The sequence below is a fragment of the [Anoxybacillus] calidus genome (genome assembly GCF_013760845.1).
GTDB classification, from domain to species: domain Bacteria; phylum Bacillota; class Bacilli; order Bacillales; family Anoxybacillaceae; genus Paranoxybacillus; species Paranoxybacillus calidus.
In genome coordinates, this window is record NZ_JACDUU010000010.1 from 1 (window position 1) to 57,671 (window position 57,671).

General features: G+C 37.9%; 56 protein-coding genes, 2 pseudogenes and 2 riboswitches (1 of these 60 running past the window's edge). Of the genes and pseudogenes, 47 read left to right on the forward strand and 11 right to left on the reverse strand.

Annotation, left to right across the window (positions count from 1 at the left end; genetic code table 11):
• Positions 1 to 1,179 precede the first annotated feature (1,179 nt).
• Positions 1,180 to 1,437: a DUF7164 domain-containing protein gene (locus tag HNQ85_RS18155; RefSeq protein WP_458296502.1), complete on the forward strand. Its 258-nt coding sequence runs from the start codon at positions 1,180 to 1,182 to the stop codon at positions 1,435 to 1,437.
• 475 nt (positions 1,438 to 1,912) lie between these two features.
• On the opposite strand, the gene HNQ85_RS15615 is transcribed toward HNQ85_RS18155, so the two are convergent.
• The 3 genes from HNQ85_RS15615 to HNQ85_RS15625 all read right to left on the reverse strand — a co-directional run bounded on the left by HNQ85_RS15615 (position 1,913) and on the right by HNQ85_RS15625 (position 3,656).
• Positions 1,913 to 2,410 carry a hypothetical protein gene (locus HNQ85_RS15615; protein WP_181538659.1) on the reverse strand — a complete coding sequence of 166 codons (498 nt, stop codon included), beginning with the start codon at positions 2,408 to 2,410 and terminating at the stop codon, positions 1,913 to 1,915.
• Positions 2,403 to 2,768, reverse strand: coding sequence for a hypothetical protein (locus HNQ85_RS15620; RefSeq protein WP_220129278.1), 366 nt, complete (start codon positions 2,766 to 2,768; stop codon positions 2,403 to 2,405). Before HNQ85_RS15620 ends, HNQ85_RS15615 begins: the two co-directional genes overlap by 8 nt.
• A gap of 702 nt (positions 2,769 to 3,470) precedes the next feature.
• Positions 3,471 to 3,656, reverse strand: coding sequence for a hypothetical protein (locus HNQ85_RS15625; RefSeq protein ID WP_181538660.1), 186 nt, complete (start codon positions 3,654 to 3,656; stop codon positions 3,471 to 3,473).
• 361 nt (positions 3,657 to 4,017) lie between these two features.
• Between HNQ85_RS15625 and HNQ85_RS15630 the strand changes: the two genes are divergently transcribed.
• The 18 genes from HNQ85_RS15630 to HNQ85_RS15715 all read left to right on the forward strand — a co-directional run bounded on the left by HNQ85_RS15630 (position 4,018) and on the right by HNQ85_RS15715 (position 17,672).
• Positions 4,018 to 4,686 (forward strand): SOS response-associated peptidase family protein, encoded by a 669-nt coding sequence (locus tag HNQ85_RS15630; protein WP_181538661.1) that lies wholly within the window; start codon positions 4,018 to 4,020, stop codon positions 4,684 to 4,686.
• Positions 4,687 to 4,909: 223 nt separating this feature from the next.
• Positions 4,910 to 5,302 carry a DCC1-like thiol-disulfide oxidoreductase family protein gene (locus tag HNQ85_RS15635; RefSeq protein WP_181538662.1) on the forward strand — a complete coding sequence of 131 codons (393 nt, stop codon included), beginning with the start codon at positions 4,910 to 4,912 and terminating at the stop codon, positions 5,300 to 5,302.
• Positions 5,303 to 5,652: 350 nt separating this feature from the next.
• Positions 5,653 to 7,173: a nickel ABC transporter substrate-binding protein gene (gene nikA / locus HNQ85_RS15640; protein WP_181538663.1), complete on the forward strand. Its 1,521-nt coding sequence runs from the start codon at positions 5,653 to 5,655 to the stop codon at positions 7,171 to 7,173.
• A gap of 1 nt (position 7,174) precedes the next feature.
• Positions 7,175 to 8,116 (forward strand): nickel ABC transporter permease, encoded by a 942-nt coding sequence (gene nikB / locus HNQ85_RS15645; protein WP_181538664.1) that lies wholly within the window; start codon positions 7,175 to 7,177, stop codon positions 8,114 to 8,116.
• Entirely contained in the window at positions 8,113 to 8,934 is an 822-nt protein-coding gene (gene nikC, locus HNQ85_RS15650) for a nickel transporter permease (RefSeq protein WP_181538665.1), read from the forward strand. Before nikB ends, nikC begins: the two co-directional genes overlap by 4 nt.
• A gap of 12 nt (positions 8,935 to 8,946) precedes the next feature.
• Positions 8,947 to 9,756: an ABC transporter ATP-binding protein gene (locus tag HNQ85_RS15655; protein WP_181538666.1), complete on the forward strand. Its 810-nt coding sequence runs from the start codon at positions 8,947 to 8,949 to the stop codon at positions 9,754 to 9,756.
• 16 nt (positions 9,757 to 9,772) lie between these two features.
• Positions 9,773 to 10,546 (forward strand): ABC transporter ATP-binding protein, encoded by a 774-nt coding sequence (locus HNQ85_RS15660; protein ID WP_181538718.1) that lies wholly within the window; start codon positions 9,773 to 9,775, stop codon positions 10,544 to 10,546.
• Positions 10,547 to 10,557: 11 nt separating this feature from the next.
• Positions 10,558 to 11,886: an MATE family efflux transporter gene (locus HNQ85_RS15665; protein WP_181538667.1), complete on the forward strand. Its 1,329-nt coding sequence runs from the start codon at positions 10,558 to 10,560 to the stop codon at positions 11,884 to 11,886.
• Entirely contained in the window at positions 11,873 to 12,703 is an 831-nt protein-coding gene (locus HNQ85_RS15670) for a nicotianamine synthase family protein (RefSeq protein WP_181538668.1), read from the forward strand. Before HNQ85_RS15665 ends, HNQ85_RS15670 begins: the two co-directional genes overlap by 14 nt.
• 384 nt (positions 12,704 to 13,087) lie before the next feature.
• Complete coding sequence (locus HNQ85_RS15675) at positions 13,088 to 13,426, forward strand: 4a-hydroxytetrahydrobiopterin dehydratase (protein ID WP_181538719.1); 339 nt, start codon at positions 13,088 to 13,090, stop codon at positions 13,424 to 13,426.
• Positions 13,401 to 13,943: a YdbC family protein gene (locus HNQ85_RS15680; protein WP_181538669.1), complete on the forward strand. Its 543-nt coding sequence runs from the start codon at positions 13,401 to 13,403 to the stop codon at positions 13,941 to 13,943. The genes HNQ85_RS15675 and HNQ85_RS15680 overlap by 26 nt, the downstream gene beginning before the upstream one ends.
• Before the next feature lie 22 nt (positions 13,944 to 13,965).
• Positions 13,966 to 14,379, forward strand: coding sequence for a nucleoside 2-deoxyribosyltransferase (locus HNQ85_RS15685; RefSeq protein WP_181538670.1), 414 nt, complete (start codon positions 13,966 to 13,968; stop codon positions 14,377 to 14,379).
• On the forward strand, positions 14,366 to 14,731 hold the full coding sequence (locus HNQ85_RS15690; RefSeq protein ID WP_181538671.1) for a cupin domain-containing protein: 366 nt from the start codon (positions 14,366 to 14,368) through the stop codon (positions 14,729 to 14,731). Before HNQ85_RS15685 ends, HNQ85_RS15690 begins: the two co-directional genes overlap by 14 nt.
• Positions 14,731 to 15,252 carry a GrpB family protein gene (locus tag HNQ85_RS15695; protein WP_181538672.1) on the forward strand — a complete coding sequence of 174 codons (522 nt, stop codon included), beginning with the start codon at positions 14,731 to 14,733 and terminating at the stop codon, positions 15,250 to 15,252. The genes HNQ85_RS15690 and HNQ85_RS15695 overlap by 1 nt, the downstream gene beginning before the upstream one ends.
• Before the next feature lie 222 nt (positions 15,253 to 15,474).
• Positions 15,475 to 15,777, forward strand: a complete 303-nt coding sequence (locus HNQ85_RS15700) for a hypothetical protein (RefSeq protein WP_181538673.1) — start codon at positions 15,475 to 15,477, stop codon at positions 15,775 to 15,777.
• A 24-nt stretch (positions 15,778 to 15,801) separates the two neighbouring features.
• Positions 15,802 to 16,113, forward strand: a complete 312-nt coding sequence (locus tag HNQ85_RS15705) for a hypothetical protein (protein WP_181538674.1) — start codon at positions 15,802 to 15,804, stop codon at positions 16,111 to 16,113.
• Between the two features lie 42 nt (positions 16,114 to 16,155).
• A complete protein-coding gene (trpB, locus tag HNQ85_RS15710) occupies positions 16,156 to 17,319 on the forward strand; it encodes a tryptophan synthase subunit beta (protein ID WP_181538675.1) in 1,164 nt (387 codons plus the stop codon).
• Between the two features lie 146 nt (positions 17,320 to 17,465).
• Positions 17,466 to 17,672, forward strand: a complete 207-nt coding sequence (locus HNQ85_RS15715) for a hypothetical protein (protein WP_181538676.1) — start codon at positions 17,466 to 17,468, stop codon at positions 17,670 to 17,672.
• Here HNQ85_RS15715 and HNQ85_RS17730 read toward each other — a convergent pair.
• Positions 17,672 to 17,809: pseudogene (locus HNQ85_RS17730) on the reverse strand (IS3-like element ISBth8 family transposase); the annotation flags it as partial. The gene HNQ85_RS15715 and the pseudogene HNQ85_RS17730 overlap by 1 nt on opposite strands.
• Positions 17,810 to 18,153: 344 nt before the next feature.
• Here HNQ85_RS17730 and HNQ85_RS15720 point away from each other — a divergent pair.
• Positions 18,154 to 19,062, forward strand: coding sequence for a C40 family peptidase (locus HNQ85_RS15720; RefSeq protein ID WP_181538677.1), 909 nt, complete (start codon positions 18,154 to 18,156; stop codon positions 19,060 to 19,062).
• A 65-nt stretch (positions 19,063 to 19,127) separates the two neighbouring features.
• Here HNQ85_RS15720 and HNQ85_RS15725 read toward each other — a convergent pair whose 3' ends face one another.
• From HNQ85_RS15725 to HNQ85_RS18110, 4 genes are all read right to left on the reverse strand, one after another.
• Positions 19,128 to 19,961, reverse strand: coding sequence for a MetQ/NlpA family ABC transporter substrate-binding protein (locus tag HNQ85_RS15725; protein ID WP_181538678.1), 834 nt, complete (start codon positions 19,959 to 19,961; stop codon positions 19,128 to 19,130).
• A gap of 38 nt (positions 19,962 to 19,999) precedes the next feature.
• Positions 20,000 to 20,665 carry a methionine ABC transporter permease gene (locus HNQ85_RS15730; RefSeq protein ID WP_181538679.1) on the reverse strand — a complete coding sequence of 222 codons (666 nt, stop codon included), beginning with the start codon at positions 20,663 to 20,665 and terminating at the stop codon, positions 20,000 to 20,002.
• Positions 20,655 to 21,668 (reverse strand): methionine ABC transporter ATP-binding protein, encoded by a 1,014-nt coding sequence (locus HNQ85_RS15735; RefSeq protein ID WP_181538680.1) that lies wholly within the window; start codon positions 21,666 to 21,668, stop codon positions 20,655 to 20,657. Before HNQ85_RS15735 ends, HNQ85_RS15730 begins: the two co-directional genes overlap by 11 nt.
• A gap of 211 nt (positions 21,669 to 21,879) precedes the next feature.
• Positions 21,880 to 21,988, reverse strand: a riboswitch (SAM riboswitch).
• Between the two features lie 300 nt (positions 21,989 to 22,288).
• The gene (locus HNQ85_RS18110; protein ID WP_409994147.1) at positions 22,289 to 22,438 is read right to left on the reverse strand and encodes a GNAT family N-acetyltransferase; all 150 of its coding nucleotides are present in this window, start codon (positions 22,436 to 22,438) and stop codon (positions 22,289 to 22,291) included.
• A gap of 157 nt (positions 22,439 to 22,595) precedes the next feature.
• On the opposite strand from HNQ85_RS18110, the gene HNQ85_RS15745 reads away from it, so the two are divergent.
• From HNQ85_RS15745 to HNQ85_RS15790, 10 genes are all read left to right on the forward strand, one after another.
• A complete protein-coding gene (locus tag HNQ85_RS15745) occupies positions 22,596 to 23,072 on the forward strand; it encodes a GNAT family N-acetyltransferase (RefSeq protein ID WP_181538681.1) in 477 nt (158 codons plus the stop codon).
• A 176-nt stretch (positions 23,073 to 23,248) separates the two neighbouring features.
• A complete protein-coding gene (locus HNQ85_RS15750) occupies positions 23,249 to 23,935 on the forward strand; it encodes an HAD-IA family hydrolase (RefSeq protein ID WP_181538682.1) in 687 nt (228 codons plus the stop codon).
• Positions 23,936 to 24,085: 150 nt separating this feature from the next.
• On the forward strand, positions 24,086 to 25,036 hold the full coding sequence (locus HNQ85_RS17735) for a GNAT family N-acetyltransferase (protein ID WP_246326897.1): 951 nt from the start codon (positions 24,086 to 24,088) through the stop codon (positions 25,034 to 25,036).
• A 45-nt stretch (positions 25,037 to 25,081) separates the two neighbouring features.
• Complete coding sequence (locus HNQ85_RS15760) at positions 25,082 to 25,531, forward strand: NUDIX hydrolase (RefSeq protein ID WP_181538683.1); 450 nt, start codon at positions 25,082 to 25,084, stop codon at positions 25,529 to 25,531.
• Positions 25,532 to 25,561: 30 nt separating this feature from the next.
• Positions 25,562 to 25,780, forward strand: coding sequence for a hypothetical protein (locus HNQ85_RS15765; RefSeq protein ID WP_181538684.1), 219 nt, complete (start codon positions 25,562 to 25,564; stop codon positions 25,778 to 25,780).
• 383 nt (positions 25,781 to 26,163) lie between these two features.
• The gene (locus tag HNQ85_RS15770) at positions 26,164 to 26,649 is read left to right on the forward strand and encodes a GNAT family N-acetyltransferase (protein WP_181538685.1); all 486 of its coding nucleotides are present in this window, start codon (positions 26,164 to 26,166) and stop codon (positions 26,647 to 26,649) included.
• A 92-nt stretch (positions 26,650 to 26,741) separates the two neighbouring features.
• Entirely contained in the window at positions 26,742 to 27,071 is a 330-nt protein-coding gene (locus HNQ85_RS15775; RefSeq protein ID WP_343046560.1) for a YnfA family protein, read from the forward strand.
• A 334-nt stretch (positions 27,072 to 27,405) separates the two neighbouring features.
• Entirely contained in the window at positions 27,406 to 27,672 is a 267-nt protein-coding gene (locus tag HNQ85_RS15780; protein ID WP_181538687.1) for a hypothetical protein, read from the forward strand.
• Between the two features lie 1,121 nt (positions 27,673 to 28,793).
• Complete coding sequence (locus HNQ85_RS15785; RefSeq protein ID WP_181538688.1) at positions 28,794 to 29,888, forward strand: CotS family spore coat protein; 1,095 nt, start codon at positions 28,794 to 28,796, stop codon at positions 29,886 to 29,888.
• A gap of 2 nt (positions 29,889 to 29,890) precedes the next feature.
• Positions 29,891 to 31,570 (forward strand): glycosyltransferase family 4 protein, encoded by a 1,680-nt coding sequence (locus HNQ85_RS15790; RefSeq protein ID WP_246326898.1) that lies wholly within the window; start codon positions 29,891 to 29,893, stop codon positions 31,568 to 31,570.
• Between the two features lie 968 nt (positions 31,571 to 32,538).
• Here the strand turns inward: HNQ85_RS15790 and HNQ85_RS15795 are convergent.
• A complete protein-coding gene (locus tag HNQ85_RS15795) occupies positions 32,539 to 32,907 on the reverse strand; it encodes a helix-turn-helix domain-containing protein (RefSeq protein WP_343046555.1) in 369 nt (122 codons plus the stop codon).
• Positions 32,908 to 33,195: 288 nt separating this feature from the next.
• On the opposite strand from HNQ85_RS15795, the gene HNQ85_RS15800 reads away from it, so the two are divergent.
• From HNQ85_RS15800 to HNQ85_RS15815, 4 genes are all read left to right on the forward strand, one after another.
• Positions 33,196 to 34,212 (forward strand): asparaginase, encoded by a 1,017-nt coding sequence (locus tag HNQ85_RS15800; protein ID WP_181538689.1) that lies wholly within the window; start codon positions 33,196 to 33,198, stop codon positions 34,210 to 34,212.
• A complete protein-coding gene (aspA, locus tag HNQ85_RS15805; protein WP_181538690.1) occupies positions 34,209 to 35,648 on the forward strand; it encodes an aspartate ammonia-lyase in 1,440 nt (479 codons plus the stop codon). The genes HNQ85_RS15800 and aspA overlap by 4 nt, the downstream gene beginning before the upstream one ends.
• A gap of 219 nt (positions 35,649 to 35,867) precedes the next feature.
• Complete coding sequence (locus HNQ85_RS15810) at positions 35,868 to 36,449, forward strand: DUF5317 domain-containing protein (RefSeq protein ID WP_181538723.1); 582 nt, start codon at positions 35,868 to 35,870, stop codon at positions 36,447 to 36,449.
• A gap of 162 nt (positions 36,450 to 36,611) precedes the next feature.
• Complete coding sequence (locus HNQ85_RS15815) at positions 36,612 to 38,468, forward strand: diguanylate cyclase (protein WP_181538691.1); 1,857 nt, start codon at positions 36,612 to 36,614, stop codon at positions 38,466 to 38,468.
• A 280-nt stretch (positions 38,469 to 38,748) separates the two neighbouring features.
• Here the strand turns inward: HNQ85_RS15815 and HNQ85_RS15820 are convergent, their stop codons facing one another.
• On the reverse strand, positions 38,749 to 39,672 hold the full coding sequence (locus HNQ85_RS15820; protein WP_181538692.1) for an MBL fold metallo-hydrolase: 924 nt from the start codon (positions 39,670 to 39,672) through the stop codon (positions 38,749 to 38,751).
• A 556-nt stretch (positions 39,673 to 40,228) separates the two neighbouring features.
• Here HNQ85_RS15820 and HNQ85_RS15825 point away from each other — a divergent pair.
• From HNQ85_RS15825 to HNQ85_RS15855, 7 genes are all read left to right on the forward strand, one after another.
• Positions 40,229 to 41,653 carry a PTS mannitol transporter subunit IICB gene (locus HNQ85_RS15825; RefSeq protein ID WP_181538693.1) on the forward strand — a complete coding sequence of 475 codons (1,425 nt, stop codon included), beginning with the start codon at positions 40,229 to 40,231 and terminating at the stop codon, positions 41,651 to 41,653.
• Between the two features lie 176 nt (positions 41,654 to 41,829).
• Entirely contained in the window at positions 41,830 to 43,920 is a 2,091-nt protein-coding gene (locus tag HNQ85_RS15830; protein WP_181538694.1) for a BglG family transcription antiterminator, read from the forward strand.
• 6 nt (positions 43,921 to 43,926) lie between these two features.
• Positions 43,927 to 44,364 carry a PTS sugar transporter subunit IIA gene (locus HNQ85_RS15835; protein WP_181538695.1) on the forward strand — a complete coding sequence of 146 codons (438 nt, stop codon included), beginning with the start codon at positions 43,927 to 43,929 and terminating at the stop codon, positions 44,362 to 44,364.
• A gap of 1 nt (position 44,365) precedes the next feature.
• Positions 44,366 to 45,523: a mannitol-1-phosphate 5-dehydrogenase gene (locus HNQ85_RS15840; protein WP_181538696.1), complete on the forward strand. Its 1,158-nt coding sequence runs from the start codon at positions 44,366 to 44,368 to the stop codon at positions 45,521 to 45,523.
• A gap of 158 nt (positions 45,524 to 45,681) precedes the next feature.
• Complete coding sequence (locus HNQ85_RS15845) at positions 45,682 to 46,155, forward strand: DUF2306 domain-containing protein (protein WP_181538697.1); 474 nt, start codon at positions 45,682 to 45,684, stop codon at positions 46,153 to 46,155.
• A 523-nt stretch (positions 46,156 to 46,678) separates the two neighbouring features.
• A riboswitch (SAM riboswitch) is annotated at positions 46,679 to 46,785 on the forward strand.
• A gap of 109 nt (positions 46,786 to 46,894) precedes the next feature.
• Positions 46,895 to 47,227, forward strand: coding sequence for a hypothetical protein (locus tag HNQ85_RS15850; protein ID WP_181538698.1), 333 nt, complete (start codon positions 46,895 to 46,897; stop codon positions 47,225 to 47,227).
• Between the two features lie 23 nt (positions 47,228 to 47,250).
• Entirely contained in the window at positions 47,251 to 47,634 is a 384-nt protein-coding gene (locus HNQ85_RS15855) for a VOC family protein (protein ID WP_181538699.1), read from the forward strand.
• A 404-nt stretch (positions 47,635 to 48,038) separates the two neighbouring features.
• Here HNQ85_RS15855 and HNQ85_RS15860 read toward each other — a convergent pair.
• Positions 48,039 to 48,388, reverse strand: a pseudogene (locus HNQ85_RS15860) (IS1595 family transposase); the annotation flags it as partial.
• 221 nt (positions 48,389 to 48,609) lie between these two features.
• On the opposite strand from HNQ85_RS15860, the gene HNQ85_RS15865 reads away from it, so the two are divergent.
• From HNQ85_RS15865 to gntK, 6 genes are all read left to right on the forward strand, one after another.
• Positions 48,610 to 50,454, forward strand: coding sequence for a sigma-54-dependent Fis family transcriptional regulator (locus tag HNQ85_RS15865; protein ID WP_181538700.1), 1,845 nt, complete (start codon positions 48,610 to 48,612; stop codon positions 50,452 to 50,454).
• 175 nt (positions 50,455 to 50,629) lie between these two features.
• The gene (locus HNQ85_RS15870) at positions 50,630 to 51,625 is read left to right on the forward strand and encodes a thiamine pyrophosphate-dependent dehydrogenase E1 component subunit alpha (protein WP_181538701.1); all 996 of its coding nucleotides are present in this window, start codon (positions 50,630 to 50,632) and stop codon (positions 51,623 to 51,625) included.
• A gap of 18 nt (positions 51,626 to 51,643) precedes the next feature.
• Complete coding sequence (locus HNQ85_RS15875; RefSeq protein WP_181538702.1) at positions 51,644 to 52,678, forward strand: alpha-ketoacid dehydrogenase subunit beta; 1,035 nt, start codon at positions 51,644 to 51,646, stop codon at positions 52,676 to 52,678.
• A 94-nt stretch (positions 52,679 to 52,772) separates the two neighbouring features.
• Complete coding sequence (locus HNQ85_RS15880; RefSeq protein WP_181538703.1) at positions 52,773 to 54,014, forward strand: dihydrolipoamide acetyltransferase family protein; 1,242 nt, start codon at positions 52,773 to 52,775, stop codon at positions 54,012 to 54,014.
• 1,059 nt (positions 54,015 to 55,073) lie between these two features.
• Positions 55,074 to 56,087 (forward strand): LacI family DNA-binding transcriptional regulator, encoded by a 1,014-nt coding sequence (locus tag HNQ85_RS15885; RefSeq protein ID WP_181538704.1) that lies wholly within the window; start codon positions 55,074 to 55,076, stop codon positions 56,085 to 56,087.
• A 135-nt stretch (positions 56,088 to 56,222) separates the two neighbouring features.
• A protein-coding gene (gene gntK / locus HNQ85_RS15890) for a gluconokinase (RefSeq protein WP_181538705.1) crosses the window boundary here: on the forward strand, positions 56,223 to 57,671 show its 5' portion. The gene runs 93 nt beyond the window's last position; 1,449 of the gene's 1,542 nt are visible here — the first part of the coding sequence; its start codon is at positions 56,223 to 56,225; its stop codon lies off the right edge, out of view.

Sequence of the window (57,671 nt, forward strand, 5' to 3'; positions counted from 1 at the left end):
CTAAGCCAATTACTGCAATTTTTACTTGATGATGTTCCATTTTCTAACTCCTCTCGTAATTTTTTGATGGGAGTTCGGTTATGTTATGTTCCCCACCGGCAAATTCTAGACGCTGGAATACGGTCCTCAATAATTGGCGCTCTAATATGATTTGGCTTACAGCATCAACTAATGAACGGCTGTATGTTATATCCTGCTTAAAATAGCAGAGACTTAGGCAACTGGTAGTAGGTTGTTACTTGCAGAACTAGCAAATGCTTTCCTACGTATACTAAAGAGAAGCGAGATTTGCAGGTTCTAGCATGTTTGTTCAAGAAGGAAAGGTTCAGGTGATCGGAGACTTCTGAAGTGTGTGAGTGTGCAATACGAACAAATCATCATCTTCAAACAAGTGACAAAAATACATTCCTATTTCTAAAGTTCCAACTTTTATGCCGGGCAAAGAATAAGAAATCATTAAATAAAGGTTTATAACCTTTTAACTCTATCGACTTTTTTCCTAAGGAGATAAAAGTTACAGAGTGATTCTTAAAAACATTCTCTACACTCTATCCGTTTTTGAAAGACTCTCCCTCCTTCCAAATCTTCACTATAGGATATGAAAGCAGCTTCTATCTTGTATAGAGCATTAATCTAATTCTATTTATTTCCATTTTTACCCAGTAGATATTGAGAGTGTTAATAGGTTTTTAGGTACAATTTTAGTAAATATATCACTCAGTATATTGAACACTAAAAAATTACGTTTACTTTGTTTTTTCAACCGCTTGAAAAAGGTCTAACTCTTCTATATTAACTTTTCAATTTTCCGTTTCTTTGTAAAAGTTGATTAGAGTACTACGTCCGTTATCCGATTTTAGACGTTGATGGAAGCAACAATTTTTATGATGGAGAAGTCGAATCTTCAAGTTAAATTTATATAAGTAGGCAGCAATATCATATGAGGTTATCTTAGTTGGGATTAGCATGTCCAAGATGTAGAGATGAATTGCAGCTGTCTTGGAGTTTTTATCCCAAAACTAATCATTTCGTCCAATCAAATTTAATCAATCTAACATCTTATATTTGTAATCAACGGTGATAAAATTCCCCAATAACAGCGGTTTAAAATTCCCCGAAAATAACAGATAATCGTTTCAAAACAACATCTTAGATGGAGTGGAGAAACGATGCTGAAGATTGGGAGTTGTATCAGAAAGGCTGGACTCAAACATCTATTGCCGAAGAAACAGGGATTCTATATTTAACCATCCTCATATTCACTGTTGGCATACTAATAAAATGTTCTCAAAGATTTGTTATGAAGCCGGTTTATATGATCATCTTTCTATCGATGATGTGGATTGTACGATCGTTAAAGATTATTGTGTCTATATAGCATTAAAGGCAAAGCAGGAAATGCCATGGCTTCTCTCCAAAGGACATTTTAAAAAATAGCATTGAGCAAAATTTAATTACTTTGAGACAATGGATAAATATTTTATTATGACTAAGATGAACTTTCTATATTAAATGATTTTCTGTTGTTAGACATATGGACACGCCGACTATGCTGACAACGTGACGGCGGACAAACATTCGTCATCGCGCTGTCGTCAACCAGCCGAACGTGGTGAACGCTTAGGCGTTTAACCGCAAGCTCGTTAATTCATGACTTTTAACATTTTTTTCGAGAAGTCTCCCTTCTCTAAGCGAAGGGGAGGGGGAAGGTTCATCAAAGTCACTCTGTTCGATCTTATTTATGGTCCTTCTGTTTTCGTATCTTAAATAGTTTAGAAAATATTGGTATGTATTTATACAGAAGAAAAGGATTGTAATGGTAAAGAAGAGATATTCATAGATAGTTGAATGACATATGAGTGATCATCTAATGGTGTTGTCGATAAAGGAAAAACAGGCTCCGTCTCTTTGGTTAGAGTACGAAATCCTGTTTTTTCGTGTGTGAAGGATGGCGGGGGATCCATCTTGTAGCCGGATCGTTTTCCGAACGCGTTTGATAAGAAAACAATGTAAACCTCTTTTTATATAATTGTTTATTCTCTTCCAGTAAATCATACAGCTCTTTTCGGTCCCGTGTTGAAAGGAATAAAGAATTGGCAGCATGTTTCAGTTTAGAAGTACAGTCGAGTAGAGATAGACAATTGTCGAATGTGTATTCGGAAACTGGCCATTCATGTTGATTGAAATGCGCTGCTAACCGTTTGTTTTTTCGTAATAGGAACTTTTGCAGTTGAGCTATCTCTATGAGTATAATAAAGACGAAATCTTTTATGTTTTTTTCTTCAACTTTTAAATGAATTTCTGCTTCACATAGCGATGCAAGAGATTGTACATAAGTGGTCAATGCTTCCTCGACAGCTATGAGCGAGCGGGATAAAGAATGCAGGTGTTGCTTTAGGCACTTATTCATTTTTGATGTCCTTTGCATCATGTTTTTGGTGTTCTTTACATGATGGACATTGACATTTGTCATGATGAATTGGAATCAACTCCATCACATTTTCTAACTTTTTGAGTAATAGCCATTCTTTCATGACGACCGTTTCGATTAAATCCTGGACAGACCTATTAAATTTAATAATTTCATGATTGTTTGGTTTAGTTGGAAAATCTAAACAGTTACCGACGAACGCTTGGATTTTTTCTGCCTCTGCATTTAAGATGTGGGATAGAGCAACTTCTTCGAGGGCAATGGATTCTAATAAATCAATAATGACTTCTTCCTTATCTGGGCGATGCGACATCTTTGGAATTTTGGGCATACTCATCGATACCAGCTCCTTTTTATATTCTTTAACCAATGTATGCAAAATATAAAAATAGGTTCCTGCCTAAGTAAAAAGTTACCATGTTAGAAAGGGGAAATCTGGGGGTAAGAGTTGTTACTCTAACGATTAAAGGGTTACCGTTCAACTTTTATGCTTATTCGAGCTATGGTCGTGATACATCTGTTTTTCACAAATTAGAAAAAGAGTTAGATATTTATATTAACTGGCGCGATGAACTTGTGTCCCTCGTGTTTCGAAGCGAGCGGCCACTCAGGAGATAAAATGGACTAATTATCAGGAGCAAGATGCCAACCTTTTGGTAACCTGTTCTTTGTAGGAGACTGGTGTGATTGTTTTCTAGAACTATATGAGCGGAGCCCTTTGTATGAACCAGGTGATGAGGAGTATCTCCATAGAGGATCTATAAATGTAGACTTGATTGTTGATTTTTCTTTAACACTTTCTAAACGCTATAACATAAATGAATTTAAAGTTGAAAATTTAGATATTTATTCATTTGATGAAAAGTGACAGACTATTGTCAGAAAGAAGGAAGAAAATCAGCGGAGTATTTTGTTTTACATAAGTTAATGTGATACGAAAATTTTCCTTGTACAGGGTTCAGGGATCTTCTGGGCGGTGCTTCATTTGGGCGTCTTTTTTTGCGCAAAAAAGACTCAGACGAATGTCTGAGTCTTTAATCTATTTGTCAATTAAGGCCAATATTCCTTTAAATATAAGGATTAATGAAAAAACAAGAACGGATAAAATCCCAATATAGAATGTTACGGGCGCTATACTCGCTAAAGCTGTACCGGCTAAAGGCAGCTTGATTAGTGCAAAACCGGCAAGGACGCAAGCCAAGAACAAAAGCGCAAGTTTATCCATGCTCATTCCTCCCTTCAGTATTAATATATGAAGATGTAAAAGGAAAGGAACTAAGCATTCAAAAAAGGGCGCTTTAGAACGATTATTTTTAATGACCTCTTCAAGGTGATTAAGTTTTTTAATGGATTCATGTGTTTGAAATCATTCATGTAAATCCATTTTTGCGGCGCTTTTGGTGCTTCTTTTATTTTTTGTTCTCTCTAATGTTAACATGGCGTTGGCGCAAAATTATATGATAAGCGAAATAGGAGAAGTGGAAGATGGAATGGCTATTGTGAATCTGCTTACCACTTGGATTATTATAATGATAGAAAAAGGTTTGACGATAAAGGGATGAAACTATTTTGTGAGGTGAGATGCTGTGTGTGGGAGATTTTCATTAACGGTTTCTGAAGAAATACTTAAACAATATTTTCCTTTGGAGTTTCCAAAAAAAGTGTTGCCGAGATATAATATTGCTCCGAGTCAGGAAGTGTTGGCGGTTGTTTCTGACGGCGAGAAAATCACAGGGAAGATGTTGAAATGGGGACTTGTACCGTATTGGGCAAATGATCCAAAAATCGGCTTTAAGATGATCAACACAAGGGCAGAAACGGTTGATGAAAAAGCAAGCTTTAAGCATGCTTTTAAAAAGAGGAGATGTTTCGTTCTCGCTGATGGTTTTTACGAGTGGAGAAAAGAAGGAAACAAAAAGATACCGTATCGATTTACGTTAAAGAGCGAACGACCTTTTGCGTTTGCGGGTCTTTGGGAGAAATGGGACAAACATGGCGATTCAATGTATACGTGTACGATTATCACTACAAAAGCGAATGAACTTGTTAAAGGGGTTCATGAGCGAATGCCTGTCATACTCCCTAAAGAATGGGAGGAGTTTTGGCTTGATCCAGCGATAGATGATACCGAGTATTTAAAATCGTTATTGAGGCCGTATCCAGCGGAAGAAATGAAAATGTATGAAGTATCCACAGCAGTCAATTCAGCCAAAAATGATGTAGAAGAATGTGTAAAACCGATTAACAGCCGTTAGACTCTTTCTATTCTTATTATACCAGGTGCTTGCAGATGGATTGGAGTATATAAACAAGTGACGTGGAAGCACATATACTCGTTGTAGCCCTTAGGTTAATATGTCGATGGATGATGAAGTTTATGAAGTCAAAAGCGTCTGTCTGAGCGAGGACAGGCGTTTGTTTTTTGAGATACAATGATAAAAAGAAAATCATCATTTTAAAAGCGGGAGATGTTTATTAGTGGAGAAAATCATCTTGTTTGATGGAATATGTAACTTCTGTAACGCAAGCGTTCAGTTTATTATAAAACGAGACACGCAAGCTCAATTTCGTTTTGCATCATTACAGAGTGAAGTGGGGAAGAAGCTGTTAACGAAGTATAAAATTCCTGAGGATATCAACAGTTTTATATTCATTGCTGGAGAGAGGTACTACACGAAATCCAGTGCAGCGTTAAGAGTGTGCAAGCATTTAAAAGGATTTTGGAGGTTGTTTTATGTCTTCATTCTAGTTCCACGTCCGCTTCGTGATCGCTTTTATGATTTTATTGCTAGAAATAGATATCAATGGTTTGGGAAAAAAGAGAGCTGCATGATTCCAACTCCGGATATTCGGAACAGATTTTTGGAGTAGAATGTAAAACCTCTATACCGAAAAGAGAATATAGCTAATGGAAGAATAGGGAATTTGTATGAAGAATGTGTAATAGTTGATGATCTAAGTGGGTTCGGGTGCATAGCTGCAGGGGATCGATGAACTCGGTTGTTTATGATGATAGGAGTTGTTTCATTTTAAAACAAAACTTTTTGACAATCTGCTCTTATCTATGAAACAGAATCTTTCTCATCTGTTCATCATATTAATTTGAGAAGGATTCTGTTTTTAATTTATTAAATTTATTCACACTCTATTTACAACGGAGGAAAAATTATGTAATATATAAAACGAAAATAGTAATCATTACGAATTAGGTAGGTGAGAAAATGTTTCGATATTTCAAAAGTACATTGATCCTTCTCATGATTTTTATGCTTTTCGGATGTTCGCTATCTTCCTCTGGAGAAGAAGAAAAGAGCCAAAAGGAATTAACATTGCTTTTTAATTTCCCGACAAACACAATCGATCCACAATTAGACAGCAATTATACGATGGTTCGTGCGGGAGTGGGAGAGACGCTTGTAAAGATTAGTGAAAAGTTAGAAATGGAACCTTGGCTCGCAGAAGAATGGGAAAGTAAAGATGGACAACATTGGACTTTCAAAATTAGGGAAGGTATTACATTCCATAATGGAAAAAAAGTTGATGCTCATGCGGTGAAGGAGTCTTTGGAAAGAGCAATAAAAATTAGTCCAGCCGTAAAAGCGGCATTAAAAATTCGTAAGATGGAAGCGGATGGACAACTGTTAACCATTCAAACAGAAGAAGTATTTCCGCAATTTCCTTCAGAGCTGGTGCACCCTTACACCGCAATCATTGATGTTACTGAAAAAGACTTCGATCAAAAGCCGATTGGTACAGGACCATTTAAAGTATCTTCTTTTGAACCTGGGGTAGCACTTAAAGTCGAACGTTTTGACGAGTATTGGGACGGTAAAGCAAAACTTGATAAAGCAACGTTCGCCTTTAACGAGGATGCCAATGCGCGATTAATGGCGCTTCAATCAGGAGATGCCGATATTATTTTTAGACCGCCAGTTGAAAATCTTGAACAGTTAAAAGAAGAAAAAGTAAAAGTAGAGTCTGTCCCAGGATTGCGTACACATCAGTTGTTATTTAATATGGACAGTCCATATATGAAAGATGAGAATGTGCGTAAAGCGATTGATACGTTAATTGATCGGAAAGAGATTGTTGAACATATTTTAAACGGGCATGCCGTTGAAGCGAAAGGTCCTTTTTTGACAGACTTTCCGTTCGCACCGTCCTATGAAGAGAAGAAACGCGGAATCGAAGTGGCGAGACAATATTTTACACAAGCAGGTTTTCAAGTTGAAAACGGAAAACTTACGAAAGATGGAAAAATCGTTCAATTTAAAGTGTTAACGTACTCATCACGTCCTGAACTTCCTTTAATTGTACAAATTTTACAATCAAAGGCGAAGGAACTCGGAATCGAGATGACGATTCAACAAGTTGAAAATATTGATGAGTATTTAGCGGCCAATGATGATTGGGATTTTGCTACATACAGCAGTTTAACGGCTCCTCGTGGTGATGCGGCATACTTTTTGAATGCGACATACATGCCGAATGGAGCGCTAAACTACGCAAATATGAACCATCCAGAATTAATATCCGTTATTAACCAATTAAACAAAACAGTAGAAGTGAACGAACGGAACAAATTGGCAAGAGAAGCAGCAAAAATCATTGATAAAGAGATGCTTCATTCCTTTATCGTACATCCAAATATTATTGTTGCCTATCGTGACGGAGTGAAAAATTGGGTGACAAGTAAAAGCGAGTATTACATGCTAACAAAAGATTTGGATGTGGATAAGTAATATGATTCACATAGCGAAAAGATTAATAGAATTCATGTTATTTTTACTCTTGCTTTCTTTCATAAGCTTTATATTTATAAAACTAGCACCTGGTGACCCTGTTAAACAGATGCTTCATGTAGATGAAGTGTCCGTTACGAAAGAACAAATAGAAGCGCTTAGAGATGAACTGAAGTTTAATGAGCCTTTATATATTCAATATTGGTATTGGTTGAAACGATTTTTTGAGTTTGATTTAGGCCATTCTTATATAACAAAGCAGCCAGTTTTGTCTGAGTTGTTATCGAGATTTCCTGCAACAATTACGCTTACATGCGCTTCTTTAATCGTAATGATTCTTATTTCCGTTCCTTTAGGAACGTTATCCGCGCTCTATAAAAATAAATGGGTGGACCATATGAGCCGTTTGTTTGCACTTGTCGGTTCATCCATCCCTAGCTTTTGGCTGGGGCTCCTTTTCATTGAATTATTTGCAGTTAAACTAGGTATATTGCCAAGCATGGGAAAGGGAACGGCTAAACACATCATATTGCCATCCCTTACATTAGGAATCGCGATGTCAGCGGTTTATGTAAGATTGTTGCGCTCAAGTTTATTAGAAGGCTTGAATGAGGATTATGTGAAAGCTGCAAGAGCAAGAGGAATTAGTGAAAAACGTATCTTTTTATTCCACGTTTTTCGTCGTTCCTTAATTCCTGTCATAACTATTTTTGGGATGAGTCTTGGGAGTTTAATAAGCGGTACGGTTGTCATTGAAGTACTGTTTGCATACCCGGGAATTGGGAAAATGGTCGTTGATGCGATTATTCGCAGAGATTATCCAGTCATTCAAGGATATGTTTTGTTTATTACGATCCTTATTGTCATGATCAATATATTCGTTGATATTTGCTACCGTTATTTAAACCCTGAGATACGTTTAAAAGGAGTAGAGAGACGTTGAAAATAATCAAACAAATGTATTGGATGTGCTCACGCCAGCTTCCTTTTATTCTTTTTTTGGCATATTTACTTGCCATCGTGACCGCTCCTCTATTTACTCCTCATGATCCGTTAGAAATCAATATGAATGAGCGTCTGCTTGAACCAAGTGTAGAACATCTTTTTGGGACGGATCATCTTGGGCGGGATTTGTTCTCACGCATATTAGCAGGAGGGCAAGTAACGGTAGGAACAGGCCTTCTCGTATTGATCATTGTTTTACTGAGCGGGGTTCCGTTAGGGATGATGTCAGGATTTATTGGCGGGCGTTTTGATCGTTATTTTATGAGAATAATAGACTCTTTTATGGCGTTTCCTGACTTTATTATCGCCATTGTTCTTAGCGGAATTTTAGGACCTGGTATGTTGAATTTAATTTTTGCGATTGTTGTTACGAAATGGGGGAGCTATGTGCGACTCGCTCGCAGTACTGTGTTATCTGAGAAAGAAAAAGATTATGTTTTAATGGCAGTTGTCAATGGCCTAAGCACTTTTAAATTGATTCGTAAACATTTGCTACCCCATGTAGTGGGAAATGTGTTCGTTTTAGCAACGTTAGATTTTGGGAAAATTATTTTGTTGATTGCTTCCCTATCTTATATTGGCTTAGGAGCACAGCCGCCAACTCCTGAATGGGGAGCTATGCTTAACGAAAGTACCCCGTATTTTCACAGCTCACCGTATTTAATGGTGATTCCAGGCATAGCGATTATGTCTACAGTACTGATTTCTAATTTAGCTGGTGATGTCTTGAGAGACCGTTTTGATGTGAAAGGATAAAGGGGGAATGACATGTCATTATTAACTGTTCATCAATTGTATATTTATTTTCGCAATAAGCCCATTGTCAAAAATATCGATTTTACCGTCAGACATGGGGAATGGTTTTCGTTAATTGGTGAAAGCGGCAGCGGCAAAAGCATAACAGCTTCTGCTATTGGAGGGTTGCTTCCAAAAGAAATGTTGATAGCCGCTGGTCATATTCTTTTTGACTACAAGGATATTACTCATTTATCTAATAAAGAATTTCAGAAAATACGCGGAAAAGAAATTTCTTATGTTTTCCAAGACTATCAAAGCTCGTTTACTCCTTTTATTAAAATAGGAAAACAACTAGATGAAATGATACAAGCGCATTGCTCTTTAACCAAAAAGGAAAGAAGAGAAATCGCATTTCAAGCATTGGAAGACGTACAACTACCCGCAAAACGTGTATATGATAGTTATCCTTTTCAGCTAAGTGGCGGACAGTTGCAACGTGCATCCATTGCCATGGCCATCATGTTGAAACCTAAATTACTTATTGCCGATGAGCCTACCACAGCGCTTGACAGCATTACAGCAGCTCATGTGTTAGAAGTCATTGCAAACATCAAAGAGAAAATAAATTGTGCGATTTTATTTATTACACATGATTTAAGGATGGCTAGAAAATACTCCAATACCATCGCGGTAATGAAACAAGGAAAAATAGTGGAAGTGGGCACGAAAGAAAGTGTTATATACCATCCTAGCCATCCTTATACGAAGCGATTATTGAGTGCTGTTCCAACGATTAAGCGTATTACTTCACCCACCAAACGTGACTTAATTTTGCAATAGGAAGGAATAAGGCATGATGACAAATGTATTAATTGCGAGAAACATTAAAAAAACTTATTCTTCAGGTCAGCGAGCGATAAATGGGGTGTCGATGTCTATACAAAAAGGCGAATGTGTAGGGCTTGTTGGAGAAAGTGGCAGCGGCAAAAGTACGTTGGCGCGCTGTTTGCTTATGTTAGAAAAGCTGGACGAAGGAGAAATTTTTTTACATGACAACCCATTGCATCTCATGACAAAAAGAGAAATTCGAAAAATTCGTCATGATATGCAAGCAGTGTTTCAAAACCCAACATCTGCCTTAAATCCAAAACTTAAGATCATTGATTCCCTCATGGAGGTATTAGATACGTATCCTAACATCACCCCGGTTTATCTCCAAGATGTAAGAGATAATCGCGAATTATGTGCTAAGCGATTGCTTGAAATGGTTGGGATAGAGAGCCGCTATCTTTATTGTTATCCTCACGAGTTAAGTGGCGGACAAAAACAACGGGTCGCTATTGCTCGTGCGATTAGCATCCAGCCGTCTTTCATCATTTTTGATGAACCAACAGCAAGCTTAGATGTATATACACAAGGGCAAATATTAACCCTTTTAAAGGAACTGCAGGAACAATTAGAATTATCCTATTTGTTTATTTCTCATGATCTCCCATCGGTTCATTTTTTAAGCGAACGCATTTTGGTGATGAAGGAAGGAGTTTTTGTAGATCATTTTAAAAAGGATGATCTGTTTTCTCAAGATCGCTATCCTTATACAAAAAAACTCGTTAACTTGTTTGAGATCTAAGGAGGACAACAATGACTCATCGAGCATATCTTTCTCTGGCGATCCCGCTTATTATTTCAACGATGACCACTCCGTTATTAGGAGCTGTTGATACGGCAGTAGTGGGACAACTTCCCGATCCAGCGTATATTGGTGGCGTGGCTGTAGGGACCATGATTTTTAACACGATGTATTGGTTGTTTGGCTTTTTAAGAGTCAGTACGTCCGGATTTACCGCACAAGCATATGGTGCGCAAGATTCCAAGCAGTGTTTTTTATATTTAGTAAGACCGTTTCTCATTGCGTTAGCCATCGGCATCATATTTATCCTTTTTCAATGGCCGATTAAGCATACTGCTTTAACGCTTATTCATCCAGATGAGAACGTCATGACTTTCGCAGATGAATATTTTTCAATTCGTATTTGGGGAGCGCCTTTTACTCTAGCAAATTATGTAATTCTTGGATGGTTCATGGGAATATCCCGTGTAAAAATTTCGTTATTTTTACAAGTGTTTATGAATCTATTAAATGTTGTGCTTGATTTATTGTTTGTGAACATCCTTCATCAGGATGTTAAAGGTGTAGCAACCGCTACATTAATTTCAGAAGCGGCTGCATTTTTGATTGGTATGTATATTGTCTTAAAGTCTTCCAATCTTCGTCTTTCCGCCATTTCCAACAACGAGTTGTGGAATGTAGGAGAATTTAAGAAAATGATGTCGGTCAATCGAGATTTGTTTATTCGCACGATTTGTTTATTAACAGTGTTTAATCTCTTTACAGCGAGAGGTGCATCTTTTGGCACAGAAATACTAGCAGCCAATGCCGTTCTGATTCAAATCCATTACATCATGGCATACTTTTTAGACGGATTTGCCAATGCTAGTAGTATTCTAGTGGGAAAAGCTGTCGGCGCAAATGACGAAACGTTGTATAAGCGTACTTTATCGTTGTCATCGCAATGGGCGATTATTTCCCCTTTGTTTATGATGCTCATTTATATACTGTTTAAAGATTCGATCATTCCTGTTTTTACAAAAAATCAGAATGTGATCGAACTGGCAAGATCCTATAGTATTTGGGTAGCGATATTTCCACTTGCGGCAAGTTTCGGTTTAATCCTTTACGGTGTTTTTACAGGAGCGACAGAGACAGCACCGATTCGCAATTCCATGCTAATTTCTCTCGCAGTATATATTGCGTTTCTGCTCATTTTTATACCTATGTTTCATAACCATGGATTGTGGCTTGCTTTTATTATTTTCAGTTTAGGTCGGTCTTTGTTTTTAGCCATGTATGTTCCAATGTTAAACAGAACATTATTTAGAAAAAGAGGTGCTATTAATGCCATTAGCTAAGTCTATTAAACTTAAAGAACAACTCATTAACCAATACAAACAGGCCTACAAAATACTTATGGATGAACATGATTTATCCCCTAATAATCCGATCATCAATCAAACACTTTATTCCCTTGTAACCAATCTGGGGCAATTTTTTGAACATGAGATGGAAGATGAAATACTATCCGATCACGAAATAGGAAAGATACGAAGAGATATGCTTCGAAAATTAGAAACTGCAGAAACGCTCATGGAATTTTATTATGCTGAAAAATTTATACAAGATACACCAAATATAAATCATTTGAGAAAATTTATTTATTGGGACAACTATGAAAGACTCGTTGAAATAGAATTAAATAAGCTTTTTGCGATCATAGAACGACAACAATTATCTTCTATTGTGTTTGTCGGATCAGGACCATTGCCACTTAGTACTATATTGATTCAGCAAAAAACAGGGAAACCGGTTGTATGCTTGGATATCAATACAGAGGCATATGATATGGGCAAAAAATTAATTGATCAATACAGTCTGCAACATTCGTTAGAGTATGTATTAGCAGACGGCGCATCCTATCATTACGATGGTTATGATTTAGTATGGATTGCCAGTCTTGTACCTAATAAAGAAGAGGTTGTTAAAAGAATATATGAGACAAATCCAAATGCGATTGTAGCAATAAGATCAGTAGATGGAATCTATCAATTGTTATATGAACCAGTGGATGCTACTATTTTCCAAAATGTAGTTTGCGAAGAATTAGGGCGTACGAAAGCAAATTCATCCATTATAAACTCTACTATTTTTTATCGATTTCAAAATGTATAGTAAGTAATAATGCTATATCAGTAAGAGTTTTTTAGTAAGAAGATGCCTGTACATACAGAGAGGCTTTTGTATGTACAGGCTTTTATTATAAGGATTTATTTCAAAACGCATGACATTCTTATGCTAACCTTGAACATGTTAAAGGATTTTGTTAAATCAGCGATTGATTGAAGGATCAAATCTTTTTTCAAAAAAAAGAAGCGAACGGAAATCTGATATTTTTGTTCGTTTCTTTACGTTCAAAGAGGGGCTATTATTAACAAAATTTTTTTAATAATCTTGCGGATTTGTAGAAGGCTTTTTCTATATATGGTAGTATTTTTACACTGATATGTGTTTTTGTCGTCCGTTTTTGATACAAAATTCGAGGAGGAAAAAACGTTGATGCGGTTAACAGATGAGGAAGTACAATCTCTTTTACAGAAGATAGAAGGTTGGCGTCTTCTTGAACAGCGATGGATTGCAAGAAAGTACCGCTTTCAAGACTATTTGCAAGAAATAGAATTTGTGCGGCAAATAGCGGCCATTTCTGAAGAAGCCAACCATCATCCGTTCATTTCCATTGATTATAAGTTAATTACGGTAAAAATTTCATCTTGGCGAGCGAAAGGACTCACGAAACTTGATTTCGAACTGGTGAAAAAATATGATGAAGTGTATGAGAAAATGAAATGGTACAGGGGAAGAAGGGAAAACGATGCTTTTAAAATGGATTCGATGTGAAGTGGATGAAGAGAAGAAAGCGGCGTTTTCCACCGCACAAGAAAAATGGCGCGATTTGAAAGGATACCCGGGGTTTCTCGGACAGATCGGTGGCTGGAATGTTGCGAAGCTACAAGAAGCGTGTATATTGGCGTTTTGGGAAAATCATGATTCTTATCGCTCTTTTATGAGTGATAAACATGACGAAATTTTTGAGCGAAGCAGGCAAAAAGGGACGTATTATAAAATCTCAGTTGATATTGTTGAAGTAAAACAACCTACCGAATGGTATCATATAAGCATGACCGAAGTGCTACAAAAAAGCAAAATGCTGTACGTTAGTAGACTAAAAGAAAAACAAACACTGTCAGACACGATAAAACAAGACAAACATATAGTGGCAACGTTCCTTTCAGAAAATCAAAAAAATCATCATTTACTTGCTGTTTTATGTGCATCGATGGAACTTTCTCCGATCGAATGGAAAAACATGATTCATACACAAGTCAAACTGGAAAACGCGTGGAAGGTTGTTTGAAAAACAAAAGGAGCGTGAAAAAATGAAATTTTATATCGCCTCTAGTTTTGCCAACAAAGAAGCGGTTCGCGCTTTGGCAAGCTTTCTTATAAAAGAAGGTTTTACACAAACGTATGATTGGACAAAAAATGAACGCGCGGTAACGTTAGAAGATTTAGCACGAATCGGGGAGGAAGAGAAAAACGCGGTTATATCTGCGGATTTTTTTATTTTATTGCTTCCAGGCGGAAAAGGAAGTCATGTGGAGCTAGGGATTGCACTCGCATTAGGAAAGCGCATCTATATATACTCGCCAGAAGATGAAGTGAACGATTTTGCGACAGCAACAACATTTTATCACGTATCGAATGTGAAGAGATTTACTGGTTCAATAGAAGAATTTGTTGAAAAACTTATTTCCTATGAAAAGGTGAATGAGGTATATGAAAATCAGTAAACAAACCGCCGATCATTACATCTGGGGAGAAAGGTGTGATAGATGGCATTTAGTCAAAGACAGCAATTTGAGTGTTATTCACGAACGCATGCCGTCAAACACGTCAGAAGTCAAACATTATCACGAAAAATCGCGGCAATTTTTCTTTGTGTTATCAGGAACCATTACAATTGAAGTGAATGGTAATATAATGAACCTCGATAAGCATGAAGGCATCGAAGTTCCACCGCTTGTTCCACATCAAGTGTTTAACCAATCGGAGTGTGATGCCGAATTTTTAGTCATTTCACAGCCGGCAAGCAAAGGCGATCGAATATTACTCGATTTTCATGATGAAAAGGAGAATGGTTAATGAGAAAGGTAGAAGTTGTTCCATTTAATGAGAGTTGGTCTGTCATGTTTGAAGAAGAAGCACGAAAGATGAATACCATTTTTGGCAATGAAATCGTTGCTATTTATCACATTGGAAGTACGTCGATTCCTGGCATGTATGCTAAACCAATTATTGATATTTTAGTAGAGGTAAAAGACATTGAGAGCGTTGATCACTACAACGAGCAAATGTCGGCGCTTGGTTATCGGGCGATGGGGGAGAATGGGATTTCCGGACGAAGATATTTTCGTAAAGGTGAGGTAGAAAGAACACATCATATCCATGTGTTCGAAACGGGAAGCGAGCATATTACAAGGCATTTGGCGTTTAAAGAATATATGATTGCCCATCCTGAGGAAGCAAAAGCATATAGCGAATTGAAACAAAAGCTCTCTGAGCAGTTTCCAACCGATATTAAATCCTATATTGAAGGAAAAGACCCGTTTATTAAAGAGACAGAGAAGAAAGCATTGCAGTGGTATAAGCATCGTAACGGTTAAAGGACCATCATTCCCCCTTCTTTTCCGGGCATTTTTTTCTCATTCCAATAACGGTATCTGATAGAATGATTAGAGCATTTATTGTTATACTTTATTTTTTTCAATACTAAAGATGAGAAAATGGAATTTTTATCTTTATCAGTTCAATACGTCATTTTTTATCTCGTGCCCCTGTTTATGCCGTAAAATAAAAACTTGTCATTTCAAAAAAGGAGAAGAAAGGTGTGTCGAGGAAAGTTCTGTTTTCTTCCATTTTTCAGCTTCATCTTACTGTTCATGACTATTTTCGAAATGAAACCCAACGCCGCTCCGTCTCCTTCCGAAATTGAAAAAGCAAAACAAGAAGCTCCTCTGCATGTTATCGGCACGGTCACTTCCGATCAGCTGTACAAAGACATAACAGAAGAAAAAGAAATCCCTGTTCAAATAAGAAAAATAATCCTCGATGTTAGACAGATTTTAAAAGCTCCAACTAATGAAATACTCACTACAGTTGATATCTTCTACACATACATTCCTTCTTGAAAGGCATACTCAGGTGCAAAACGAATGGACATTGCCGTTGGGGATGTCATTGAATTTTGGCTGGAAAAAGGGGAGTACGGTTGGGAGCCAGCATTATCAGGCGATACAGTGAAGCATATCAAGTGCGTAAAAAACCGCAAAGAGCCGATTCCAGAACCATTTTTACATTTAGTAAAACGTAACGTTCGCACAGTTCGGTTAAGATATTCCAGTGTTACTGTATGGATTGGAATCCTCACTTTCCTTTTCACGTTCGTCCTGCTGGCTTGGAGGAAACAAAAAATGATTTTTGTAAGAAAATACAGAAAATTCGTTGACTTTCATAGGCAAAGGTAATATCCTAATTATGAAGTTTGAAAAGCAGAGGAGAGATGAGCAATGAGTTTAGTTCAGCAAAGAAGAGGTTATTTCGGAGAATTTGGCGGGAGTTTCGTGCCACCGGAACTGCAGGAAGCGCTTGACTATTTGGAGGACCAGTTTTTTAAGTACAAAGATGATCCGGAATTTAACGAAGAATTTAAGCACTATTTAAAGGAATACATCGGACGAGAAAATCCGCTTACGTTTGCTGCCCGGCTCACAGAGCGTTTAGGAGGGGCAAAAATTTATTTGAAGCGCGAAGATTTAAACCATACAGGTTCACATAAGATTAATAACGTCATCGGACAAATTTTGCTTGCGAAACGAATGGGAGCAAAACGCGTCATCGCTGAAACGGGTGCGGGACAGCATGGTGTCGCCACTGCGACGGCTTGTGCGATGTTTGGAATCGATTGCACCATTTATATGGGTGAGGAAGATACAAGACGTCAGGCATTAAACGTGTTTCGCATGGAGCTTTTAGGTGCAAAAGTCGTTCCGGTATCAAAAGGACAAGGAAGATTGAAGGATGCAGTCGATGAAGCGTTAAATGACCTTGTTGAAAATTATAAGAACACGTTTTATTTGCTTGGTTCAGCGGTTGGACCTCATCCATACCCAAGCATCGTCAAACATTTTCAGTCTGTCATAAGCGAAGAAAGCAAACGACAAATTTTAGAAAAAGAAGGACGTTTGCCGGATGCGGTCATCGCTTGCGTCGGCGGAGGAAGCAACGCGATTGGGGCATTTGCTCATTATATTGATGAACTAAGCGTACGTCTGATCGGCGTCGAGCCGGAAAGAGCAGCAACGCTTACAAAAGGTGTCCCAGCCGTGCTTCATGGATTTAAATGTTTAGTATTGTTAGATGAAGAAGGAAATCCTCAGCCGACTTATTCGATTGCCGCTGGTCTTGATTATCCGGGAATTGGTCCTGAGCACAGCCATTTAAAAGTTTCCGGACGTGCCGAGTATTATACAGTTACGAACGAGGAAGTGCTTGAAGCATTTCAAGTGTTATCGAGAACGGAAGGTATTATTCCAGCACTTGAGAGCGCCCATGCTGTTGCTTATGCGCTGAAGCTGGCGCCGATATTAAGCCGAGAACAAATCATCATTGTCAATCTTTCCGGACGTGGAGATAAAGACGTTGAGCAAGTGTTTCGGATGCTAAAGTCATAAAAATAACGAGTTGTTAGCGTGGAACCTGTGGTCATTGACCACGAGTTTCACGTTTTTTATTTGTACATGCAACAAAGATAAGTCGAAATTTGCAGTGTTTTTATACTTATAAATTAGAATAATAGATAGAAAGGAGAGGAAGAAATATGGCTGTTTCAACAGTATTAAAATGGATTAGCGGGGGACTTGAAGCGTTGTTAGGAGTTCCTATTTTAGGAGGGAAATTGGTCATTGCTTTAGCGTGGACTCCGTTAGCGGTGATGTTCATTTTACATGTGGTTACATTAGTTTTTTCGATTCGCGAAGGAGAAAAGAAGCATGGAAGCATTTTAGGAATCGTCACTTCTTGTTAATCTTCAAAAGACTCGCCATTTTGAACTTTCTTGACCCATTGTGCAATCCGGGCATCACTCTTCATTCTAAAACGTTCACTCAGCTGCCGATAAGACCAGCTTCCCTCCAACTTCAAACGAACTACTTCATGTTTCAGATTTTCCGAATATGAGTGAAAAGATTATCCTTTCTTATCCATAAAAAATCCTCTCGAAGATAGACTCCTAAGAACGTCCTATCAAATGTCCTCTTTTTTGTTGTCTACCTGTAGGAGATAATACTATTCTTGGTTAAAATAATAAAATTTCCATTCAATCCAAAAATAATAATACGAGAAAAAAAGATACTTCGAACGAAACAATACTTTTTAATCTGTAATGTAACTGTAATAGATTTGTAACCACTTCTTATTCTTTTTGTTATAAATTATCTATTTTTTTTTAAATATAATGGTTAATGTTAACAGAATGAATATCCAAAATACAATTGGAGGGGCACAAAATGAAAAAATCATTTATTCTTATAGGTACAATTATAAGTTCTTTATTAGCGAGTCAAATTGCTTTCGCTAGTAATTATACCGTCCAAAAAGGAGATACGCTTTGGGGAATATCGAAAAAATACAACACTACTGTAGAAACATTAAAACAAATGAATCATTTAACTTCTAATCTTATTTTCCCTGGACAAATATTAAAAGTTAACGAAAAAGAAGATACATATGTAGTGAAGGCTGGTGATACCTTAAGTAAAATTGCAAAGCAATTTAATATGACTGTTAATGTGTTATTAAAAATGAATCCTGAAATTACTAATCCAAATTTTATTAAGGTTGGTCAAACCATTCGTTTGTCTGAGTCGGTTCCAGCTCCTGTTCAAAAGCAAGCGACATCTTCACAAAAAAAAGTGAACAAACAATCAACAACTAAACCAGAAACAGTGTCTTCTTCAAACCAAAAAGTTTCTAAACATTCCCCGGTTTCAACGGTATCTACCACTCCTTCCGAAAATAGCACAAAAGCTGAGAATTCTTCTTTGGCTGATCGAGTAATTCAAATTGGAGAAAAATATTTAGGTGCTAAATATTTATATGGTGCTAGTCCATCTCGCACAGATGCATTTGATTGCTCATCCTTTACTATGCGGGTATTTAGTGAAGCTGGAATTTCCTTACCTCGCAGTTCGGCAGCACAATCACAAGTTGGCACACCGGTTTCTTTAAATCAGCTTCAAAAAGGAGATATAGTGTTCTTTGATACAGACTTCAATGGAACGATCAATCACGTTGGAATTTATGCGGGTAACGACCAAATATTAAATGTTTCAACTTCCAAAGGTGTTTCTTATGTATCGATTGATTCTTCTTATTGGAAAGAACGCTTGGTGAAAGCCGTACGTGTAATCAATTAATCTATGAAAAAGCAATGGTTTAAATGTGAAACGCCGCTAAAAGAGCGGCGTTTCGCAATACGGATTTATTGTTTTCGCTTTAACATCCACTCTGGCTTACCGAAGCCTTTAAATTGTTCATCGATAACTTTTTCAAATTCTTCGGATTCAACTGCTTCTTTGATATCTTTTACAAATGGTTTGTTCAAATCTTTTGTATTTACTACAACACGGTTGCGGTATTGATCAGGCATCTTTTCTAATACAAGTGCGTCAAGAAGGTTCATTTTTGCTGCTAATGCATAGTTTCCAGGAACGGCAGCTAAATCAACACTTTCTACTGCACGAGGTAATTGACCTGCTTCAATTGGCTTAAACTGAAGGTTTTTTACATTTTCCTTTACATCTTTCTCAGAGACCGTTAATGGATTTGCAGATGGGTCGAGTTTAATTAATCCTGCATCTTGTAAGATTAAGAACGCTCTTGCTGCGTTTGTCGGGTCGTTAGGAATAGCAATCTGACTGCCTTTTTTAATTTCGTCTAGTGACTTAAATTTATTTGAGTAAATTCCCATCGGCGCAGTTGGAACGATAATCACTTCTGAAAGGTCAAGGTTATTTTGTTTGGCGAATGTTTCCATATAAATTTTGTGCTGGAATAGGTTCGCATCTAAATCACTGTTAGCGAGAGCCATATTTGGTTGTATGTAATCGCTGAATTCTACGACTTTTACTTTATAGCCTTTCTTTTCAAGAATGGGTTTAATCGCTTTATTCACCATGTCGCTGTAAGGACCAGAAGTAGCCCCAATTGTAAGTTCTTTCTTCTCTGTAGAATTGGAAGCTGTTTCCTTACTTCCGCAGGCAGCAAGAAGCCCGAAGGATAACAGTAAAACTAGAAAGATCGATAATTTTTTCATAAAAAATCCCCCTATCATTATTAGTATTTTCAAAGACCTTATCGCTTATCAGCGAGACGAGCAATACGGTCGCCTGCAAACTGAATCATTTGCACAAGGCAGATTAAAATGACAATCGTCGTAATCATGACAGTATTGTCGTAGCGGTAATAACCAAAACGAATCGCGAGGTCCCCAATTCCTCCGCCGCCAACAATTCCAGCCATCGCTGAATATCCGACTAAACTTATCGTTGTAATCGTAATTCCGTGTATAATGCCGGGGCGGGCTTCAGGTAAGAGGACGTCTTTTATAATCATCCAAGGTGTGGCGCCAACAGCAACAGCTGCTTCGATTACACCTTTGTCAATCTCTCGCAAAGAAGTTTCTACAATTCTAGCAAAAAACGGAATCGCTGCAACGGACAACGAAACAGAAGCCGCTGTAGGTCCGATGGTTGTCCCTGTAATGAGTTTAGTGAGTGGCAATAGCCCAACAAGTAAAATAACAAAGGGAATAGAACGAATCATGTTCACGACAAAGCCGAGAACTGATTTAACGGTCGTATTTTCTAAAAACAGACCGTGGTCGGTGACGAATAATAAAATCCCTAAAGGAAGTCCAGCGATAATAGCGATTACGAGAGAAATAGCGACCATATAAATCGTTTCTAAGAATGCTTTATTTAGTTCAGGAACTAAATTCAGAAGCGAATCAAGCAACATTTTTAATGACCTCCAATCCATTTGTTCTTAGCGAAATATAATCAATGGCTCGCTTGATTTCATGAGGATCTCCTGTAAGTTCCATAATGAAAATTCCAAGCGGCATGTCTTGAATGTACTCAATTTTTCCGTGTAGAATATTTCCTTTTACTTTAAATGTTTGGAGCATATCAGAAACAATTGCTTCTTCAGCCATCTCGCCTTTGAACTGAATTTTTACAATCGTTCCTGTACGTTTTTTCAGCAAATGGTCCGGAATCTCAAACTGCAGAACACTATGAATAAACGATTTTGTCAGTTCTTCTTTTGGATTTGTAAAAATGTCATACACGGTTCCTAATTCAATTACTTTCCCATCCTGCATTACCGCAATACGGTCACATATGTCTTTGACGACTTCCATTTCATGAGTTATTAAAACGATCGTAATTCCAAGTTCGCGGTTAATCTTTTTCAGTAAGGCTAAAATCGACTTTGTCGTACTTGGATCAAGCGCTGATGTTGCTTCGTCGCATAAAAGGACAGTTGGTTCATTTGCGAGTGCGCGTGCAATTCCGACTCGTTGTTTTTGACCGCCGCTTAGTTGAGAAGGATACGCATCTCGTTTATCAGCAAGACCAACCATTTCCAGTAGTTCATTTACTCGTTTCTCAATTTCTTCTTTTGATTTTTTGGCGGCTTTTAAAGCAAATGCGACATTTTCAAAAACCGTTTTTGAACTAACGAGATGGAAATGTTGAAAAATCATTCCGATCTTTAAGCGTGCTTGGCGTAATTCCTTTTCATTTAAAGTGGTCAAATCAACACCATCGATGATGACTTGACCGGATGTCGGACGTTCTAAAAGGTTTATGCATCGTAATAGAGTACTTTTTCCGGCACCGCTATAGCCGACAATACCGAAGATTTCTCCATTTTTGATCGTTAAAGAAACATTGTCCACCCCAATGACCTTATTTTTTTTAGACGAATACACTTTTACTAAATTCTTTACCTCAATCATCGAATCCCTCGCTTCTATTTTTTTGCTTTAGAAATATATTGAAATATTTATATATTTTTAAAAAAATGAAGAGAAGAAGGCAACCACGGATAAATGTTTACCTTATCCAACAATAGGATTTACTCTCCTCGTTGCATGATTATCCTTGCAAGTTTTGCTAATAAAAAATGCCTCTTCCATTCAGAAAGAGGCATCGGGTATCTATGTACACGACTTATCTTTCAGAATGGAAGCCATTCTGCAGGATTTGGCACCGTTCCTTTTATCAGGAGGTTGCCGGACGTCATAGGGCCTGTTCCCTCGGTCACTCTCGATAAGCGGTTGATTGTATTCAATTTTTATATAAATCATAATTCTTAAAAAAATGGTTGTCAATATACGTTTTTTTATTAGTGTAAAAGATAACGCTTACATCCTTGGTGTATATAGGAAAAATTTTTTTTATATAATATTGAATATGAAATCAAACTGCCTGTTAAACAATCGCCACCTGTTTGTTGAACCACGAATAAGAGGCATACATTCTGTTTTTAGCTTTTCTAACAAATATCGAATATTTTGTTGCGTTATCAAACCCTAATTTTTCTGCTGACTTTGGCTAAGTTATTACGATCACACTTTCACCTTGGAATAAAATCATTTTGTAAGCCATGCTCAATCAATGCCTTAGCAGTAATAAAAGCTAAACCATTCCCCCTATATTCTTCGTGGGTTACAATATCAATCTCAGCTATTGTATTACCAACCAATATCGATGTGCATTTACTCACAACCCTTTTCTTATGTAAAACACAATACCCAAAAGCATTTGCAAGAAAATTGGACCAAATGCTCTTGTTTATTTTACAGGGAACAGAAGGAATAGGTTATGAAATATCAAATATATTCTTTATTTACGATGATTAATAGAAAGGAGATAAAAATTAGATGAATCTTATGATTCGATTAGCAAGGGCAGATGAGGCTGATTTGGTTCACCGAGTAATGATGTTGGCTTTTGAGGAATATAGGCATATAGATATTCCTTCAAGTGCACTCAATGAAACCGTATGTTCAATACAAAGTTCGCTAAAAAATGGAACTGAAAAAGCATTACTTTGCTTCGATGATGATGTCCCACTAGGTTCTGTCAGATTTAAAACAGATAAGAATACTCTTTATTTTTCTCGTCTATCTGTTTGTCCTGAGGCAAGAGGAAGGGGAGTTGCGAAATCCATGTTAAAATGGCTTGAGGACTATGCAAAAGAACATGGAAAATCAGAGGTTTGGTGCAGAGTTCGAATATCCGTTCCGCAGAATATACAGTTGTACAAGTCAGCTGGATACAATGTTTGTATGGAAGAGGTTGTAACGAATCCAAATGGGTTTCCAGTGAAAACCGTGGTTATGAAAAAAGAATTTTGAAAAGAGAACGTGTTTTTTACAATTGAAGTTTAGTTCTTTTAAAGAGATTTTTGTAATGTATCTCTCTTCGCTATAATTATTGCCATTCTCCATTTGTGAACAGGAAAGTATGTTGTTTTTCAAATACCAAACGTTAAGAGCAATGGAAAATAAGTGAACAAAAAGAAGTTATTTTTATGAACGTTATTCGGTTTGCGGTGATTTTTGATATGGACGGAACGTTGTTTCAAACAGAAAAAATTCTTGTTCCGGCACTCCATAAGACGTTTGATCGATTGCGGAGCGCAGGTGAATGGAAGGGAGAAACGCCTGTTCAAAAATATTTAAAAATATTAGGGGGCACTCTCCCAGAAGTATGGCGACAACTTTTACCGGATGCTGCTGAAAAAACTCGTGAAGAAGCAGACAAGTGGTTTCTTGAATATTTAATAGAAGAAATACAACAAGGAAATGGCGAATTATATCCAGAAGTAATGGCAACTCTTGAACAGCTCAAGAAAAACGGAATTCCTCTTTTTGTTGCCAGCAATGGTTTGGAACGATATATAGATGCCATTAATCAATATTTTTCTTTGGGACAATATATCATTGATTTTTACAGTGTAGGTCGTTTCCAATGCACGTCTAAATCTGCTTTAGTCGGTAAATTGCTGAAGGATTATCGCATTGAAAAGGCGATTATGATTGGAGATCGAATCTCAGATATTCAAGCGGCTAAAGACAACAAATTATGGTCAGTTGGCTGTCAATTCGGGTTTGCGGATCATAGTGAACTAGCGGAAGCGGACTATATTGTAAATCAGTTTTCAGAAATCGTTTCTATTGTCCAAAGGATTTGGCAGAAAGCAGATGTAGTTAGCTAATATAGTAAAAAGCGATTATTTTTACAGTAAAGTAGGATTTTGTATATAAATGTCGAACATATTATAATACGATTCTTTTGTTACGAGAGCTATCGCCGCGGATAGCTCTTTCACTGTTTCATTGAGGATAGGCAGCAGGGGGGACAGAGGATGATTCGCAGAGCAAGACGCGAGGAGGCAGACGAATTAAGTCAATTATCTTTCCGATCTAAAGGGTTTTGGGGATATAGTGACGACTTTATGGAAGCGTGCCGTGATGATTTAACCGTATCAACCAAATATATTGAATCTTCACCTGTTTATGTAGCAGAGATAAACGGAAAGATTGTTGGTTTTTACGGTTTAGTTTGCTCGAAAAGCAACGCCGAATTACGTGACTTATTTGTTGAGCCAAAAATGATTGGCAAAGGTATTGGAAAACAATTGTGGGAGCATATGATTAAAACAGCACGGGAATTACAAATTCAGAAAGTTTTCATTCATAGTGACCCGCATGCCGAAGGATTTTACAAAGCGATGGGAGCAAAGCGAATTGGTGAAGTCATTTCAAGTGTTTTTCCAAATCGCACACTTCCTTTATTAGAGTTTCAAATTCAAGATTTCGAAAAAGATGCGGAACATAAGGAAAGAAAGGTTGTTATTACGACAGCCAGCATCGACGATTATGAAAACATAAATGATATTGTTAAGGAAGGACAAGATGAGCACGCAGAAGCGCTTCCAACTGTTTTTGCCAAAGTCGATGTTGTGATGCCAATTGATTATTACCAACAGTTATTAAATGATAAAAATAGCGAAGTTTTGGTTGCTAAGCTGGACGGACAGGTTGTTGGATTTGCAGTATTGGAAATAAAAGAAGCTCCGCCGTTTGCTTCTCTTGTCCCGCGGATGTATGCTTATATAAGCGACTTCGGCGTAAAAAAAGCATTTCAAAACAACGGTATTGGTAAACAATTATTTTTTGCCTGTGTAGAGTGGGCAAAAGAAAAAGACGCCTCCTCGCTTGAATTAAATGTTTGGGAGTTCAATCAAAAAGCCATTACGTTTTACGAGAAGCTTGGTATGAAACCATTGAGCCGCAAGATGGCAATCGATTTATAGACGGTAGGAGTAGGTTTACGTGGGGAGAAAATGGAGGAAAATAAAATGGGATATATCGAGGAATTACGTGCGATTGTCGGTCATCGGCCGTTAATTTTAGTTGGTTCTCTTGTCATTATGAAGGATGAGAAGGGGCGAATATTGTTGCAACAGCGAAAACATCCGTACGGATTTTGGGGACTTCCAGGAGGGCTAATGGAACTTGGAGAATCAACGGAAGAAACAGCGCGGCGAGAAGTATGGGAGGAAACAGGTTTAATACTCGGGAATTTAAAGATGATTGATGTCGTTTCCGGGGCGGACAACTTTATTAAAGCGCCGAATGGGGATGAATTCTACATGGTGACGGTTGTTTACGAGACGAGCGAGATTAGCGGAGAGCTACGCATCGATCAACAAGAATCACTCGATTTTCGTTATTTTCAAACGAGTGAACTGCCAGAGCAAATCGTAAAAAGTCATCGCCGTATATTAGAAGATTATTTAAAAAAATGACGAGCGTTTAAAGAAAATGAGGTGAGAGAAATGAAATTTTTTCTGCTTTTCTTGCTAGGTATATTCGCTGCTCTTTTTTTCTTCGTCTTTCTATCAAATACAACGAAAACACATAAACGAAATAAAAGAGGCGATAGCGAAGTGCTTCCGCCGTTTTATCATGATACTTCATCCACCAATGATCACAACGATCACAGCGATTTCAGTGGAGGTGGTGGTGGAGACGGTGGAGGGGGAGGCGGGGATTGAACGTTTACATGCTCCGTTAAGGAATGGTGCTATTTTCTTCAGCGATAGATAAAGAAGAACGCCTAAAAAGTACCGTCAAATGAACTGACGGTCTTTTTAATCAGTCTAAAAGTTAGAAAGTATCATGTTTCATTGTTTCACAGTCTTATAAATAAAGAATATGTTGCGATGGAACAACAAAAAATGAGACAAACCGAAAACTTTCGTGAAGGGGTTCGTGCCTTTTTGGAAAAACGCAAACCCAATTCCCTAGCAAATAAACGGAATGATGAAATGTTACAGGCACTCTCATTCTTCAAAAATGTATAGATGAAGATGAAATGGTTCATTCAAGGGGAGAGTGCGACAGCGCTATGTGAACATTGAACGAAAGAAGGGATAGGATGCTTACTGTTCGCCCACTGTCAGAACAAGACATGGACTTTTTCATGGAGATGCGTTATGAAGCCATTTATATGCCAGAGGGGAAACCGCTGAAAGAAGAGCTTCTGAGTCTTCCTCACATCAAAAAATATAGTGACGGATGGGGAAGAAAAGGGGACCGAGCGTTTATCGCTTTCACATCCGATCAAAAACGAGTCGGTGCGGTTTGGTATCGCTTGTTTAGTGCAGAAAACAAAGGATACGGATATGTGGACGATGAAACGCCTGAGTTAGGAATTGCGATCGTTCCTGAATATAGAAAGCAAGGAATCGGTACGCTACTTTTAGAAAAAATCATCGAACAAGCCAAACTTGATGGCTATAAAGCTCTTTCGTTGAGCGTCGATCCTCGAAACGAAGCGGCCGTTCAGCTTTATCAAAAACTGGGATTTGAACAATGCGGCATATCGGGGACATCTTGGACGATGAAACGAAGTTTATCATGACAGTTGAGAATACTTCTACGTAGAAGCGAGCGGGAATTATTTGCCCGTTTTTGCTTCTATTGAGGCGTTATGAATACGATTGGGAGGATAAGATATTATTGGTAGCTATATTATTATTTGTTCTTGCTGGATTAGCAGAGATTGGCGGAGGATATTTAGTTTGGTTATGGCTGCGAGAAGCCAAACCGCTCTCGTACGGAATAATAGGAAGCCTTATTCTTATAGCTTACGGAATCATTCCAACTTTACAAAGCTTTCCAACGTTTGGCAGGGTTTATGCAGCGTATGGAGGCATTTTTATTGTTCTTGCCGTTCTCTGGGGATGGTGGGTGGATAAAAAAACGCCCGACTTGTATGACTGGATAGGAGCGCTCATTTGCTTGATTGGCGTATCGGTCATGTTATGGGGACCTCGTTCATAAACGATGTATCCGAGAGTATGAGAGTGATGTTTGAACAGGATGTAAAAAACATAGGGAAAGGTTGATATGCTTATAAAAGAAATTCATTTGAAACATTTGGATATTTATTTCATCAGGGGAATATTTTAAACAAATAAAACGGTCCGTATTCGGTCAGTTTTATTGATTGATGAGAACATATGAAATCAATGCTGCAAATAACCCTACGCATTTAGAAGCGGGAGACTTCTTTTGGAAATTCGTTAAAACAATGTCTATTAGTTTGACATGATGCCCGATAAAAAAATTGATTTTTAGGAAACACTAATGAAAACAAAAACAGGAGGAAGCAGGCATGTCATGGATCGAAGGACGCATTATTTCCGGTGAATATGACAATGAAATGAACGTCTTCACCATCCAAAAGTTAAAACAGTTTTTCGTGGAATCCGTTCTCCAACCACACCAGATGCAACATCTGTCAGACTATCTGAAGAATCATCAAAATGAGGAGGAAGGACAAATTCTCATTCTTTACGATCAAATGCCTGTAAGATTGTCACAGGAAGAAATAAAGCAATTCATCGCGGATTTAGATGAAATTCAGTCTCGCTGTAAATGAACTAGTATCTGTCATCACCTGGATTCAAGTGTCGAGTAAATAACAACCTTATTGCAGCAGAAGCTTGAGCGGCTTCTGTTTTTATTTAGGTGAAAAAGCTGCTTTACCTACGCCGTTCGACAACATTTTTATCAATATTAGCTATGATGAGTGTATAGAATGTCCAAGGAGGACAGCAGTAGCGAATAAAGGAGCGAGCGAAAGCGATTTTACGAGATTAATTGAAAATTTCATCACTTACTCCGCGAAGATTGCAATATGAAAGACCATCCCAAGTAGCCATATATAGATTATGTGAGTGATATGAGTCTGAATCATCGGAATGAACTAAATATCCGCTAACAGGTATCTCCATCGTTTTTCTCCTCTCATTCATTTTTCATAAATCATATGATGATGGACGTATAGATGTATGGGTTCGTATCAAAATTTATTATGTGCTGTACCGAATCCAAATTTTTTATTTTTAGGAGAATAATGAATCAAAGGAACAATTGTCATGGTATATTGAGATTTAAAAGAGAAGGCTACCTAAAAACGGATTAAACCTTAACATGATTTGAAAGCTATAAAACCAGAAGCATAAACGGTTTTCTGTCTTTTATTACATCTGTACCGTTCAGCAACATCTTTCAAAAATATAAATGCAAACAAAAATGAATGAAGAGCCGAAATATGCAGTTGTGCTAAAAAAACGCCTTTACCGTTATATCTGTCTATACCGTATTAAATAATGTTGCATAACTTATTAATGTATTTAACCCAACACTAAGCATTCCATCGATAAAGGAATCTAGATGATTGATGACCGGTTTTGAAGAAGCAAATAAAAAGGAAAATTTCAATCCACTAGTTATAGACTTTTTCTTTATGTGATCGTCTATTCAGTGGACATCACCCCCTCTGGATAGGTTATGGTAGCACATTCATTCTAAGCCGGATTCGTGTTTTTCTATCTTTAGAAAATGATTGAATGAAATTTGTTTATTTCATTTCTTATCGGGGGTAAGATTTAACGGGAGGGTAAAGTCCTTTATTAGATGAATGAACGACAAAAATCATGTTTTGTCTAAGTATGGTGGCATAGAGATGATACTTCTCTATTTCATAGGAGGGATAGTGTGGAGAAGATGGTAATTGAACCATGGGTAGTCGATGAACTTACTCATGAATTTTTTGTACCTGACTATATTAATCAAATAGCAGAGGAGGTTCTTCAAAGCTACGATTTATCCGTTAAGAACATTCAAATAATCACAACTAAGCCGGACAAGGGTGGAGCGATTTGGAAGATTGAGACAAATTTAGGGCCAAAAAGTTTGAAGCTGTTACATCGGAGACCAACCAGAAGTTTGTTTAGCTTAGGGGCTCAGGAATATTTAGTTGATGTCAGAGAAGCAAGGGTTCCACCAATTGTAAAAACAAAGGACGGAAAAAATTATGTTGAAGCAGGAGGAAAATTATGGTTTGTTGCAGAATGGATCGAACCATTGGCACCAGTTACAAAAGATTTGGAAGGAGCAAAGCAGCTTTGTTATGCTCTCGGCGAATTCCATCGTTTAAGCAAGGGGTATATCCCTCCTGAACAGGCTGAAGTAGCTTCAAGATTGTATAAGTGGCCAAAAAACTATGAGAAGATCATAGCTAAAATGGATTGGTTTCGAAACATTGCCAAAGCTTATGAGGAAATGCCAGCAAGTTCACACTTATTGAATGTGGTAGATCAATTTGAAGAACAAGCAAGAAGAAGTCTAGAAAGACTCAATCAATCAAGCTATTTTGAATTGATTAAACACGGAAATGCGTATTGGGGGTTAGTTCACCAGGATTATGGTTGGTCTAATGGGCAAATGGGAGCGGAAGGAATGTGGATTATTGACCTTGATGGTGTCGCATTTGACCTTCCGATTCGTGATTTGAGAAAGTTGATTAGTGGTACAATGGCGGATTTATATAGATGGGATGTGACGTGGGTACGGGAAATGATTAAGGCTTACCATGAAGCCAATCCGATAACACCTCAATTATATGAAATTTTAATGATTGATTTGTCACTGCCAAACGAATTTTATAAAAATATAAAAGAAGTCGTGTATGAACCTGAACTATTTCTCAACGAACAAACAACACAATTAATTCAAACGATTGTTGAAACCGATCAATCGAAGTGGCCTGTATTGGAAGAAATCCAAAACGACTGGAAGGGGATGGAATAAACATGAAAATTTTAATGATTTGTACTGAAAAACTTCCTGTTCCTCCTGTATTAGGAGGAGCAATCCAAACTTATATTTCCGGTACTCTTCCACATTTAAGCAAATTTCATGATATTACGGTTTTGGGAATTAGTGATCCATCACTTCCAGATCAAGAAACCATAGATGGAATTCATTATGTTCGCGTACCAGGAAAAGTATTCGAAATATATCGAGAAAATGTTGTTCGTTATGTTGAATCAAATCAATTTGATCTGATCCACATTTTTAATCGTCCACGCCTCGTCATGCCTGTTCGAAATGCAGCTCCCCAATCAAAAATTACCTTAAGCATGCACAATGATATGTTCAATCCAGAAAAAATTGATCCAGAAGAAGCAACAGCAGCATTAGAACAAGTGTCAAATATTGTAACGGTTAGTGATTATGTTGGAAATGTAATACGTGAGCTATATCCACAAGCCTCACCAAAGATACGCACGATTTATTCCGGAGTGGACACTGAGAGATTTTTACCTGGAAATCATCCAAAGATGCAAAAAATACGCAAGGAAATTCGTCAAGCAAATGGTTTAGAGAATAAAACGGTTATTTTATTTGCAGGAAGGCTTTCGAACAATAAAGGGGTCGATAAGTTAGTTAGAGCGTTACCGGAGCTTTCAAAAAAATTTAAAGATTTAGCTCTGGTAATAGTAGGAAGTAAATGGTTTAGCCAAAATGATGTAACCGATTATGTAGCCTATGTACGGGCATTGGCAAAAAAGCTGCCGATACCAGTTGTGACAACTGGCTTTGTGGTACCGGATGAAATCCAAAATTGGTTCGCTGCAGCTGATTTATTTGTATGTACTTCGCAATGGCAAGAACCGTTGGCACGGGTACACTATGAAGCGATGGCAGCAGGTCTTCCGATTGTAACAACTGCAAGGGGAGGCAATCCAGAGGTTATTCTCTCAAAAGAGAACGGTCTTATCGTGGAGAATCCGGAAGATCCAAGCTGTTTTGTAGAAACGCTTTCACAAATATTATCAGACAAGTCATTGATGAAAAGAATGGGGGAGAAAGGAAGAGAACTTGCTGTTTCCCGTTACAAGTGGGATAGAGTAGCTTCCGAGCTGCTTGAAGTTTGGAAGCAAGCTAAAGAGGTTGAACAAGCAAAAACGAACGAAGAACATGTTGTTGAATCAGAAAATGATAGAATAACAGAAGAACAACCAAAAGCAGTTAAACAAGCAAAAACGAACGAAGAACATGTTTCTGAATCAGAAAATGATAAAATAACAGAAGAACAATCAAAAGCAGTTAAACCAGCAAAAATGAACGAAGAATATGTTACTGAATTGGAAAATGATCAAATAATGGAAAAACAACAAAAAGAAGGTACGGAGGAACCAACACAAGATTCATCAACGGAAATGGATTCAATTCATGAACAAATTAGAGACAAAACTCGCCGAAAACCTTTTATCATTACAAGTGGCGTTTCAAGAAATCGAAAAATAACAAAACGTGAAGAAAAAAAACTAAAACGTGAAGAAAAAAAACTAAAACGTGAAGAAAAAAAACTTAAAGGTCAGAAAAAAATCGCTAAGCTAGAGGAAAAACTAGCATCCGGTGAGATTGACAAAAAAGAATATGAGAAAGAACTAGCAGAAATTCAAACGAAATTCAAACTGAATTAGCTGAGACACGTGCGGAAATAGTTAAAGAGGTCAATGAAAAAGTTGACAAAGTATCAAAAAAGAAATATTAGAAAAAGTTACTGATAAAACGTGAAAGTGAACATAAGGAGAAAAGCTGTCCTTAAAGGTTCTTGAATGAATCCTTTGAAGGCAGCTTTTTTTGTTGTTTTCTCCATTTAAAATAACTCTGATATTAGCAATGGTTCAGGAACGGCTGCGAATGGCTTGTCTTTCCAATTGCTTCATTGGGGATGGGATGAGCAATCATTTCTTTTTCTGCATTAGATAGATTTTAAAAAAGCGATTGCTCTGGTTAATGATTCAGCATGCGGACTAAATATGGGGATTTGTACACAGAATATCCATCGTGACTTGTATACTATCCGGTAAATTGAATCAGGTGGGGGGCCAAGACATACCTACTATATGTTTTATGGAGGGAAAAGAACGCTGTTACGGACGCGAGGGCATGAAATACGCGGTACAAGAAATGACAGACTTTTAAAATTCTGTTTCCTTAAAGATTGACTTTAAACCGAAACAATCGATTTCTTTGATAGGAAATGGAGCAAAAGAAAGAAATCGAACAAACTATTTAACAGTTGGAAGGGTTTGAAAGCTTAAAACGATGTCTGCTTGAGGAATGTGTTCCTGTTTATAAATAGCAGCGCGCAGCCTTGGTATTGTGTTAATAGACAGCAAAAGGCTTCATAAGGACTGTTTATAAAATCAAAAATACGGATGGAAGCTTGATAAAAGAAGATTTGATTAGTTTTATAAAAATAATAAGAGAAAGTTGTTTTTATATTTTTACGCTTCCATAAGTCAAATCATGAGTAAACGAGTGAATAGGATGGGAGAAAAATAAAGATCAATGGTACACAAATGCGTCGCTCTCTGAGAATAAGTGTCGACGCATTTATGTTTCCGAGAAAGAATGACATGTGAATAACATGCCGATTTTCATATTATCGTTTTGCTTCGACTTCTCTTTTTACTCGGATAAAGGCGATGAATTGATTTAGTTCATCTTGTGAAAGACTCTTTCCATCTATTGTTAAACGAACTTTAGCTAATAGATCTTTTTCTGTCAGTTCCAAGCTCTTCATTTTGTCCTTATGCTCTAGCTCGAAGGAGGAGTTGTCCACCATGCCTAATAAATAGTCAACGGATGTTTCGAACAGACTTGCAATCTCTTTTATGGCTTCCAAAGAAGGTTGACGGTATCCCGATTCATAGCCAGCGTATGTGCTTTTTGCAATTCCAAGCTGATCAGCTGTATATTGCAATGACCACTTTTTTCTTTTCCTCAATTCCGATAATCGTTTCGATATCACCGGCTCGTCCTCCTTGCTTTCTTTCGTTTGATCTTATAATATCATCAGTGTTTTTTATTAAAGTTGAATCATAAAACTCAATGTTCGCGAAATGAATAAAAAATACTTGTTATTCTCGTCTATAATTAATATAATTTTAATCGGTTGGTCGCGTATCGCGTACAATTGATACTTATAATTTACACTAATCTACCTTTTGAAAACAATAGCAACGTTCGTTCTCTTTATTTGCGAAAAAATAAATCCTCTATTCTTGAAGCGATTTTTTTCTCAGAGGAGGTGTGAAAGATGAAAAAGTTATTATTATTAGCTACCGGCGGAACGATCGCTTCGGTAAAAGGAGAAAATGGTTTAACACCGGGTATGACAGCAGAAGAGCTGATCAGCTATTTACCGAAACAGGATGAAAAATATATGATAGAAAGCAAAATTTTAATGAACATTGACAGCACGAATATGCAGCCGGAATATTGGGTGAAAATGGCCCAAGCCATTTATAACAACTATGACGCTTACGATGGTTTTGTTATTACCCATGGAACGGATACAATGGCGTATACAGCAGCGGCGCTTTCGTATATGCTGCAAAACTTAAGTAAACCGGTCGTTCTTACAGGATCTCAAGTGCCGATCGGGTTTAAGAAAACAGATGCGAAAAAGAATATCGCTGATGCGCTTCTGTTTGCCTGTGAGGAGATCGGTGGTGTGTATGTTGTTTTTGACGGCAGAGTGATTATCGGGACAAGAGCTGTGAAAATGCGTACAAAAAGCTATGATGCATTTGAGAGTATTAACCATCCGTACATCGCCTATATCGAGCGGTCAAAAATAACGTATTATTTTGAAATTCCGCCTGTAAAAGGAAAGTTAAAACTCGATACATCGTTATGTCCGGATGTTTTCTTGTTAAAACTTTATCCTGGAACAAAACCGGAAATTTTTGATTACATAAAACATCTTTACAAAGGAGTCATTATTGAGAGTTTTGGAAATGGTGGCGTGCCTTTTCAAGAAAGAAACTTGCTTCCAAAAATAAAAGAACTTATCGATTCAGGAATAGCGGTTGTCATCACAACTCAATGCTTAGAGGAAGGGGAAGATTTAACCCTTTATGAAGTGGGACGGAAAGTTGCGCAAAATATGGTGATTTTTTCAGGGGATATGAATACAGAAGCGATTGTCCCGAAGCTCATGTGGGCATTAGGAAAAACAAACAACCTTATGGAAGTAAAGAAAATCATGGAAACCCCAATTGCAAGGGACATTACTCCGGAAGCTGAAAAAAGAAAGTGGGGAGTAGAATGATCGAAATGAAATTATGCCGCCGAGAAAAAGATTTTCTCGGAGAAAAAGAAATTCCTGAGAACGCTTACTATGGGATTCAAACAATGCGTGCGGTTGAAAACTTTCCTATTACGGGATATCGTCTTCACTCATCTTTAATTCAGGCGATGGCGATGGTGAAAAAAGCCGCCGCATTAGCGAACATGGAAATAGGGCAATTAGACCCGCATCTTGGTAACGCGATCGTTACAGCAGCACAAGAAATTATCGAAGGGAAATGGCACGATCAATTTATTGTTGACCCCATTCAAGGCGGGGCTGGCACGTCCATTAACATGAACACGAACGAAGTAATTGCAAACCGAGCGCTTGAACTAATCGGGGAACGGAAGGGAAGCTATCATATTATAAGTCCAAACAGCCATGTAAACATGTCCCAGTCAACCAATGATGCTTTTCCGACCGCTATTCGTATTGCCGTTTTAAGTATGTTAGAGAACTTGTTGGCGACTATGGAACATATGCATGATGTTTTCGCAGAAAAAGCGAAGCAGTTTGACCATGTCATAAAAATGGGCCGTACGCACTTGCAAGACGCCGTCCCTATTCGGTTAGGACAGGAGTTTGAAGCGTATCGGCGCGTCTTAGCTCGTGATATTAAACGGATTAAACAATCTCGGCAGCATCTTTATGAGATCAACATGGGAGCAACGGCGGTTGGAACAGGATTGAATGCAGATCCCCGCTATATTGAACTCGTTATTAAGCATCTCTCAGAAATTAGCGGATTTTCGTTCATTGGTGTCGAACACCTCGTTGATGGTACGCAAAATACCGATGCTTATACGGAAGTTTCTGCGGCATTGAAAGTGTGCATGATTAATATGTCGAAAATCGCCAACGACTTAAGGTTGATGGCATCGGGACCTCGTGCAGGATTCGCTGAAATTACATTGCCGGCTCGACAACCTGGTTCTTCTATCATGCCAGGGAAGGTGAATCCAGTCATGGCTGAAGTCATCAATCAAGTTGCTTTTCAAGTCATAGGTAATGATCACACAATCTGTTTGGCGTCAGAAGCGGGGCAGCTCGAGTTAAATGTTATGGAGCCGGTGCTTGTTTTTAACTTACTTCAGTCCATTAGTATTATGAACAATGCGTTTCGTGTATTTACGGATTATTGTTTAGCTGGAATTGAGGCAAACGAAGAGAAGTTAAAGGAATATGTAGAAAAAAGTGTGGGCGTTATTACTGCCTTAAATCCTTATCTTGGCTATGAAACAGCATCTCGCATTGCCCGCGAAGCTGTGCTTACTGGAAAATCCGTCCGAGAATTATGTAAGTCTTATAATCTATTAACAGAACAAGAATTGGATGCGATTTTAGATCCTTACGAGATGACCCGTCCTGGTATTGCAGGATCTAAACATCTAAGCCATTATTTTAAAAATGAATAGCATGAAAAAAGCGTCGAGACCCGATATAGGTTTCGGCGTTTTTTCTTTTCTAGTACACGTACAAAATTAATGGGTAAAAAGACCTATTTACAATATTATGCAAATATATATTAATATAAACTAGCATGAAAATTTTTGTTATTTTTCTATTTTTTTAAAATACCTAAAAATTGATTTGTAATAAAAAGAAGGGCTATTCGTGCTAAAAGGGGAATGGAAATGGTCTACGATGGAATTATTCTATCATTGTTAATCGGTTTTTTTCGTGGCGGGAGTTTAAAAGGATTGGCATATATGAAACTTAAGGGAGGATGGTTATTTCCTCTCTTGTTAGGCATTGAAATTTGTGTATTTTTGTTGCAAAATAAGTTGAACGTAATCGCTTCTTTAAGCAATTATTTATTTATAGCGATTTACATAGTTGCACTTGTTTTTTTATGGTTCAATCGACATAATCAGGGATTTATGATTATTTTCATTGGGGTTTTATTAAATTTTATTGTTATGACTTTAAACGGCGGGAGAATGCCGGTTTCGATTGAGGCAGGTCAGTTTTTAGGACCGGAATATATTGAAGCATTAAAAGCCGGAACATATGGCAAACATATAGCGATTAACAATTCGACGTTACTGCCGTTTCTTGGCGACATTATTCCGCTTTCCGCTCCGTACCCGAAGGAGCAAGTGATCAGCATCGGCGATGTGGTTATGAACGTAGGGGTGTTCATTTTCATCCAGCACCTTATGATGGATTACAAAAGCGAGAAATCTTCCCTTCAAACGGTCAATGAAGGGAGGTGAACGCGATGAACGCAACAGTGAAAAAAGCACTTATTAATTTATTCATTATTGGTTCTGTTATTGTAGCTTTGACATCTGGGTACAAACTTGGTTAACCTTGATTGAAGGAGAAGTATACCAAAATTACTTCTCCTCAAATTTTAACAACGAGAGTGATAAAATATGTACCTTCATAGATACCCATTTTCGAAGTATTATAAGAAGTTATATATAGCTGTCATCTCAATTTTAGGCATATGTTTGTTTATATTAGAGAACAGTTTTTACGCTCAATCATTAGACGATTGGGTTTTAGTTTATATGTTGTCTGGAGCAATTCTTTTACTAAATCACTTTCTAGTCTATCTCCCTCCGAAAGATAATACCTTTTCAATGGATTCAGCTATTTATTTAGCTTGTATATTTTTATACGGACTAGATTTGACACTTGAAGTTTTATTTTTAAATAATTTAATTTATGCTTTATATAAGAATAAAATTGTATGGTGGAAGCATCTTTTTAATTTTTCTATGTATTGTTTAATGATTATCAGCTCTTATTATTCATTTATAGTTTTTGGAGGAGAAATTGGCGGGGTTAATATTCATAATATTTTTTCTCATTTAATCAGTTTAATTGTGTATCTTACAGTAAACATTACATTAATGTCTTTATTTTTTATTTTTTCTTCTCCGGGGACTTTGTTTAATGTATTCAAAGGAGTCTTAAATATAGGTATTTTGAAAGAATCATTTGTAAGTTATTCAGTTACTTTGTTACTTTCTCTTGTTTTAACGATTTTAATGAAAGAAGAAAAATATTTCGGCCTATTTTTATTTACAATTTTGGTTGTGTTAATCTCTTTCGCTTTTAGCAAATTTTTGTATTTGTACCAAAACGTTTCAGAAAAAGCCAACAAAGATTATTTAACAGGACTTTACAACCACGGCTTCTTTAAAAATGTGTTGGACGAGCAGTTTGCTAAATTGGATAAGTTGAAGGAGCCATTTTGTGTGGCGTTGCTTGATATGGATGATTTTAAAAAATATAATGACAGCAATGGTCATCTTCAAGGGGATGAACTGTTAAAGTTTTTCGGGGAATTTTTGAAGGCGGAAATGGAAGAAATGGAAAACGAAAAATATGTCCTTGCTCGATACGGTGGAGAGGAATTTGCTGTTTTAATGAAAAACACGACCAAAGATGAGGCGTGCGCCTTTTTTGATCGAGTGCGCAAAAAAGTGAATGACACGTATTTTACAGGTGTGGAAAATCTTCCGTATCGTTGTCTTTCGTTTTCGTGCGGAATTGCCGAATATGAAAAAGGTACATATGATGCCGGCGAGTTAATCCATAAAGCTGACAAAGCGTTATATTATGCGAAAGCGCAGGGAAAAAACAACGTACAAGTGTACGATGAGCAAAATGTCGGATTTGATGCGATGCAGTTTAAAGAAGAACTTGACGCGATAGAACAGCTTTTAAAAATCTTTTTATCAAAAGATGTGTATACGTATCGGCATAGTAAACGAGTGTTTAAATATGCGGTGGAATTTAGTGGAAAATTACAGTTGAGTGAACATGAAAAACAAACGCTCATATTAGGTGCGCTTATTCATGATATCGGTAAATTAGAAGTACCACGTGATATTATTAATAAAGAAGGAAAATTAGAACCACATGAATGGGAAATTATGAAGAAGCATGTGACATGGGGGAAGGAAATTCTTGCTGCGGATAAAAGATTTGAAGAACTCATTCCGCTCGTGGAGCTTCACCACGAACGATACGACGGAAAAGGGTATCCGTACGGTTTGAAAGGGGAAGAAATTCCAAAACTCGCCCGTATTTTATGCATCATCGATTCATTTGATGCGATGACAACGGAAAGACCGTATCAACGAACAAAAACATTCGAAGAGGCAATCGAAGAATTGAGACGATGCGCTGGCAAGCAGTTTGATCCGACGTTTGTCGAGCCGTTTATTGGCATGATTAAAACCAATTATTTAAAAAAACTATGTCTGATTGTCAATTAAAATAGAGTCAATAAATGTTAGTGAAGATAGATTTGTTTATTATCTGTATTAGGAGTATCCCAGAGAGAAGCGCTTGCTGGAGGCAGGTGCTTTTATTATATCAATATGTCAATATATGATTAATTGAATTATGTTCTAGATGAACATTTAGTTAATGTATCTCAAGATAAATTATATGAACCATTTGGCTTTGCCTATATGTATGTATAAAAAATATTAATTTTTCTTCGTAGAAACAGCTTTAGGAGCGGAAATCAAAACGCCGCTCCTATTTTTGAAGTTAATCGCACCGCAAAATTTCACCAAGCTTTAATAGCTTCAATCTTTCATCATCTAATTGGCGCCGCTTCCATTCAGCAAGCAAGCGATCAAGTGCTTCTTCTGGAGTATCATCGGCAAGAGGGAATGTTCCATAGTGCATTGGGATAAATGTTTTAGCTTTACAGTCAACAAAAGCCTGCACCGCTTCTTCCGGGGTGACATGCTGTGGTCCCATAAACCATTCCGGCTCGTATGCACCAATCGGAAGGAGTGCATAATCAATCAAAAAACGGTCACCGATTTCTTTAAAGCCTCGGAAATAGCCGCTGTCTCCTGCGAAATAAAACGTTGGTTTTCCATCTGCTTGAATGATCCAACCACCCCAATGCGATGTGTTCATGTCGAATAATGATCTTCTTGTCCAATGCTGGGCAGGAACAAAAGTCAGTGTGATATTGTTAGAACGTTTTTCCTCCCACCACGTGCATTCCACAACGTTTTCAATCCTTTTTTTGCGAAATAACCGTCCAAGACCCATCGGCACAAAAATGCGCGGTTTTCCTTTTAACTTTCTAATGCTTGCAAAATTTAAGTGGTCGTAATGGCTATGGGAAATTAAAACGATGTCAACATCCGGCATGTCATTGAGCGGAATTCCAGGACGGGATAACCGTTTTACCGTTCCTAAGCGATTAGCCCAAACAGGATCGGTAACAATTGTTGTTCCGTTCACTTGAATGACGAAGGTGGAGTGACCGATCCATGATAAAAGCGTATGTGAGCGATTCATATGCAAGAGAGTGTGTTCCGGCTTGTTCACATGTGGAACTTGATAGGAACTATTTTTTTGTTTTGCTTTTCGCTCTCGTTGCCATCGCCGAAAATCGGCAAATGTCTTTTTCGTTGATACGTTATCAAGATTTTCATAACGTTTTCGTACCATTGACTTTTCATCCTTTTTCGTCATCAATGTTTGGGAAAGGTGTGCATACCAATATGATCATTGTATATTTCAAGTGATCAAAATGTAGTAGATGATTTTACAATAGCAAAAATTCTTTTTGGTTGACAAACAATACATACTGTGAGGGAGCAGAGGCCTAGTGTATTAGATAATAATGTCAAAAGGCCTTCCTTTTGAAAAATAAAAAGACCTAGTGCCTTCCTGTTGTAAGATACAGATACTTGATAACAGAAACTCTAGCTTACGTTCCGCAAATGTGGGAATACCTAGAAATCGAAAATCTTATTTGGTATAGGACACTGTCACTCCATATAAGGTGCACGTTCCTAACGGATAAAAAAGTGTAATAAATTCTGTTTAATGTTACTTGCTCGTTGCAATCCACACCAATTACCACGGCTGTTTCTGAATCTTTTTTAAAAAATGACAATAATGTTTTAGACAAAATAACATTTACTTTTCATTGAACCTAAGTTGTAAGCGCTTTAATATGGACGTGTGAAAAGAAAAAATGAAAAAAGGGGTTTTACAGAAAATGGTTCATGAAAAGGACAATCAATCAAATTTTCGTGTAAAAATTCAACGATTTGGCAGTTATTTAAGTGGTATGATTATGCCTAATATTGGTGCATTTATTGCATGGGGCTTTATTACTGCATTGTTTATTCCGACAGGCTGGATCCCGAATGAAGCATTTGCCAAGCTTGTCAGTCCAATGATTACGTATTTATTGCCATTATTAATTGGTTATACTGGCGGTAAGATGATTTATGATGTTCGCGGAGGCGTCGTCGGTGCGACAGCAACGATGGGGGTCATTGTCGGTGCTGACATTCCGATGTTCCTCGGTGCGATGATTATGGGACCGCTTGGCGGTTACCTGATTAAGAAATTTGATCAACTCATTCAAGGAAAAGTCAAACAAGGCTTTGAAATGTTAGTCAACAACTTCTCAGCCGGAATCATCGGCGGGATTTTAACGTTAGTGGCCTTTAAAGGAATTGGACCAATCGTATTAGGGCTGAACAAAACGTTAGCTGCTGGTGTTGAGTTCATTGTTAATCACAAAATTTTACCGTTAGCGAATATCTTTATCGAACCTGGCAAGGTCTTATTTTTGAATAACGCAATCAACCACGGAATTTTAAGCCCGCTTGGAATCGAGCAAGCGGCTGAAACAGGGAAATCGGTTTTATTCCTATTAGAAACAAACCCTGGCCCAGGTCTTGGAATTTTGCTCGCTTATTGGCTATTTGGAAAAGGAACCGCCAAACAGTCTGCTCCAGGCGCTGTGATCATTCATTTTCTTGGAGGTATTCACGAAATTTACTTCCCGTACATCTTAATGAAACCGATCTTAATTTTAGCAGCGATGGCAGGGGGAGTAAGTGGTGTTTTAACGTTTACACTATTTAATGCAGGACTCGTAGCCGCTCCATCGCCGGGAAGTATTGTTGCCTTGTTAGCGATGACGCCAAAAGGAAACCATCTTGGCGTATTGGCAGGGGTTATTGTTGCAGCAGCTGTCTCCTTCCTTGTCGCATCTATTTTCTTAAAATCTGCGAAAAATAATGAAGAAGAGGAAGACTTGAGCAAGGCTGCAGAAAAAATGCAGCAATTAAAAGGGAAAAAGAGTGACGTTGCTGCTGTGCTACAAAAAGAAGCAGCTATCCCATCCAAAGTGAAGAAAATTGTGTTTGCTTGTGATGCAGGAATGGGTTCAAGCGCCATGGGTGCTTCGATTTTACGAAATAAGGTACAGAAAGCTGGATTGGATATTGAAGTCACAAATACAGCCATCAACCAGCTTCCGGAAGATGCAGATATTGTCATTACGCATAAAAATTTAACAGAACGTGCGAAGGAAAAACGACCAAACGCTTATCATGTTTCAGTTGAAAACTTCCTAAATAGTCCCAAATATGACGAGTTAATTCATACTTTGAAAGAGAATAATTAAAGAGGGCAACCCCACATTTTGGTGGACATGGTTATTTAAAAATTGGCAACAAATGAAATGGATGAAAATGAATTTTCTATTTGTTGCCATAAAGGATCCAACACTCTAAAATTTTCTATGTAAAGTATTATTTAATCATGACGAAATGGTTGCTCAAATGAGACGGGTGAAGAAGGATGTATATATCTGCAAGAGAAAGAAAAATACTTGATATTTTGTTGTCTCATGATCAAGGGCTTCCGACAAGGGAGCTTGCCGAGCAGCTCAATGTAAGTAACCGCACGGTTCATCGAGATTTAAAAGGTGTCGAACGTATTTTAAAAGATTATCATTTGCAGCTTATCAAAAAATCAGGATTTGGGATCCAAGTAGATGGAGATGAACACAACAAAAAAGAGCTGCAAATGCATCTTTTTCATTTGTCCCATACCGAATACACACCGGAAGAGCGCCAAACCATTATCCTGATTACATTATTGGAGGCGACCGAGCCTGTCAAGCTTTTATCTCTTGCTAATGATTTAAACGTCACCATAGCAACCATTAGCCATGATTTAGATAAGATCAGCGAAACTATTGAAAAATACGGTCTGTCTCTTATTCGAAAAAGAGGATACGGAGTCGAAATTACCGGATCTGAATCGGCGAAACGGCGGATGATGAGCGAGTTATTATTCCATCACTTCGGTGAATATGAATTTCTTTCGTTCATGAAAGAATCCATTCAAAAAAGATCGGCGGAAACGCTTAACATCGTTACGGAGAAACTCCTCGGACTCGTTGATCAGAAAACCTTAGTAACCATAGAAAAGCAAATTGACGAAATCCAAGACGAGCTTCCTTTTACGATTGCGGATAGTTCGTATGTTGCCTTAGTTGTTCATCTTGCCTTGGCGGTTGAACGGATTATTCAGGGAGAATCGATTAATTTCGATCCGCAATATTTACAAACGATCCGCGGAACGAAGGAATACGAAACGGCCGAAAAAATTGCCAGATCGCTAGAACATGCATTTCGTATCACGATACCGGATGAAGAAATTGGCTATATTACGATGCATTTAATGGGAGCGAAACTTCGGGATCGCCACGGCTATATGTTAGAGGAAGCAAGTTTTGAAGTGGGAATCAAAGCACAAGAGCTGATTCGCTTTGTCAGCGATGAACTGAACGTAGATTTAACGAACAATGATCCATTATTTCAGGATTTAGTCGTTCATTTAAAGCCGGCGATTTACCGAATTGAACATAACATGGGGATTGCCAATCCCCTTTTATCAAAAATAGTTCAAGATTATCCTGACCTTTTTTCTACTTTAGAAAGAGGAGTCAAAAAAGTTTTTCCTGATTTGACTGTTCCAAAAGAAGAAATCGGCTATTTAGTTCTACACTTCGCTTCTGCTCTTTTAAAAGAAAGGAAAGGGATTCACGCTTTAGTGGTCTGTTCAAGCGGTTTAGGTACGGCAAAAATATTAGCAACGAGATTGAAAAAAGAAATTTCAGATATTGTACGCATTCAACATACATCTGTCTTAGAATTGAGAGATGTGGATGCGAATCAATATGATCTCATTGTTTCGACAGTGCCGCTACATAACTTTACGGGACATTATTTTGTCGTGAGTCCGATCCTTCAAGAAAGCGAAATTATAACGATTAAAAAATTTCTTGAAAATCAAAAAGTGAAAGCTCGAAAAGAACCAGACCATCAAGGGATGGATGGTGCTGAGAGAGTGGTAGAGAAGCTCAGTTCCGTTCAAAAAATGAGCGAAACAATGGTCCATATCTTGAAGGGGTTTAATTTACAAGAATTAGAGGCAGATTCTATCAAGGAAGCGTTGTCTGAAGCGTGTCAGCGGCTGTATCAAAAAGGGGTTATTCGCGATCAGGAACACGTTCTTTCTCAATTGTTAAACAGGGAAAAAATAGGAGGATTAGGCATACCGGACACTCCCTTTGCTTTGTACCATACGCGGAGTCCGGCGATTACTGCTCCTTCCTTTACCATCTATAGGTTAACGAAATGGCAAATGGTAACCGGCATGCATCAAGAGCAAATGAAGGTGAACACAATCTTGCTGATGTTAGCACCGGAGTCTGCTCCCCAAGAGATGCTATCCGTTTTAAGCCACATTAGTTCTTTAATCATTAAAGATGACGAAAGTATCGCTGTATTCTCATCAGGAAACGATGAAAAGATTTATTCATTGTTAAGCCATCAGCTAGAGAAATATTTTTACGAACAAATTCAACATCATAAGGAGTGAATCAGCATGTCAATGGCAGTATTGAAGAAAGAAAATATTGTTTTGCGTGCATCTGTTGCAGATAAAACAGAAGCGATTCGTTTAGTGGGGAACATTTTAGTCGAACAAGGTTATGTTGAACCTTCTTATGTTGATAAAATGTTCGAACGGGAAGAACTGACATCTACGTATATGGGGAACTTTATTGCGATTCCTCATGGTACGGAGGATGCAAGAAGCCTCGTGAAGAATGCGGGCATTTCTGTTGTCCAAATACCGGACGGGGTTGATTTCGGCGATGGAAATATCGCAAAAATCCTTATTGGAATTGCCGGAAAAGACAATGAACATTTAGAAATTCTTTCAAAGATTGCGATAGTTTGTTCTGAGGAAGAAAATATTCAAAAACTCATCGAAGCAGCAAGCGAAGAAGATATCATCCGCCTTTTAAACGAGGTGAATTAACATGTTGGCCGTTCATTTTGGTGCAGGAAATATTGGTAGGGGATTTATTGGAAGCTTGCTTTCCCAATCGGGTTATGAGGTCGTATTTGTCGATGTCAATGAGGAAGTCGTCCGCCTATTAAATGAGAGAAAAGAATACCGGGTTTTCATCGCAGATGAATCTGGTAAAGAGGAAATCATTCGTAACGTATCTGCTGTAAATAGCCAAACAGAAAGTGACAAAGTCATTCACTATTTAACAGAAGCGGATTTGGTGACAACAGCGGTGGGACCGAATATTTTGCCAATCATCTCATCGATCCTAGCGGAGGGGCTTCGCAAAAGATTATCCGTCAATCCAAAGCCTCTAAATATTATCGCATGTGAAAATATGATCGGCGGAACGACCTTCCTGAAGGAAAAAGTGTTCGAAAAAATTTCGGAAGAAGAAAAAAGTTTATTCGAAAGAAATTATGGTTTTCTGAATTGTGCCGTCGACCGTATCGTTCCGAACCAAAAAAATAGTGATCCGCTGAATGTTACAGTCGAGCCGTTTTTTGAATGGGTGGTCGAACAAAAAAATGTCGTTGGAGACATTCCAAACGTAAAAGGCATGCAGCTTGTTGATGATTTAATGCCTTATATTGAAAGAAAGCTTTTTACCGTCAATACTGGGCATGCGATGGCTGCTTACTTAGGATATAACAAAAAGCTTCATACGATCAAAGAAGCTATGGATGATCAGGACATTTATTCAGATGTTCAACAAGCACTCAATGAATCTGGCGCTGTACTCGTGAAAAAGTACGGATTTAATGAAACTGACCATAAGAAATATATAGAAAAAATTATCCATAGATTTACAAATCCATCTATTTCGGACGAAATCGTCAGAGTCGCTCGTTCACCGATTCGCAAACTAGGTGCAAATGACCGTCTAATGAAACCTGCCAAGCAATATTACGAACTATTCAAAGAGGTACCGACCGGTTTGACAAAAGGAATTGCTGCGCTCTTATTGTTTGATTATCAAGAGGACCCTGAAGCAATCGAACTGCAAGAGACGATCAAGAAAACTGGCATCGAGGGAGCCCTATCTCAATATGCACAATTAGAAAAAGACCATCCTCTTGTCGATGCGATCATTAAACAAGTTGAAGCATTAAGAGGAAGGAAGTAAAAAGAGATTCAGTTAGCATTTACATTTTGTTTAGTTAGAAGGAATCAGAGTCTAAACCGCTCTGGTTCCTTTTTTCTCGTGTAAATATTGTTGCTTTAAAGGAAATTTCGTTTACACTAAAAATAAATTAAATATATTTGTTTTTTAGTGTTGAGGTGATGTTATTGTTTCATGTATTTTTAATAACCCATATACTTACAGGTACAATATGTTTAATAAGTGGGATATTTGCAATGGCTTCTAAAAAGAAGAAAGGAAAACATACAGTATCTGGCGAGATATATCATTGGTCTTATGTTCTTGTATTTATAACGGCTTTGGTAATGTCGATAATACATTGGCAAAAGAGCCAATATTTATTCTACATCGCTTTGTTTTCTTATGGACTTGTTTTATTCGGTTACTTAGCAGTCAAAAAAAAATGGAAAAATTGGCTAGGTGCTCATATAGGAGGAATACTAGGCTCTTATATAGGTATAGTAACTACAACCTTAGTAGTTAATATTCCTAGAATACCTGTATTAAATGAATTACCCATTTTGTTATTTTGGTTTCTTCCTACAATAATAGGGACTCCATTCATATTTAAAGTAGGTAATCAATATGGTCCTAAAAAAGAAGGTAATTTTTAAGCACATCTAATCATTTCTACTGTGGCATAATTCGATTTATGAAAAGCACTAAATAAAAGTTTAACTTGCTTATACCTCCTTTTTGCAAGGAGGATTTTTTTGTTAGGAAAGCAGGGACTATCAGATGAATAGCTCATTTTTGCAGAAACCATTGGGAATTAGCTGTTAAAACGAAACTATGTTCTAAATAATCAATATGTATTCTAAAAATGAAAGGCGCTAGCGGAAGTGATGTATTTGAAACATAGAAAGAAAGCAACGCTAAAAATTTCAATTTATAAGTCCCGCAGCAGAACGGTTATGATTCGTTTTAAGTTCCAAGACAGGAAAGCACGAAACAAAAATCAACCATTTAAAGAAACGGTTGTAGTTTTAATGGTTAATTTTTTTCTTGAAAAATTTGGTATTAAATGATTAAGTCGATAACTCGATAAAAAAATAGCTGTTAGGTGATGATAAGGAAAATAACAAAAAAGAATTGTCATGTTACAAAAGAAGTGGTAATATTAGGATAACTGAATAAGTCTTATCAAGAGTGAACGAGAGATCGGGCTCGATGACTTCACAGCAACCTGCGACTTAGCGTAAGGTGCTCCTACCCGCAAAGCGTTTCGCTTTGGATGATAAGAACGGCTATACGCTCTTTTCGCATCATTCATGGCGAAAAGAGTTTTTTTATTTTTCAATGAACCGTTCGGCATCATCCCACAAACCTTATAAAGAACGGGGGAAAGGAAATATGAACGCAAATGGCATAATCCGTGGATACATGGCATGTCATATGAAAGTAGACTCATTTGCTTCACATGTTGCCAATTGTGTGAGACGTCAACTTTTAGAATTTGAGTCAACGGCGACTTTTCATATGGACTACCATACAAATTTTTTCTTATTTTATGGGCAAGCGTTTGGACAAACGTTCCAATTGCTGCTGACGTTTGCGGAAGTGGAAGTGTTAAAAGCAAAAGGACCGTACGCGCTTGACCGCCGCATTTGGGAAGAAATAAAGGCAAAAGGCCTTCCAATCAAAAATACAACGCATTATTTACAAACGGTATTAGCGGACAAATAAGGTGTAAGAAGGGGAGAGAGAACATGGCAGTCAAAAAATTTGAACATGTTGGTATTCAAGTAAAAGACATTGAAACATCGAAACATTTTTACCAAAACGTCGTCGGACTTGATTTGATCAGTGAAATGATTCATACGAACGGAAGCATGAAACTGGCGTTTCTTGGTCTAAATGGTTCGATTATCGTTGAACTGATTGAAGGGTATCATCCTAATTTACCGACAGAAGGAAAAGTTCACCATGTTGCGTTTACCGTGGAAGCCATCGAACAAGAAAAAGAACGGTTACAATCGCTTGGTGTACCTCTCGTTTGGGAAGACATTACGACGCTACCAAACGGTGCAAAATATTTATTTTTCCTTGGTCCAGACGGAGAGTGGATTGAATTTTATGAGCCGGCGAAGTAAAGAATGAGAATATTTTCTAAATATAATGAAACATCGTTATGAAAAGCAAACAGGTCATTTCAGGACTTTACAGGAGGATATGATATCCTCCTTTTTAGTTAGCTTTTGCTGCTATCCTGTTTTTCTAATATCCTAATGAGGCGACTGTATATGAAGCGAAAGACGACGGTGGAAGAAGGAAAAAGCTTCATTTTTTATCAAATAAAAATAAAATTCCCGCCAAAAACGTTTATCATATTCATTCGTAGATAAGCAGATCGTTCCTTTTATGTTCATATTTTTCTTTCTTAAGTTCGTTGTCGAATATAGAAACACGAAGAATGGTTTCCTCTCAACAACAATATAAGATATTATTACAATCACCTTATTGAACATTACTCCCTTTAGTGAAACAATGATAATCATCGGTCACGAGCAACAAGAACATAGACTTGTTCTCTACTAATACCTCGATGCTTTGATTTACCACCATGTTTGCCTTTTTCCGAGTACAGGAAATAGATTTCATTCACTTCAACGATACCTTCAAATTGATTGAAGTCTATTTGTTTTAACGCATTGAGCAACTTGTGCCGTCAGTAAAAAAGCGTACCCAAGTACCCTCCTACGATTTCGTTAGATTTCCATAGAGAATATCCTTTAATCATACATTCAAGAAAAGCAATCCATTCGTTGCTTTTGCGAGTGCGATAGAGAACAATATTCGTCATATCATTAAACGTTTTCGACAACACTTGCATTTATAGCGTTGGCGACCATTTTATTTCCCGAAAAAGAGAAAATGAAAAAAGAAAACAGGAGTCTATAAACGACCGTAACTAAATCAGTTGCTGTTATTTATTGTCCTTTCAATGTTGAAAATACATTTGTTTAAAGAGGATTCCTCTTTTTTGAAAAGTATATATTTAAATAAAGAATACCATTTTGCGATGATCCAACTATGAGAAAAAACAATCTTCTTATGGGGGTGGAGGAATGAAAGTTATTAACCCATTAAATCAAGAGATTTGGGATCGGTTCGTTCGGGAAGGGGCACTCGATACTATTCGAATCAACAAACGGATTGCAGAGTCATGGTACCTATGTCGCCAATCTGGGGTCAATCCATACGATGGAAAAGGTAAAGTGATCTTAAGTCAAGATTCACTCATGACACGCAAAAAACGGAATCAAAAATTGCTGTATATGGCCATTCCTTTTCTAGAAAAATTACAAAAGGTTTATGAGAAATCAAAATCTATATTCTTGCTTGTAGACCGTAATGGTTATGTTTTATGTGCAAAAGGGAATCAACAAACACTAAAGAGGGCTGAATCCATAAATTTTGTGGAAGGGGTCAAATGGACAGAAGATGAAGTCGGAACGAATGCCATCGGCACAGCTTTACGAATCAAAGAACCCATTACGATCGTCGGAATGGAACATTATTCTGTCGCTTCCCATCTATGGGGATGTTCCGCTGCTCCTATCTATAATGAACACCGAGAATTTGTAGGTATTATTAATGTTTCTTACCCTATTGATGATCATTTAGATGAATATGTCCTTGGGGCTGTTGTTTCGACAGCTTATGCCATTGAACAACGATTTCACATTCAGTCAAAAGAAGATGAATTGGAATTATTTAAACAGGCTTCAAATATAGATAACCCCGATCTGCCTATCGTTTTATGTGATGAAAAAGAAAAAATTGTTTGGATTAACCATTGTTTACGTCATTCTCTCTTCAACTGGAAAGATATGTACTTAGAGGATCTTTACAATCAAGATTGGCTCATTCAAACGAAATTCCCACTATACTCGAACATTCATCACGATGTCATTGGCTATCGCATCCACATCCAAAAAAAGAAAGAAAAAAAGAGGCAACATGCTTCAATGATCTTTCAGTTTGATGGTGTAAAAGGAACAAGTAAGATATTTGAAAATGTCATTAAATGTTGTGAAAGAGCGGCGAAAACAGATGTAACTGTTCATATAACAGGAGAAACCGGCACTGGTAAGGAAGTAGTTGCCCGTTCAATTCATTTCAACAGTCCAAGAAAAAATGGTCCTTTTATCGCCATTAATTGTGGCGCCATTCCAAAAGATTTAATCGGAAGTGAACTATTTGGATATGTAGAGGGAGCGTTTACCGGTGCAAAACGCACAGGCCATAAAGGAAAGTTTGAACAGGCGAATGGAGGTACTCTTTTCCTTGACGAAATCGGTGAAATTCCTTATGAGATGCAGGTTGCTTTGCTGAGAGTGCTGCAGGAAAAACAAATCGTTCCGATTGGCGGAACAAAACCAATCCCGTTGGATATCCGAATTATTACCGCTACACACCGAAATCTATATGAACTTGTAAGATTGGGAAAGTTTCGTGAAGATTTGTTTTACCGAATTTATGTCTATCCGATACAAGTTCCCCCCTTAAGACAAAGGAAAGAGGATCTTCCATCCTTCATTCAATATTACTGTGAAAAAAATGATTGGCCAATCTCATTTACTCAAGATGTAATGGAAGTTCTTATGAAGCATGATTGGCCAGGGAATATCCGGGAATTGTTTAATGTATTGGAACGGATCCGTGTCCAATATGAGGAGAACCTTCCGGATGTTTCCATTATTCAATCCATGTTTACACATTGGGATAAACGAGAAAGAAATGAAAGCAACGAAAGTTCCCAGCAGCTGTCCTTTCGTGAACAAATGGAGAAAAATTGCATCATGGAGATGCTTGAAAAAACAGCAGGGAACGTAACAGCTGCCGCTGCCATATTAAATATTCCGCGAAGTACGTTTTATCGGAAACTGAAAAAATATGGTTTATCATGAGACATATTGAGACGGAATGAGACAATGTCTCGTTTCATAGAAGAATTCAAGGAAATATAATCAAAAAAAAACGCTTTTTGTAAGCGTTTTATTTTTTGGCATGGTTCTTGCATTACTTTTGAAATGAAAGGATTTTTTCCTACATGAACACCAAAATGATAGGAGGTACAAAATCATGACAGTGATGAAATCGGAAACGAAAAGTATCACCCGTGAGAAAGCAAAGTGGATGTATGAGAAAATGTGTGAAATCCGTCAGTTTGAAGACAAAGTCCATGAAATTTTCAGCAAAGGCGTTTTGCCTGGATTTGTTCATTTGTATGCCGGTGAAGAAGCGGTAGCCGTCGGAATTTGTGCTCACCTCGATGAAAAAGACTATATTACCAGCACCCATCGCGGACATGGTCATTGCATTGCGAAGGGCTGTGATTTGAATGGAATGATGGCTGAAATATATGGAAAAGCAACCGGTCTATGTAAAGGAAAAGGGGGCTCCATGCATATTGCTGATGTTGAAAAAGGTATGCTTGGTGCAAATGGGATTGTCGGAGGTGGATTTCCTCTTGCAGTGGGTGCCGCCTTAACAGCCAAATTGAAAAAAACGGGAGCGGTTGCTGTTTGTTTCTTCGGTGATGGAGCCAACAATCACGGCACTTTTCATGAGGGAATCAACTTAGCGGCGATTTGGAAACTTCCTGTCATTTTCGTAGCCGAAAATAATGGTTATGGTGAAGCGACCCCTTTTGAATATGCATCGAGCTGCAAAAATATCGCTGACAGAGCAGCGGCTTACAACATCCCGGGAGAAATCGTGGATGGAAAAGATGTTGTCGCCGTATATGAAGCGGCTGGGCGTGCGATTATTCGGGCACGAAATGGAGAAGGTCCGACTTTGATTGAATGTAAGACATACCGAAATTACGGTCATTTTGAGGGTGACGCTCAAAAATACAAAACAGCTGAAGAAAAAGAAAAACATGCAAAAGAATTGGATGCAATTTCCAAGTTCCGAAACTATGTCCTTTCCAAACAATTAGTAACAGAAAAGGAATTAGAAGAGATTGAAGGTAAAGTAATAGAAGCTGTTAAGAATGCTGTTGAATTTGCAGAACAAAGCCCGTTTCCTCAGGCAGAAGATCTCTTAAAAGATGTATATGTTTCCTATGAATAAGGCTGGAGGTGTATCAATATGACAAGAAAAATTTCTTTTTCACAGGCTATTAACGAAGCAATGAAGCTAGCTATGCGTAAGGATGAAAATGTCATTCTCTTAGGTGAGGACGTGGCTGGTGGTGCAGCTGTTGACCATTTACAGGATGACGAGGCATGGGGAGGTGTCATGGGGGTCACGAAAGGACTTGTCCAAGAATTTGGCAGAGATCGTGTTTTAGATACACCGATTGCAGAAGCGGGATATATCGGGGCTTCTGTTACGGCAGCAGCAACCGGGCTACGGCCGATTGCGGAATTGATGTTCAATGATTTTATTGGCAGCTGTCTTGATGAAGTCATGAATCAAGCAGCAAAACTTCGCTATATGTTCGGAGGAAAGGCTAAGGTGCCGTTAACCATTCGGACGATGCATGGTGCTGGATTCCGGGCAGCTGCTCAACATTCGCAAAGTCTTTATGCGCTTTTTACACATATACCTGGTTTGAAAGTCGTTGTTCCTTCTACACCAGCAGATGCGAAAGGTCTTCTACTTTCCTCCATTTTCGATGATGATCCAGTGATCTTTTTCGAGGACAAAACACTCTATAACATGAAGGGAGAAGTAGAAGAAGGGTTTTATACCATTCCGATTGGCAAAGCAGACATAAAAAGAAAAGGAAGCGACCTTACGATTGTGGCAATAGGAAAACAAGTCCACACCGCCCTGAAGGCAGCCGACATGCTTGTGGAAAAAGGACTCGAAACAGAAGTGATCGACCCAAGAAGTCTGTCGCCGCTTGATGAAGATACTATATTATCTTCTGTTGCAAAGACAGGCCGTCTGATCGTGATTGATGAGGCCAATCCAAGATGCAGTGTAGCAACCGATATTTCTGCTCTTGTGGCGGACAAGGGATTTGATTATTTAGATGCTCCAATAAAAATGATTACTGCTCCACACTGCCCGGTTCCGTTCACGCCTGTTTTAGAAGATCTCTACTTGCCAACCCCTGAAAAAGTACTTCATGCTGTTGCAGAAATGATTGGGGATGAATCATTCGTAGCCGTTTAATATTCAATCTTAGGATGGCGTGTTGCCAAACAAACATCATGAAGGAACATAGCAACACGCACTCTTTTTATCGGTGAAAGGGGAGTGAAGCAGAATGCCTGCTGAAATTATTATGCCAAAGCTGGGAATGAGTATGGAAGAAGGTACGGTTGTTGAATGGTTAAAGAAAAAGGGGGATCCTGTCAAAAAAGGAGAATCCGTGGTTATTATTAGTTCCGAAAAAATTGAGAATGAAATCGAAGCACCAGAGGATGGAGTGTTATTAGAAATCCTCGCCGAACAAGATGAAACGGTTCCGGTTGGAAAAGCGATTGGCTATATCGGCCAAACGAATGAAAATGTTGAACGTAGTCAATCAACGACAACGATAAAACAAGCGAATCAAGAAACAGCTACTTCCGTCGAGACAATGAAACCAATAGAAATAGACATGAAAAGACAAAAGCCACGAGTTTCCCCTGCTGCTAGGAAACTAGCACTTGAAGCGGGGATTGATCTCAATAGTATTTCAGGGTCGGGACCAAATGGAAGAATTACAAGAGCAGATATTCAAAAAGCGATTCAAGCGAAACGTTCAGACTCCGGTTTTCAGTTAAAAAGGAAACCAGAAATCGCCACGATGGAACAAAAACCAATGAATCAAACGGGGGTTACGGTAAAAGCTATCACTGGGATGAGGAAAGTGATTGCGACAAGAATGTTCACGAGCCTTCAGCAATCTGCCCAGCTCTCCATTCATATGCGGGCAGATGTCACCGAACTGCTCGAAATACAGAAAAAGGCCAGAGCCAATCTTATAGATGAACAGGACGTTAAACTGACGATCACAGATTTTATTGCTCAAGCGACAATCTTAGCATTACTCAATCACAAGCAGATGAACAGCATCTATCAAGACGAACATATTCATATATATGATTCAATTCATCTCGGAATTGCCGTAGCGTTAGAAAACGGTCTTATGGTTCCTGTTATTTCTCATGCAGAGAAACTGTCCATTAGGGAAATTTCCAGAAAGATAAAGGATTTAAGCTTGCGTGCAAAAGAAGGAAAACTAGAAAGCGAAGAAATGAAAGGGTCCACTTTCACGATTACGAGTCTTGGTGCTTATGGAGTTGAATTTTTTACCCCGGTACTAAATCCGCCGGAAGTAGGAATTCTTGGTGTTGGAACCGTTACGGATACTCCTGTTTTTGTTGGAGAGATCGTGCAGCGTCGAAGCCTTTTACCGCTTAGTTTAACCTTTGACCACCGTGTCATTGATGGTGCACCTGCTAGTAAGTTTCTTTCGACCATTAAGGATTATTTAGAAAAACCATATAAAATGTTGGTTTAATATAATCAAATGTCCATCCAATTATGCCGATGGATAGAATAGCGAAAACGTGACATCTGTTAACATAAGAGCAGTTTTAGAAAGTGGTTTCAAAACAAAATCGCTACATTTGAACAAAAATGTAGCGATTTTGTTTTGGAAGATACTTGGATTTCAACACAATAATATTAACATTACGTTTTCTTTCGTCTTTTATTTTCTATAATAGTTTGGTGGTACATTCTATTTTAACCAAGAAATCGATTGATCTCTTTTTCGTATTATGTTTATCTGTAAATTTATGTTCAATCATTTACTCAAGTAGAGGGATTAAATGAAGTAGTCTCTAAAAGGAGTAGAAATATGACCAATTGCGTTGGCATCATTGATTGTATAAAGTGCAGGATTTGCATTTTATTTTTTGGCTCTGTGAAAGAATGTTGTTAGTTTTTTATTGTAACTTACTGGTAGGATAGTAGAAGAAATTTTACCATATATTTGTAAAATTGTTTGGGAGGTGTTTAAAATCAATAAAAAGACAAAACCGATTATTGGACTAATCAGTTCCCTTATTGTTAGTCTTTTCGGAGTGTATCGTTTCATAACCGAAGCTTCATCATCTGGTTCATTATTTGTCCCTATCATATTTGCTGTTACAGGTTTTCTTGGATTCATTGGCAACACAATGGAACTAAAAAACAACAATAAAATTTAACAGAGTCTATTTTTTATAGAAAAAATCCTTCCCATTTATAAACGCAGTAAAAGTGGGAGATGAACGATGGTTCGGTGTGAGAAATTTGGTGGCTGGAACATATCAGAGAAAACAAAGAAAAACATTTGACTAAAACGAGTTCGCAATTTGGTTTGAACGATCCACTATGCAAGTTGATGGTATTGTAAGAGGACATCTTCACTTAGGATGGTGGATGAGATAATGTAAAAAATAGTTGTAAAAGCGCTTACAACCGTTGTATAATTCAACTAAACCGGTTTATGAAAATAGCAATCGAAGGGTTAACGTTTACTTTTTTGACGTGTTTACTAAATCGATTTAGTAATAGGAAGAAGGGATATCCTTTGAAAAGGGTGACAATGGCTGATGTCGCGAAATTGGCCAATGTTTCGAAAAGTACCGTTTCCCAATATTTAAACAAACGGTATGACTACATGAGTGAAGAAACGAAAAAACGCATTGCGAAGGCGATTGAAGAATTAGGTTACCAACCGAACATTATCGCACGAAGTTTAAAGCAAAAATCGACTGCTACCATTGGTGTCATTGTCTTCAATGTTTTGCACATGTTGACAACACAGGTGCTTCGGGCGATTGAGGATGTATGTCAAGAACGTGATTTCCACGTGATCGTATGTAATACAGATGACGATCCGGATAAGGAAAAAAAATATATAGAAATGTTAAGAGCAAAGCAAGTGGACGGTTTAATCGTCTTTCCAACAGGAAGAAACCTTAAGCTGTATGAAAGGATGGTCGAAGAAAAGTTTCCACTTGTGTTTGTCGACCGAATGGTTCCCAACACTCCAGTGGATGCCATCCTTCTTGACAATCATAAAGCTTCAAAATTAGCCGTCGACCATTTGGTGGAACATGGTTACGAACGAATTGGAATGGTGACACCGCCCATTGTATCACATGTCATACCGAGGCTTGAGCGGATTGAAGGGTTTAAACATGCATTAGTAGAAAAAGGTCTCCCAGTCGTTGAGGAGTATATAGTCGGAATGGAGATCCCGTACATGAAGGAAGGGTTAGAAAAATTATTTTCATCCGAGTGTCCACCACAAGCGCTATTTGCGATTAATGACTTGACACTCATGGAAATCTTGAATTTTGTGAAAGAAAACAACATAAAAATTCCGGATGATTTAGCTCTTATTAGCATTGATGATGTGTCTTTTGCGAATATTTACACCCCGTCTTTAACGACGATCGCTCAGCCCACGTTCGAAATGGGGAGAAAAGCGGCAGAACGATTGTTTATGAAAATTGATCAAAGAAACGAGGATCGTCATCAAATTTTACGATTCTCTCCTACGTTAATAAAACGGGAGTCTGTCAAATCACGAATATAAACCATTTTATTTTATGAATGGATGTAAGCGGTTTAATTTTTATGTGGGAGAGTTCCTTTCGTTTTTCTTATAGGTGTTTGTGATCTATTTAGAACAAGTGAATGATATCATGTGAGAAAAGAGGCGAGGGTTACCGTGGATAAGAATAGAAACATTGTTATTGGAGTTGATATAGGAACGACAAGTACCAAAGCCGTAGCATTTGGAGAACGCGGTAAAGTCGTTTCCTCACATGCGATTGATTATCCGATTGTACAGCCGCATCCCGGTTGGGCGGAACAGGATCCCGATGTGATTTTCTCAGCTGTTATCAAAAGTGTAAGCGCTGCCATGAAAAAAGCGAACATTTTTCCTCATCAAGTAAAAGCTTTAGGATTTAGCGCAGCCATGCATTCGCTTATTGCATTAGATGAATCAGGTCGTCCTCTTACTCGTTGCATTATTTGGGCCGACAATCGAAGCGTGATGCAATCAGAGCGCCTTTTAAAAGAAATGAATGGATTAGCGATTTATAAGAGAACAGGAACGCCAATCCATCCGATGTCTCCTCTTCCAAAATTACTTTGGATGAAGGAGGAAATGCCAGAATTATTTGATAAAGTTCATAAATTTGTTTCGATTAAAGAGTATGTACTTTATCAGCTATATTCTCAATACGTGGTTGATTACTCGATCGCTTCAGCAACTGGATTATTCCGTCTTGATACGCTTGATTGGGATATCGATGGATTAAATCTTCTTGGGATTACGCGCAATCATTTATCAGAGCCTGTTCCAACAACATACATGTTGCGCGGCATGAAAAAAGAATGGGCTGAACAAATGACGCTTGATCCGGATATACCTGTAATTGTTGGAGCGAGTGACGGTGTACTTGCGAATGTAGGAGTAGGGGCTGTTTTACCGGGAGAAGCAGCGATTACGATTGGAACAAGCGGTGCTGTTCGTACGATTTCCCCTGTACAAAAAACAGATGAAAAAGGGAGAACCTTTTGTTATGCGCTTACCGAAAATCATTGGGTCATTGGAGGACCAACGAATAACGGTGGTATTCTTCTAAGATGGCTGCGTGACGAGTTCGGCAGTCCAGAACGAGAAGTAGCGAAAAAACTTGGTATCGATCCATATGATTTACTGATTCAATATGCACAGAACGTTCCGGCTGGTTCAGAGGGGTTATTATTCCTTCCTTTTTTATCAGGGGAACGTGCACCGTATTGGAACGCGAATGCAAGAGGTACATTTTTTGGGATTAGCCTTCATCATAAGCGTGAACATTTTATTCGCGCGGTGATGGAAGGCGTGTGTATGAGCGTATTTTCTGTCGCTCTAGCGATTCGTGATTTAACAGGACCATTGTCAGAAATTCGCGTGTCGGGTGGATTTGCGAAATCACCGTTTTGGCGACAAATGCTGTCCGATATGATGGGAAAAGAGCTTCTTGTTCCAGAAACTCACGAAGCTTCTGCATTAGGAGCAGCGGTGCTGGCGCTTTATGCGCTTGGTGAAATTCATTCACTTGAAACTGTTAAAGAATGGATTCATATTACGTCTCATCACACTCCAAACAAAAACAATACATCC

Coding starts and splice junctions, on each gene's coding strand:
- HNQ85_RS15615 (WP_181538659.1), bottom strand. CDS start 2,410: ATGAATAAGTGCCTAAAGCAACACCTGCATTCTTTATCCCGCTCGCTC.
- HNQ85_RS15620 (WP_220129278.1), bottom strand. CDS start 2,768: ATGAGTATGCCCAAAATTCCAAAGATGTCGCATCGCCCAGATAAGGAA.
- HNQ85_RS15625 (WP_181538660.1), bottom strand. CDS start 3,656: ATGGATAAACTTGCGCTTTTGTTCTTGGCTTGCGTCCTTGCCGGTTTT.
- nikA (WP_181538663.1), top strand. CDS start 5,653: ATGTTTCGATATTTCAAAAGTACATTGATCCTTCTCATGATTTTTATG.
- nikB (WP_181538664.1), top strand. CDS start 7,175: ATGATTCACATAGCGAAAAGATTAATAGAATTCATGTTATTTTTACTC.
- HNQ85_RS15655 (WP_181538666.1), top strand. CDS start 8,947: ATGTCATTATTAACTGTTCATCAATTGTATATTTATTTTCGCAATAAG.
- HNQ85_RS15660 (WP_181538718.1), top strand. CDS start 9,773: ATGACAAATGTATTAATTGCGAGAAACATTAAAAAAACTTATTCTTCA.
- HNQ85_RS15665 (WP_181538667.1), top strand. CDS start 10,558: ATGACTCATCGAGCATATCTTTCTCTGGCGATCCCGCTTATTATTTCA.
- HNQ85_RS15670 (WP_181538668.1), top strand. CDS start 11,873: ATGCCATTAGCTAAGTCTATTAAACTTAAAGAACAACTCATTAACCAA.
- HNQ85_RS15675 (WP_181538719.1), top strand. CDS start 13,088: ATGCGGTTAACAGATGAGGAAGTACAATCTCTTTTACAGAAGATAGAA.
- HNQ85_RS15680 (WP_181538669.1), top strand. CDS start 13,401: ATGCTTTTAAAATGGATTCGATGTGAAGTGGATGAAGAGAAGAAAGCG.
- HNQ85_RS15685 (WP_181538670.1), top strand. CDS start 13,966: ATGAAATTTTATATCGCCTCTAGTTTTGCCAACAAAGAAGCGGTTCGC.
- HNQ85_RS15690 (WP_181538671.1), top strand. CDS start 14,366: ATGAAAATCAGTAAACAAACCGCCGATCATTACATCTGGGGAGAAAGG.
- HNQ85_RS15695 (WP_181538672.1), top strand. CDS start 14,731: ATGAGAAAGGTAGAAGTTGTTCCATTTAATGAGAGTTGGTCTGTCATG.
- HNQ85_RS15705 (WP_181538674.1), top strand. CDS start 15,802: ATGGACATTGCCGTTGGGGATGTCATTGAATTTTGGCTGGAAAAAGGG.
- trpB (WP_181538675.1), top strand. CDS start 16,156: ATGAGTTTAGTTCAGCAAAGAAGAGGTTATTTCGGAGAATTTGGCGGG.
- HNQ85_RS15715 (WP_181538676.1), top strand. CDS start 17,466: ATGGCTGTTTCAACAGTATTAAAATGGATTAGCGGGGGACTTGAAGCG.
- HNQ85_RS15720 (WP_181538677.1), top strand. CDS start 18,154: ATGAAAAAATCATTTATTCTTATAGGTACAATTATAAGTTCTTTATTA.
- HNQ85_RS15725 (WP_181538678.1), bottom strand. CDS start 19,961: ATGAAAAAATTATCGATCTTTCTAGTTTTACTGTTATCCTTCGGGCTT.
- HNQ85_RS15730 (WP_181538679.1), bottom strand. CDS start 20,665: ATGTTGCTTGATTCGCTTCTGAATTTAGTTCCTGAACTAAATAAAGCA.
- HNQ85_RS15735 (WP_181538680.1), bottom strand. CDS start 21,668: ATGATTGAGGTAAAGAATTTAGTAAAAGTGTATTCGTCTAAAAAAAAT.
- HNQ85_RS15745 (WP_181538681.1), top strand. CDS start 22,596: ATGAATCTTATGATTCGATTAGCAAGGGCAGATGAGGCTGATTTGGTT.
- HNQ85_RS15750 (WP_181538682.1), top strand. CDS start 23,249: ATGAACGTTATTCGGTTTGCGGTGATTTTTGATATGGACGGAACGTTG.
- HNQ85_RS17735 (WP_246326897.1), top strand. CDS start 24,086: ATGATTCGCAGAGCAAGACGCGAGGAGGCAGACGAATTAAGTCAATTA.
- HNQ85_RS15760 (WP_181538683.1), top strand. CDS start 25,082: ATGGGATATATCGAGGAATTACGTGCGATTGTCGGTCATCGGCCGTTA.
- HNQ85_RS15765 (WP_181538684.1), top strand. CDS start 25,562: ATGAAATTTTTTCTGCTTTTCTTGCTAGGTATATTCGCTGCTCTTTTT.
- HNQ85_RS15770 (WP_181538685.1), top strand. CDS start 26,164: ATGCTTACTGTTCGCCCACTGTCAGAACAAGACATGGACTTTTTCATG.
- HNQ85_RS15780 (WP_181538687.1), top strand. CDS start 27,406: ATGTCATGGATCGAAGGACGCATTATTTCCGGTGAATATGACAATGAA.
- HNQ85_RS15790 (WP_246326898.1), top strand. CDS start 29,891: ATGAAAATTTTAATGATTTGTACTGAAAAACTTCCTGTTCCTCCTGTA.
- HNQ85_RS15800 (WP_181538689.1), top strand. CDS start 33,196: ATGAAAAAGTTATTATTATTAGCTACCGGCGGAACGATCGCTTCGGTA.
- aspA (WP_181538690.1), top strand. CDS start 34,209: ATGATCGAAATGAAATTATGCCGCCGAGAAAAAGATTTTCTCGGAGAA.
- HNQ85_RS15810 (WP_181538723.1), top strand. CDS start 35,868: ATGGTCTACGATGGAATTATTCTATCATTGTTAATCGGTTTTTTTCGT.
- HNQ85_RS15815 (WP_181538691.1), top strand. CDS start 36,612: ATGTACCTTCATAGATACCCATTTTCGAAGTATTATAAGAAGTTATAT.
- HNQ85_RS15820 (WP_181538692.1), bottom strand. CDS start 39,672: ATGGTACGAAAACGTTATGAAAATCTTGATAACGTATCAACGAAAAAG.
- HNQ85_RS15825 (WP_181538693.1), top strand. CDS start 40,229: ATGGTTCATGAAAAGGACAATCAATCAAATTTTCGTGTAAAAATTCAA.
- HNQ85_RS15830 (WP_181538694.1), top strand. CDS start 41,830: ATGTATATATCTGCAAGAGAAAGAAAAATACTTGATATTTTGTTGTCT.
- HNQ85_RS15835 (WP_181538695.1), top strand. CDS start 43,927: ATGTCAATGGCAGTATTGAAGAAAGAAAATATTGTTTTGCGTGCATCT.
- HNQ85_RS15840 (WP_181538696.1), top strand. CDS start 44,366: ATGTTGGCCGTTCATTTTGGTGCAGGAAATATTGGTAGGGGATTTATT.
- HNQ85_RS15845 (WP_181538697.1), top strand. CDS start 45,682: ATGTTATTGTTTCATGTATTTTTAATAACCCATATACTTACAGGTACA.
- HNQ85_RS15850 (WP_181538698.1), top strand. CDS start 46,895: ATGAACGCAAATGGCATAATCCGTGGATACATGGCATGTCATATGAAA.
- HNQ85_RS15855 (WP_181538699.1), top strand. CDS start 47,251: ATGGCAGTCAAAAAATTTGAACATGTTGGTATTCAAGTAAAAGACATT.
- HNQ85_RS15865 (WP_181538700.1), top strand. CDS start 48,610: ATGAAAGTTATTAACCCATTAAATCAAGAGATTTGGGATCGGTTCGTT.
- HNQ85_RS15870 (WP_181538701.1), top strand. CDS start 50,630: ATGACAGTGATGAAATCGGAAACGAAAAGTATCACCCGTGAGAAAGCA.
- HNQ85_RS15875 (WP_181538702.1), top strand. CDS start 51,644: ATGACAAGAAAAATTTCTTTTTCACAGGCTATTAACGAAGCAATGAAG.
- HNQ85_RS15880 (WP_181538703.1), top strand. CDS start 52,773: ATGCCTGCTGAAATTATTATGCCAAAGCTGGGAATGAGTATGGAAGAA.